Genomic DNA, 57,286 nt, shown 5'->3' on the forward strand with positions numbered 1-57,286 from the left:
CGCTTGCAAAATAGCCCCAGCTATTGCAGAAGAAGCGCCTACCGTGATCGCAATGAGCGTTGCGGGCAATCGTACGGTTTGGATGAGCAAATGCTCTCTTGAGTTATCAAATGCTGTAAAGGAATTCCACATCGTTGCTAGTGTAAATCGCTCCAGGCCAAACAGTAGGCTACATAGAGATGTTGCGCCGAGCAGGGCAATACCTAGCAGGAGGACGATCCATTTGGAGCGTGTGCTTGCCAAAATACTCATTATGAAATTCTCCTTTATAAAGTTAAAAAATTAGCAAAATTTATGTATAACATTCTAATTGTAAAAAGTCGGATCATTGCTGTCAATGAAATTGATTCTCAATATTTCAAATGGAGTTCCAAGATCAGGGGCTAGTTGAAGGGACTAGAATGTGGGCTAAATAAATAGTTGACGCTAGTAATATATCCTGATATTCTATAAAAATATATTTTAATAGTCCCTTGTATAAGTTCGCGAATAAGGCGCGGACGTTTCTACAATGCTACCGTAAAAAGCTTGGCTACAAGGAGATATCGATAAACCGTATTTATCTCGATCGTTGTACGACCGTTTGGCTGTATGGCAGCGTGTATATTGTTGTATTGAATCTCTTAGTGATCAAGCTTTGACCTAATTTCCGTCTTAGGATGGACAGGTCAGAGCTTTTTTTGTGCCGTTTTTTTAGAATAGCAATGGGTGCGAGGGGCATGATCGTAGAATAGCAATCATCAGGAGGCGCAGCATGAAATCATTTTTTGAGTTCGAGCAACGAGGGACGACGTATCGAAAGGAGATTATGGCAGGTGTAACAACCTTTTTGGCCATGGCCTACATTTTGGTTGTCAATCCACTCATTTTAAGTGATGCGGGAATGGATAGGGATGCTGTATTCACAGCAACTGCATTGACTGCCATTTTCGGCTCACTGCTCATGGGGGTGTTGTCAAATTATCCGATCGGCGTTGCTTCCAGCATGGGATTGAACTCGTTCTTTACGTATTCTGTCGTTATTGGCATGGGTATTCCATGGCAAACGGCATTAACAGGTGTACTCGTATCGAGTGTGCTATTTATTATTTTAAGTGTCATCAAAATTCGTGAAAAAATTATTAACGTCATTCCTGAAGATTTGAAATATGCCATTGCGAGTGGAATTGGATTTTTTGTTGCATTTATGGGCTTGAAAAATGCGGGCATCATCGTAAGTAGTAAGGATACTTATGTTAAGCTTGGTGATTTAGGTTCGCCGCCCACCTTGTTGGCTTTGTTCGGCTTTGTCATAATGGTAGTTCTGCTTGTCCGTAACGTGCATGGAGGCATTTTCTACGGCATGGTCATTGCGACCGTTGTAGGGATGATGTTCGGCATTATTGATATGCCTCAGCAAATTGTAGGTTCTATTCCGAGCTTGGCTCCGACATTTGGTGTGGCATTCAATCAGTTATCAGCTACCTTTACTCCTGAGCTGTTAGTTGTTATCTTTACATTCTTATTTGTAGGTTTCTTTGACACCGCGGGAACGTTGATTGCCATTTCGACGCAAGCAGGGTTTATGAAAAACAACCAAATTCCGAAAGCGGGTCATGCGCTTGTTGCGGATTCTACAGCTTCGTTATTTGGTGCTGTAGTAGGAACAACGACGACGGCTTCATGTATTGAATCGTCAGCAGGTATTGCAGCGGGAGGACGTACCGGATTTACTTCGGTTGTTGTTGCAGGATTGTTCACCTTGGCGCTATTTTTCTCACCGCTATTGTCCATTGTTACAACAGAAGTTACAGCACCAGCACTTATCCTCGTAGGCGCGATGATGGCATCACAAGCTCGCTTTATTGAATGGGAGAAGCTCGATGTTGTGATTCCAGCATTCATTACGATTGTGGCCATGCCTCTCACATTTGGAGTGGCGACGGGTATCGCACTTGGTTTCATTTTATATACGGTTATTAAAGTAGCTAAAGGTGAGTATCGCGCAGTTCATCCGATTATGTACGTACTGACGGTTATGTTTATCGCTTATATTGGTTATGTAGCTTAATAAAGAAATAAGAATTCTAGAATCTAGGAATTGTGTATGTGTAAAAAGCTGCTTCATTCATCAGGAAAAGATGAGTGGAGCAGCTTTTTGTTTACTCTTCATGATCGATGCGAGAGATGGGCGATGAGTGAGGATTGAAAGAGAAAGTTTCCAAGTTTATACTTAAAAAAGAAGTTGGTAGAATATTCTTTTAAAAGGTTGCAATCGTTTGACGGAGTTTTGGTATGGAAAGGGAGAGCGTTATGAATTTATCAAGTGGTCCAGATCCTCAAGAGCGGGTTAAGGCTCTACGCATCAAAAACAATGTTAGATTGAGTATTTTCTTCTTCATTATGTTTCTTGTATTCTCAATACTCATTGTTCGACTTGCTGTCGTACAGTTTATAGAAGGCCCTGAATTAAGCAAAGCCGCTGTTCAGATCGGTACAAAGTCGCTCGATCTCGTCTCGATACGAGGAACGATCTATGATGCTGCTGAAAAAGAGATTGCTTATTCGCTGCCAACGCAGTCCTTGTATTTTCGAATGGAGAAAACTTATAAATCGGAACAAGATGAAGAAGTCATGAAGTTAGCTCAAAAAATCAAGACTGCATTCGACAAGAGCGGCATTCAACAAAGCAAACCAATGACCTTGGAGCAAATTATTTATGCGATGGATGTAAAGGGGAAGCGAACATTAGGTATTTACCCGCGGCAATTAAAAACCAATTTAACTAAGCAAGAAACGGCCTATTTTATGGAGCATAGAAATGAATTCCCCATGCTTGAAGTAGTAGAGGAAAACATAAGACAGTATGATACGACTCCAATCGCTCCTCAAGTTGTCGGTCATATGAAGAAATATAAAGGTATTACCAATAACCTGGCACGCTATCCCTATTTTGAAAAGTTGGCTGTAGCAGAAGAAACGAAAAATAGTTATTTAGCTAGCGAAGAAGTTGGGGTTGCTGGACTAGAGTATATGTATGAATGGGCATTGAAAGGAAAGAATGGGGCACGAGAATATCCGGTAGATGCTCAAAATCGGATTATCGGTGCGGGGAAAATAACGAAGCCTGAACGTGGACATAACATTCATATGACGATTCATCCTGAAATTCAGAAGCGTACGCAGCAAGTGATGATTGATCATTTGAAAAAAATACGAAATTCATCTAATAAATACGAGTATGCACCGAATGCGATTACCGCTTATGCCGTAGCCATGGAAGTGGAAACGGGCAATATTGTTGCGATGGCGAACCATCCTCAGTATGATCCGAATATTTATCAGGATGGGTTAAGTGAAGAAGAGTTTAAGCAGTTGGGATCAAATAATTTAAATGGCACAGTACGTGAAGTTGCTCAAGATTATGGGGATAAGAAGGAGAATTGGCGTCATCCTTCCTCTCTATTATATTTGGGATCGACGATGAAGCCGCTTACGATTCTTATTGGTCTCAAGGAAGGGCTTATTTACCCAAATACTACTTATCCTGATACAGGAGTAACTTATATTGGACGTCAAGGCAGGCAAACCCCAATTCATAATGCAAGTAGAAAAGCGAATGGTGTCGTAGATACGCGAGAAGCTTTAACGAAATCCTCCAATACATTCATGATAGAGAAGGTTGGAAATCCACTGTATAAGACATATGGCAAGGAAAAAGGTCTTAAAATATGGGATGATTATATGAAGGCGTTTGGACTAGGTCAGACAACAGGGAGTGGTTTCCCTGGAGAATCACCGGGTATTAGCGACTATATGCAGGAAGGACAGTCTGGTCAATCATCATTGGCGTACGCTTCCTTTGGCCAGCAAGGTAAATATACAGCATTGCAGCTCGCTCAATATACAGCTACGTTGGCGAATCGAGGCAAGCGAGTGAAGCCGCAGTTCGTATCTCATATTACGGATGCTAATAAAAAAGTAGTTAAGCGTTATGGTAGGGAAGTGTTGAGCACGATTGAATTTGACGAAGCGCATTGGGACGTTATTGAAGATGCCATGTTGGCTGTAAGTGCACAGGGATTCCAAGATGCTCCTTATACGGTAGCGAGAAAGACGGGGACGTCTGAGCAGGACGTATATGGCGGCAAGCGTGTAGAAAATGCTGTGTTTATTGCGTATGCACCTGTAGACAAACCGAAGCTCGCAGTAGCTGTCGTCGTTCCAGAGGGTGGGTACGGTAGTTATGGCGCTGCTCCGATAGCAAGACAAATTTTTGATTCGTATCATAGCGTATATGGATTGACTAAATAAAATAGGATAATAGATGAAGAGAAGCCACAGGGGCAGGAGAATCCTGCTCTGCTGTGGCTTACAGAGAGTGAGTATTGTTGGTAATTCACTTAACGCTTATCCACTTGAGGCTATTATCTGCGTTTGCGTCTGAAGCCACAACATGGATTTGGATTGCAACCATTTCCGATACCGCCCACGCCAGGGCCTGGGTATCCGCCATTTCCAGGGAATCCAGGTCCTGGTGGCAATGTTGCGCCGCCTACAGTTGTTTCGTTGTACGTCCAGATGTGTTTAGGAATTGGTACAGTGTGCACCTTATTAATAATTTCTACTGGATGGATAACAGGTACAACTTGTGGCTGGTAACAGTTATTAATTTGTTTGATAGGTGGACATACGATAGGCTTTACTTGCGGGTAACAATCATGGCGAGAAGACATACCAACAACTCCTTTTCAGTGATGATACAATATATGATGATGCTTGTGGAAGGGTTGTTCGTTTGCCCCGATAGTTTCATCGGATTTGAAAAATAGGGAATACACCCTCTTATAGTGAAAAAAATCACTAGACACTTGATTATCGTTTGCAGATTCAGTATGATGGTGAATAATATTTTCTGGCAAAAGGTGGGATTATCTTGTTCTCCATTAGACAAGGGTCAGACACGTTAGTCATTGTTCTCCATGAAATATATGGCCTTAATCGGCATATGGAGCATGTATGCAAACAATGGCATGATTCAGGGGCAGATGTGATTTGTCTTGATATTTTGAATCGTGAACCATTTGAAGCAGATCAAGAACAAGAAGCTTATCAATACTTTATGCAGCATGTCGGCTTTGAACGTCCAGTAGAAGAAGTGCTTAAAGTAATCTCGAGTCTGCGACATGAATACAGTCAAATATGTTTGGTCGGGTATAGTGTAGGGGCAACGATTGCATGGCGATGCAGTGCTAAAGGCAACATGAATCGTGTCATCGCGTATTATGGCTCGCGCATTCGAGATTACGTGGATAGTGTTCCTTTATGTCCCTCTTTACTTATATACGGTCAGGAAGAACCTTCATTTGATGTGGCAACGTTGGTATCTCAAGTGCAGCAGCATCCGACAGTGCAAGTATATGTCTCTGAAGGCAGCCATGGATTTGCGAATCCATATGCAGTAACCTATAACCGAAGATCGGCAGAATTAGCTTGGGAACAAACAGAACGCTTCATGAATCAAGGACAGATTGGATAGACGGGCTAGCCAAAACGATGCAAATCAGTGTATATTGTGCATGTACGCCTGTCGTAGAGGCTGGAGATAGTGTGGTTCAACTGGAGGGATTCGACATGCAGCGATGGAAAAGCGATTGGACAAACGATGATTCTATATATCATTTTACTGGCTGGGATTTCGGCACATTAGCAAAATACGGAGGAATGCAGGAATTTCCTCTGCCTTGGAATTACGCTCATATCGTGATGCCCTTATTGCGTCAAGCAGACAGTTTGCTGGATATGGGGACAGGAGGCGGAGAGTTCCTTAGCAAATGCACACCGCTGCCAGCATGTACATATGCAACTGAAGGATATGAACCAAATGTTGAGGTGGCCAGAACGTTGCTGGGGCCGCTTGGGGTAAATGTTGTTCCGTTTAGTGACGATGAGCATATTCCAATTCCTTCTGAGCACTTTCAGATGATTATAAACCGTCATGATTCATTCAACGCTTCTGAAGTTGCTCGTATGCTTAAGAAGGGTGGAACATTTGTCACACAGCAGGCTGGTGGGCACAATGATTTGGAATTTAATGATTGGCTTGGAGCTCCATATCCAGATTTTATCGATTGGAACCTAGATACAGCTGTGAACAATTTGAAGCAAGTAGGGTTAATCATTGAAGAAGCAATGGAAGTTGAGGTCAAGACGAGATTTTATGATATTCGAACAATTATTGCTTATCTTCAAGTTGTATCGGGTTGGCAAATCCCTGACTTCTCCGTCATAACGTATGAAAGAGAGCTTCGTAAACTGGATGAGCGCCTAGTCAATGAACGATATGTAGATACAACTTGCCATCGATTCCTAGTAATTGCCCGCAAACCTTAATTCATCGTGAGTTAGCATAGGTATAATCCTACCTTGACGTATACGTATTTACATCGTGTAAGTAAAAAGATCGAGTGAGGGGCTAGTTGTTCCTCTATTCGGTCTTTTTGTTGTTTTACAAAGGTTCGAGTTACTTGATAAGTTTATTGGAAGAATTTATAATATAAATATGGTACTAAAAAAACCATTTTAGTTTCCTTATTTATATTAAGTGGTGATAAGGAGGGGTTTGATGCGTAAGAGAGTTCTGGCATGTTGTATGGAACTGCTAGCAGTGCGAGGACTGAAGTTTACAACAGCTGAATTAGCAAATTCATTAGGCATAAGCAAGCGAACGTTATATGAGCAGTTTGAGTCGAAAGAAGCGATTATAGCTTGCTTAGTGGATGATGCGATCGAAGAAATTCGGAAGCATGAACGCGAAATATATGCACGTGAAGATTGGAATGCTGCGCAGAAACTGTATGCGCTTCTGTCCTTTGTTCCTAGTGGGCTTCTTATTGGGAATCCTCATTTGCTCGAAGATTTAAAGCGCTATGCGCCTATGCAGTGGAGTAAGGTTGATCAATTGCTGCTTCATGAATGGTCAACGATTACAAAAGTGCTCGAGGATGGAATAGCATCAGGAGAGTTTCGCAGCGTCCATGTACCTGCTGTAGTACAGGCAATGCGGGGAGCATCTGCAGCGATATTTGATCCGAGGGAAGCACAGCATGTTGCTTTTTCATTGCATCAGGCCGTTAAGACAATGACAGATGTGTTTGTACAAGGATTAATACATAAGGGGGATTAGAAATGACCAGCTCATCAGTTGTTTCACTAAAGATAATGTGGATCTTATTTTGGATGACCGATGTAGGTTTCATTTTATATTGGACGAGCACAGCGTTTGGACTTATACCGCCTGAATATGCATATAACGACTATACAAATCCAATCCTCGTCGCGTGGAATTGGTCGTTTGCTCCTATTGATATTGTTATTTCGGTAACAGGATTTATTAGCATTTATTTATGGAGAACGAAACGTCTGCAGTGGAGCATTTGGGCTCTCATATCGCTGGTCTTAACGAGCGCATCTGGGTTGATGGCCATTTCTTATTGGGCGATTCGCGGAGAATTTGATTTGTTATGGTGGTTGCCAAATCTCTTCCTGCTGCTCTACCCGTTGCTTTTTGTGAGAAGTGTTGCCTTATCAGTGTCTGGAAATAAAACCCTTGTGCGGCTATAATAGTAATACATGGTCTTAAGGAGGAAGAATCGGTGAAGAAATGGTTGTTCATATTTGTTGTAGCTTTGGCATTAGTAGGATGCACAGGGGATACAGATGATGTGCAAACGTCGCCATTAACATTCAGCATTTCTGACACGACTTTAGAGACAGGAAATAATAAAGTAGGCTGGTTTTTTAATAAGCCAGTGGAGTATTTTTATAACAAAGTAATGAAGGTAGTCGCTACACATGAACGAACGGATCATTCCGTTGTCCTACTGGATGGCCATGGAATGGTGTACCATAGTCCTGATAATACGGCTGACAAAACGCTCGTGCCTTCGATGTTAAACTTGCCGGATACAGGCCGATGGAAACTCGATCTGTATGTGAATGATATTTCGTATGGTCAAATTATGATTGATGTGGAGCAGCATGAGGGAAGAACTCTTCCAGTTGCTCAACGTATTTGGGCCAATCCATATAAATGATAGGCTTGTTCATATAAGGGGAGTGCTGTTCTTGTTGGGGAATGCAGCAGGAATGGTTATTTTCCATGTCATGCTAAGAAACTTTTGTGTGTGATGTGCGTAGTGATTGACAGTGCACGGGCCATTCTTATAAGCTCTTATTCGTCGGGTATGACAATAGCTTTTGAAATTCGACAACATTTGTATAATAATAGAGGGTAAGCAGCTAACTACCTAGTTGACCATGAACGAATAGAGACAACCTTCCCGATACGATAATGATATAGAAAGTAGAGGAGAACGATGCAGAATCAATGGATAGCCGATCGTTATGAAATAAATGGAGAAATTATGCAATCTGATGATGGGGTCTGGTACCGTGCGTTAGATACTTCTCTCAACCGTGAAGTGTTTATTTTGCTAATTCGCCCTGAGGCTAGATCTTATTCAGAGGCATTTCCGCAATTATTTAGCGAAGTGGGGCATGTAAGCAATGAGTCATTTCTTCAAATATTAAATGCAGGTACGAATGAAGAGCAGCGTTATGTCGTATTCCATGCTCGTAAAGGAATGCCGATGTACCAATACGCAGAACGCCATGCAGTTAAGCTGCAAACGACGCTGCGCTGGGTGCAAACAGCTGGTGAGCTGTTGCTTCAAGGTGAGCGTTCCGGGTTGCCTTCTTTCTCTGTAAGCTTCGATAATCTTTGGATTACCGAGAACGATGAGATACTTGTTATGAATTATTGGAAAGAGGCTGTAGGCAGTCGCACTGGTACAATTGGTCTCTCCCAGCTGTTGTATCAACTTTCTACTCTACATGCATTAGCACCACGTCAGTATGATATTTACGCGAGTCGCGTTCAATCCATATTGAAACATGATTTACCAGCTCAACGTGACGCTGTGTTGGCACTAACGAAGCGTGTATATGAAAGTGATGTTGCAGTAAGTGAGTATGTACACACGCTCGAAGAGATACGTGAGCGTCCACATTCGTTTGTGAAGACAGCAGCTCCCATTGCTCCAATCATGGAAGAGCATGAAGAGGTGAAGGAGGAGCGTCAGGCGTATACAGAACCGACTGCTGCACCTTTAGTAGCTTCTGAACCACCTGTGCCACTGAGTCGTACGAAGACTAATCATGAACCAAAAGCGGATCAACGCAGCAATCATTCGGCAACTGAGTCGGGTAATAAAGTGAAAGCAGAAGAGTCTGCGTTGTCACCTGAAGAACGCTCCGCATTTGAACATAAGGAATCTCGCAGTGACCGCTTTAAGGTTGGTATTATGATAGCAGGAATTGCACTGTTCTTTACTTTACTTGCAGGAGCAGTTATATGGGCGAACTCACTAACGAGTGACGAGACGGTGGCAACTACGCCGACTAACGAACAGCAGCAAGAAACTACTGAACCAGGTAGTGAAGAAACCGCGCAGCCAGACAATTCTACTAATATGAATGAAACGAATGAGACAACAGATACACAAAAGCAAGATACGAATACATCGGATGCAAATAATGGTGGCACGACTGTACCGTCGGAGGAGACGGAAACGGTTCCTACTCCTAATACCAATAATCAGGAGGAACAGCCTGTAGTGCCTGATGTGAATCAGAATGAGCAACCGACTACAGAAACAGATAATGGTGTTCAGCAGCCAGATCCTACAGTGCCTACAGATCCGAATAATCCGGATAGCACTATCGTACCTCCTACAGGTGAGAATGTTACTCCTTTGGATCCGAATCGTCCACAGCCAGAAATACCAGCTGAGGGTACCGCACCGAATCTAGTCGGATTGACACTGGAAGAGGCTGAAAAGCTTACTAAAGATGCAGGTCTCAAATATTCCTTCTTTAAAGAGAATCATGAAGGCGGTGAACCAAACACCATCTTCAAGCAGGAGCCAGAAGCGGGTGCTGCAGTGAAAAAAGGGGACCGCATTACGTTCTATGTTGTCCGCAAGGCTAATTAGTCTTTTATGCTAGATGGACTTAACCTTGATGCGTTTACCGCATGGCTGCAGTCACTAGGTACATGGGCGATTGCAGCCAGCTTATTATTAAATATTGTGATCAGTGTGGCTGGGGTAATCCCTAGCATTTGGCTAACAGGAGCCAATGTGATTGCTTTTGGCCCTGAGCTTGGATTTGCGGTCTCTTTGCTAGGGGAGACATTAGGTGCTGTTTCAGCACTCATGTTGTATCGTCGCGGATTATCCAGTATTCCTGCGATACAACAACAGCGCTGGGCGTGGTTGCAGCGGCTTCATCAATATGGGAGGGTGAAGAGGGCTTGTCTTGTACTCGTTGCTCGATTCATTCCATTGGTACCATCAGGTGTGGTCAATGCAATTGCGGCACTGTCAACGATGAGTATGTTAGACTTTACGTTAATGACGATTATAGGTAAAGCACCTTCGATATGGCTAGAAGGCGTATTAGGCAAGGCGATGTACTCCAATAGCACAATATTTCATATTGCGCTAATTATTGTTGTTATTGCCTTGATCGTTGGATTGGTACGACGTAAACCATCTTAGTTCGAATATATGAGATAGCACCGTTACGATCCAATGATTTGGGTACGAACGGTGCTATTTTAGTTTGGAAATGAAAAAGCCAACAATGACGATCGCTAGCCCTGCCCATGTTTTCCATGTCGGCACCTCATGCATAAACCAGTATCCTAGTGCAACGCAGACGATGATTTCAATACCTTTTGATGCAGTTAAAACGAACGTTAATTGGCCAATCGCTTTGTAGCCGAACTTGATCCCATAACCGATCGCCAAACTTGCTAGCCAGAACAAGGGGAGGACAGCAAGCTGAAATTTTACAGTGGGCCATAAGGCAGGATCAATATGTTTCGTTTGATAAGCAAATATCGCATTTACGATAAATAGCCCTGCCAATAAGCTGCTTAGGCTGTAAATATAAAGCACAGAGACAACACTTCCTTTAATGTTGCAGATTTATGGTCTGCATAGTTTCCCTAAGGAAACAAAGTGTTATACAAGCAACTTGACTATACCAGCCTACAGGTTAGGTAAGAAGGCGGGGAAATGTAATCGTACATGTTGTACCTATGCTCTCTTGACTCTGAACGTCAATAGTGCCTTGATGCATATCAACGAGTTTAGCTACGATAGCTAATCCTAAGCCGCTGCCACCGTATTGCCTAGAACGGGACTTCTCAACTCGATAGAAGCGCTCAAAGACGTTAGAGAGTTCGTCTGGTGGTATGCCTTGACCTGTATCGATGATTGATATACGAATTTGCTCCGTTCCTGTTGTAACACGGATCGATACATCCCCTGCCTTTGTATATCGAATGGCGTTATCCAATAGATTCAACATGATTTGTTCCAAGCGTACGGGATCTCCCCATATGTATGGATGAGACTCGGCAGCAGATATCTGCAATTGAAGCCCTTTTTGCTCCGCCTTATGCTGAACTTTTAACAAGGAACTTTGGCAAATGGTGTTCATGTCAACTTGCTCAGGCAATAAGCTGAGCTGACCTTCTTCCATTTTCGTAAGATCAAATAAATCTTGAATGATACGATTAAGCCGCTTGGCTTCATCTGCAATGATCCCGATGTATTGCTGCTTTTCTTCCTCTGTCTCGTACCACTCTTGCTGAATCACTTGTGCATAGCCTTCCAAATAAGTTACAGGTGTCTTCAACTCATGAGAGATGTTAGCGATGAATTCGTTGCGCGAATCTCGATATCGTTTGAGCTCTTCTGCCATGTGATTGATTGCATATGCCAAGCTGCCAACTTCATCGTCAGAGAGAACCTCTACACGCGTCTCTAGCTGTCCTTCAGCGATTGCACGAGTAGCATCAGCCATTTGACGCATCGGCCTAGATATACGTCTAGAAAGCCAATAGATGATGCCTGCTGCGGCAGACATAATTGCAATGACGGCAAGATATAAGATTTGTCGATGACTTTGAAGCATTTCTTCTGTATCTGTAAGTGAGTTCAATATAACGATACTACCTTGCAGGCTACCATTCGTGATCATAGGCACGCCAGTTAGTGTGTAGCTCACGTTATCGATGGTAATATTTTTTTCTAGTTGGTTTCCTGCTTGTAGTGTTCGTACATACTCTTCTGTCAAAAAGACAGGATCGATCTCATGATGATGTTTTGATGTAGCTGTAACCTTACCTTGGCTATCGAGCACGAACAACGTAACACGAGTGAAATCTGCCATCGTTTCGAGGGCATCCATTTTTAATAATGTATCGTTATGAATCATGCTAACGAAGTGGAGCGCAAGCTCATTCATTTCTTTATGTTTCTGTTGATAGGTATGTGATACGACTAAGCGATCCATCAGCCAAGCTGTAGGCAGGAAGAGCAATAAAAAAACAGACATTATCGATATTCCTATTTTCAAATCAATTCTATTTCTCATCAGTAGTACCTTTGGCATTGAAGCGATATCCAATACCCCATACTGTTTGAATGGGATTGTACCCTAACTGAGCCTGCTCCATTTTCATTCTTACATTTTTCACATGGGTATCTACAGAACGAGAATCTCCGTCATAGTCTAATCCCCACAAATGTTCGATCATTGTCTCCCGATCGTAGACTCGCTGTGGGTGAGTTGCTAGAAGATGCAAGACATCATATTCTTTTGGTGTAAGTTCTATGGGCAGTCCATTTGCCATCACTTCACGGCTCTCTTCGTAAATGATGAGTTGGGGAAAATGCAATGCTTTATGCTGAACTTCTTGAGCTGCTAATTGGAACTGTGAGCGCCGGAGCAGAGCTGTTATTCTGGCGATGAGTTCATCGGGCTCAAAAGGCTTGGCTAAATAATCGTCGGCGCCTATGGATAGTCCGTTGATCATATCTTTCTTGTCTGAACGAGCAGTGAGCATGATGATAGGGATGCTCATCGTCTGCCGTATACGTTGAACGACTTCCCACCCATCTGTACCAGGCATCATAATATCAACGATGACGAGATCGAATGGTTGCTCTTTAAGCCTGTTAAGCGCATGTTCACCATCAGGACTTTCCTCAACGAGATAGCCGTTTCTTTTCAAGTGAATCCGTACTAAATTGCGCATATTTGCTTCATCATCGACGATGAGGATTCGATATGTTTGTAAAGAGGGGATCATCATTATTAGTTATTTCCTCCTAAATATCAGCAAAAGCATTATTCTCATTCATTATATAATTGTGCAAGTTGAAAACCAATCGAAATGATATAAAGCATTTTTTATAATGGGTGTGCTATCTGAGTTATGATAAAATAGGGAAATATGTGCAGGGAAAGGAGGAGAGGGAAATAGCGGTGCTTGAATTTTTACTGTTAATGCTTGAATTTCTAACGTTGATGTTAACATGGGAATTCTGGGTTGTTCTAGGTATTTTAGGATTGATCCTGGGAAGCATTCTATTTCCGCCTATTGGTGGTATCGTTATCCTAGTGGTTTGTTTAGTGATTGCCTTTATTGTGTACCTGTTGGGAGAATTTTTAAATGGGCAAATTGCTAAGCTGGAGGCAAAGAGAAGTGAACGACGGAATCAAAAAAGAATGAGGAAACAAAAAAGAAAAGAACAACGTGCACACTGGCGTAAAGAGCTTTGGATAAAAATGAAACATAAAATTGGTTTGTGATTACTTATTCTAGAAAAGAATTGCGAAATCATACATATTTGGTTATACCTCTATAACATAAAAGAAACCCATCAAGGGAGCATGAATGCGTCCACTTGATGGGTTGTTTCATTGTGACTACCAGTCCCAGACCAACGTCCACAGGGAACCGAAGATCGTGATAAGACTAACAACCACTGCATAAATGATATTGATGTAAAGGGTGTTCTTATCTTCTTTTGATTCGTTAACGTGCATGAACATGAATAACTGCACGGTAGCTTGAATGACAGCCGTAGAAACTAGAATGACCATGCCCATTGTATAGGACATATCTGTATACACAACTAGCAATGCGACTAACGTCAAGACGAGGGAGAAGATGAATCCCATCACGTGACCGATAGGGAACAGTTGTTTCATCATGATCACATCAGTCCTTTCAGATAGACGAAGCTGAAGATGAAGATCCAGACAACGTCCAAGAAGTGCCAGTAAAGCGAGAAGATGAATGATTTATTTGCAGTTGTCTCATTCAAACCTTCACGTTTCAACTGGATCATGATCGCGATTCCCCATAGGAGACCAAACGTTACGTGAGCACCGTGCGTACCAAGCAATACGAACAAGCTAGAAGCAAAAGCACTCGTTTGAAGTGTCAAGCCCTCATGAACATAAGTGTAGAATTCATAAATCTCGATACCCAAGAACGCTGCACCAAGCAAAAGAGTAATACCCATGAACCACATCGTTGGCTTTATCAAACCTTGACGCATGGCGTGAATCGCTAGACCACAAGTGAAGCTACTTGTTAGTAGAATGAACGTTTCTGCCAAAACTGGTTCGAGTACGAAGACATCTGCAGCTGTAAGGCCAGATCCTGTACGCGTCCAGAGTGTGAAATACGTTAAGAACAAGGTAGCGAAAAGTACAATTTCCGCGCCTAAGAAAATCCAAAAGCCTATTATACGGAAGCGGTTTTCTTCGTTCCGGTATTCAAGAGGCAATGAGTTGTCTATTTTCATACCGAATCACCTCCATAGGATTGTTCCGTTTTCTTCACTTCATCAACTGGAATATAGAAGCCATGATCACGTTCAAACGTACGCATTGCAAGCAAGATAAGAACCCCAATACCTGCTACAATGGCAGACTTCCACATGCTGAATACCATGAAGAATCCCCAGAAGAAGAAGATTGCGCCAAGAATAAACGGTTGACCGTTGTTGCTCGGCATATGAATTTTTTCAATCTTATCTTTGAAGAGAGAGCGTTTCTCTTTCTTCGCAAAGTAGAATGCATCAAGACGATCAACTTCAGGAACGACAGCAAAGTTGTAAACTGGCACTGGAATATGTGTTGCCCATTCCAATGTACGTCCAGCTCCATCCCAAACATCGCCTTTTGTCTCGCGTGGTGCGTGACGGAAGCTCCAAATGATGTTGTAAACAATTAGAGCAAAACCAATCATAAGACCGACGGAACCAATTGTTGCAATCAAGTTCAGCGGGCCGAAGCCGGTTTCAGCTGAGTACGTGTATTGACGACGTGTCATACCATCCAGACCCAAGAAGAAGAGTGGAAGGAACGTCACGTTGAATGAAATAGCAATTGTCCAGAATGCAGCTTTACCTTGGCGTTCATTAAGCTTGAACCCAGCGATAAGCGGGAACCAGTAGTACATACCAGCGATAACCGCGAATACGGTACCTGGAATCAAGACGTAATGGAAGTGAGCTACCAAGAACATCGTATTGTGGTACTGATAGTCGGCACTTGCCATTGCAAGCATGACACCTGTTACGCCACCCAAAGTAAAGATAGGGATAAACGCTAGTGAATACAACATTGGCGTAGTAAACACAATCTTACCTTTGCGCAATGTGAACAACCAGTTAAATATTTTAACACCTGTCGGAACAGCGATAAGCATCGTCGTAATCGAGAAGAAGCTATTTACTGCTGCGCCTTGGCCCATCGTGTAGAAGTGGTGGACCCATACCAAGAATGACAAGAGAGAGATTATAGCCATACTAGCTACCATTGATTTGTAGCCATATAGGTTCTTTCTAGAGAACGTAGAAATAATCTCACTGTAAATACCGAAAGCAGGAAGTATAACGATATATACTTCAGGATGTCCCCATACCCAGAACAAGTTAGCCCATAGCATATCCATACCGCCATTGGTCATCGTGAAGAACTGACTGCCGAATAGGCGATCGAACATCATCAACGCAAGAGCTACTGTTAATACAGGGAATGCGAATACGATGATGATACATGTAATAAGTGTAGACCAAGTAAACATTGGCATACGCATAAGCGTCATACCAGGTGCACGCATCTTCAAAATCGTTACGATGAAGTTGACACCTGTCATCAACGTACCAAGACCAGCAATCTGAAGTGCGATTGCGTAATAGTTATTACCTACCCCTGGACTAAATTCTGTACTTGCTAGTGGGAAGTATGATGTCCAACCAGCATCAGGTGCTCCACCAACAACGAACGCGATATTATAAAGCATTGCGCCGAAGAAGAACAACCAGAAGCTGACTGCGTTCAGACGCGGGAATGCAACGTCGCGTGCACCAATTTGTAGTGGAATAACGACGTTCATAATACCGATAATGAATGGCATCGCCATGAATAGAATCATGATAATACCGTGGGCAGAGAATATTTCATTATAGTGCTGAGCGGTCAAGAACTTCATCTCTGGTGCTGTCAGCTGCATACGAAGCATTAGACCGTCAGCGCCACCGCGGAATAGCATGACAAGAGCGGAAATAATATACATAACGCCGATTTTTTTATGATCGACAGTAGTTAACCATTCTCTCCATAGATAGCCCCACTTCTTAAAGTAGGTCAAGCCAGCAACGATGGCGATGGAGACTAAGACGATACTTACAACAGCGCCGATAATTAATGGATCGCCGTGCTTGAGTCCGTCAACGATAAACTTATCCCAATTCATTCCTGTTAACTCCTTTCGTGAAGTGATGGCTCTTAATGGTTCGAATGATCCTCAACTTCGCTTTCTTGTTTATGCTGCTCACCATGCTCTCCATGGTTTTCATGATTGCTATCTTGCTCCTCGTCTTTTTGACCAGGTTTCTTGAAGTGACTGGAATGATCCTCTGGCGCTGGTCTAAATTCAAGATGCGTGTTAGAGAAGGATTCACGTCCAACGAATTCGGTTGTGAGCAATTGATCGTACTTTTCCTCTGTTAGAGGAGGAGCCGTCTTCTTCACATCATTAACCCATTCATCGAATTGTCCTTGGGTCATAGCTAGAACTTCAAATTCCATTTTAGCGAACCCTTTACCACTAAAGTTACTGTTCTTACCCATCATAGAACCAGGCGTATCAGCAACTAGATTAAGCTTCGTTACCATGTCTGACATGGCATACTTTTGTCCACCCAACTGAGGGATCCAGAAGCTTGTAATTGGACCATAAGAATAAAGTCTGAACTCAACATTTTGTCCCGTAGGAATGTTCAAATAGTTAACAGTCTCGATCCCTTGTTCCGGATAGCTGAAGTGCCATTTGTAATTAGATGAAGCTGCGTAAATAATTAGCGGCTTTTGATTCTCGTAACCCGCTGGAGGTTTTTCAACAGCAATCGTAGATTTGACAGTTACGACCGACAAAATGGAAACGATAATAATCGGAATAAGTGTCCAAGTAATTTCAAGCTTTAAGCTACCTTCATCATGTGGTGGCTCATAGTCTGGGCTGCTGTTACTGGCACGATATTTAACCAATATGATGGTGAACAGTGTAAAGACTACGACTAGAACTCCAGCCATCATGAGCACGGAGAAAATAATCGTCTCCGACAACAACGCCGCTGCTGGTCCTTTCGGATTCAGTACAAGTAGTTCACTCGTACAGCCGCTTAGAAGGAATGTTAACAGCGTCAAGATGACTAATAACGATCCTTTCTTTTTCATTACGGTACCCCTTTCTGTTTGATGCATTTTGTTGATGCATGTTTGTCAATTTTGATGTGTAGCCACATCTTCAATGAGAGAACGTTAACATTATCCATCCCGAATAATGTTGACGATTGCCATGTGATAGTTGAGATAGACATCAATAACGTGGCGATTGTTCATGGGTTGTACGACTCTCATCAATATCTTCATCACTGATAATACATTCTAAAAGGTAAGTTGACGATGTTTTTACAGGAAAGACACCTAATTGTCACAATTTTTATTCAAAAAAACTCCATATTTCCGACAAATTCCTTATTTTAGATGTAAAATCTGTTAATTAGTATAAATAATGCACTTTCAAGAAATCCTCATACAGATTTAAGAAGTGGATTTATATAAAAAGGAACAATTGTGTGATTTATTTTCCTACACGGAATCTACACAAATTAAGGATATCGTAAGCAGCATAGTCTTGTTAGGAGGTAATGTTATGAAAGTACATCGTTCAACGAAAGCTGTAGCAATGCTTTTGTTCACTATTTTGTTTCTAAGTGCTTGTACATCCCAAAAAGAAGCACAGCCAACAAGTGAAGCAGGGAAGAGCGTGACTGATGTCATAGCACCTTGGATTGCTACAAAAAATACAACGCGGATCAATGCTTCAAATCCAGTGGAGTCCGCCGTACTCGTGTCTAAAACATTGTGGCCTGCCACTGCAGACGATAATCGACCTGGCGCTGTCATCCTAGCTCCAATAGAACGGTGGGGGTCCGCGTTGGCTAGTTTGGATTTGGTTCATCATCCGAATAATGGACCACTGTTATATATGGATAACAATGGTGTTCCTCAAGCTACCATTAATGAAATAAAGCGATTGAACCCAATTGGTATTGGACAAGCTAAGGAGCAAATCATTGTTATTGGAGAGAATTCAAAAAAAGTAAAAGATCAATTGAGTACAGCAGGGTTTGAAGCTTCATTTGTGTCAGGAAATGATGATGCTGAAATTGCGGAACAAATTGATTCACTATATACGAAAGCTTCAGGATCACAGCCCAATAGTGTTATTGTAGGCTCACTAGATAGTCCAGCGTACACCATTCCAGCGGGTAACTGGATAGCGCATATGCCTGAGCCGCTGTTGTATGTAACAAAGAAAGAAATACCAACAGCAACAGTAAAAGCATTGGAGAAGCGTAATGGCAAGGCAAATATATACATTATCGGACCTGAGTCTGTTGTATCTGCTGACTTAGAGAAGAAGTTGAAGCAGTATGGAACCGTAAAGCGAATCGCTGGTAATAACCCTATAGAAAATTCAATTGCCTTTGCTAAATATAAAGATGAAACAACGGGCTTTGGCTGGGGAATTACGACGCCAGGACACAACTTATCTTTTGTTCCTGCTGGCAATGACTTGTTGGCGATATCAGCAGCACCATTTTCTCATCTCGGGAAACATGCGCCGCTTATATGGACAGAGAAAGATAAGATGCCTAACTCGGTGATGGATTATGTAATGACGTTACAGCCTAAATATAAAGAGACACCTACGGAAGGACCATTTAATCATGCTTGGATGGTAGGGAATGAGCAGGATCTTAGCGCTCAAGCGCAAGGAGAAATAGACAGTATGTTGGAGATTGTATCTGCAAGTGGTAAAGGACATGCTGACCATGGCAGCGCAGGATCAGAGAATACGACTTCAAATAATGATGAAAATGAGACTCCATCTGAAAATGACCATGGAGGTGCTCATCACTAATAATAGGATTAGAGAGATTGGACAGGCTTTAAGCTCACCTGACGTTGTTTAGGTGGGCTTTTTATTATGCCATATGTAACACTCCAAATTGAGGTGAAGAAACTAGCTTTATTATGGTGTTCCATAAATTGACTTGGGTTAGTAACCAGATTATGATATATTTTATAAGTTCTATTTCTGGATATAGATGGGAGAAGGTTGTGTGAATGAGGTAATAGGATGGTAAATGAATCGAAATCTTGGTCAACGGTTCCAGGATATGCAAAGCGGTTCGTGTGGGTTGTTACACTTGTTGTCGGACTTTTGTCTTCACTCATCGTACTTGGATACGGTGATTATTTTTATTTAGGCAATCCTGAACATCCAGATAACGATGACGTGAAGTATTTGCATACTGCTAGAGTACTAATTAATGAAGGTGTGCTTTCCTACAACACGAGTGATCAACCTAGTACCTACATTATGCCCGGCATGCCTTTTGTCATTGCTGCTTTTATGCTTGTTTTTGGTCAAGGGGATGAAGCTGTCATTGCGCTGCGACTTTTTCAATGCCTATTGCAAGCCTTATGTATTCCGTTCATATTTTGGCTGGCTTATCGTGTATTTACCGTGCGCACAGCGTTAATTGCTATTGGAATTAGTGCTATTTATTTGCCGGATTACTTCTCATCAGGTGTTATTTTATCGGAGAGTGTCTTCCGTACCATCTTCCTTCTACTAATTATCGTCATGATGGTTGCGCTAGAGAAACGTCGTACAAGCTGGTATTTGCTCGTTGGCTTACTTGTAGCGACTGCTGCCTATTTTAAACCACATTCAACGCTGTTGCCCGTTCTCTTTTTGTTGTTCTGGTGGAAACAGCGTTATACGTGGAAGGAAATGATGAAGTATACGGCAGCAATAGGGCTAGTGTTCGTCATTTTATTGTCACCGTGGTGGATTCGCAACGTTGTTACGTTCGATAAATTCGTAGTATTTACGGAATCATCAGGGAATCCTTTTTTATTAGGAACATTTATTAATTTCCAAGAGCCTGATGCTGGCTTTTACGAAGAGTACCCTGAACATAAAGATGTGCTTATGCTTGGATCTGATAATCAGTTGAAAGAAAGAGGATATGATATGCTTGCGTATCATTTGAAACATAATCCACTTCTTTTGCTCTACTGGTTCACTATTGGAAAAGTAGGGTCCCTGTATGTCTTGGCCTATTATTGGAAGCCACTTCTGGGTATAGAAATGATAGCGGCACATATATTCCAAGTTATTTTGCTCATCATCGGAGTTTGTGGTGTAGTTATGACGTTAAGGAAGCTAAGACAATGGCCTAATGCGGGGATTTTGCTCGCCTCTCTGGGCTATTTCAGCTTTATCTATATTCCGTTCGTAGCATTTTCACGTTATGGATATCCGAATATGTTCCTGCTCATTATTTTTGCTGCGTTCTTCATCGACAGAACTTGGGCAGCTCGATATGAGAAAAAGATGAATAAAAAGACACGATATCATTCTGTAAGTGGAGGTTCGTAGTATGAAAGTTCTCGTCATCATTCCTGCTTATAATGAAGAAGCAACGATATTTCATGTCATCGATGAGCTTCGAAACTATATGCCCGAAGTAGATGTAGTTGTTATTAACGATGGTTCTACTGATCGTACAGCAGAAATTGCTGAGCGAGCAGGGGCTAAAGTATTTACTGTTCCTTACAATGTAGGAATCGGGGGCGGCATGCAAATTGGCTATATGTATGCACATCGAATGAATTATGATTACGCCGTGCAGATGGATGCGGATGGTCAGCACTGTGCCTCAGATCTTCCCAAACTAATCGAGCATGCTAAGCAACATGATCTTGTTATTGGATCTCGATATGTGGAAACAACTTCGTATCAATCATCAAAAATGCGAAGAATCGGCATGATCTTCTTCTCAAACATCATCACTTGGATTACTAAGCAGCGCATCACGGATACAACTAGTGGCTATCGGGTAGCAAACCGACGTGTCATTGCTTTGTATTCCTCTTACTATCCGACGGATTATCCTGAAGTGGAATCCATCGTTTATTTAAAACGAAAAGGCTGTCGAATTTCAGAGGTGTCAACAGAAATGCGTGCTCGTTTGGGCGGTAATTCCTCGATAACTCCAATACGCTCGGTCTACTACATGACAAAAGTAACGTTGGCTGTACTGATGACTGCGTTACGATACGAGAGGTGATAGACCGATGAGTATTTATGTACTATCGATTATAGTTTCCGTACTGTTTCTGTTCGGAATATTGGAATTGGTGCGACGTCAGAAGTTAAAAGAACAATACTCATTACTGTGGATTGGGTTTAGTGTGTTTCTTATTATTGTATCCATCGATGTTCGTCTTATTGAGAACATATCGCTCTGGCTGGATGTAAAGTATGCGCCTGCTTTATTGTTTCTGTTTGGCTTGCTGTTCTGCTTTGCGCTTATTATTCATCTCACGGTTGTCATTACAAAGATGTCGAAGCAGTTACTTCGATTGACGCAAGAGATTACCATATTGCGAGAACGAGGTGTGACGGAGCGCGATCATGATTAATTATTTCATTTTATTTGCCAATATTATATTACTCGTTACAGGTCAAATTCTGTTCAAGCTGGGAATTGAAAAGGCTGGCGGGTTAGTTTGGAACAAAATTATAACTTCTTGGTACGTTATTGGCGGCTTGTCTCTGTACGGTATTGCTACAATTTTATGGTTCGTTGTGTTAAGTAGATTGCCGCTAAGTGTCGCATACCCGCTGCAAAGCATTTCTTATATACTCGGAATTGCAGCAGCGTTCTTTATTTTTAGTGAACCTGTATCACCAACAAAATGGGTTGGGGCAGTAGTTATTCTCATTGGCGTTTATTTGATAGCGAAGTAGGAGTGAACGTATGGCGTCTTTTTTTAGTATGGATTTTAAAACGAAACGAACATTATCGATTATGGCCTTATTTGTATTTCTTTTATCGTCTTTCTTTGTGCTGGCGCACCACAATTATTTCTTGCTAGGTGATTTGCACAACCCTAACAATGATGACGTAAAATACTTACATAGTGCAAGAGTATTATTAAATGAAGGAACACTCGCATATAACTCCGGAAATGAGCCATCTGCGTTTATTATGCCAGGAATTTCGATTATACTGGCGGGTTTTATGGCTGTATTCGGAGAAGGAGATGGGGCAATTATTGCCTTTCGTCTTTTTCAATGTATGCTGCAAGCGATTTCGATATTTCTTATCTTCTTTATTGCACGGTATACGTTTAATACACGTACCGCATATATTGTCTGTGGTATTAGCATGTTTTACATGCCGGATTATTTCTCTTCAGGTGTTGTTTTGTCCGAGACGATGTTCCGTACGGCATTGCTGCTGCTAGTGTGCATCATTATCGTGGCTGTAGAGTCAGGTAAAACATCTTGGTACATATGGATCGGAATTATCGTTGCATTTCTGGCTTATTTTAAGCCGCATGCTACGCTTTATCCAGCTATATTACTTATTCTATGGTGGAAGCACAAAGTGTCTTGGCGGGATATGGTACGATATACATTCATAATAGCAGGTACCTATATGGTATTATTGGCGCCATGGTGGATACGAAATATGATTACATTTGACCGTTTCATCTTGTTTACCAATTCAGCAGGCAGCCCATTTTTGCTAGGCACTAGAATTAACTATCAATTGCCGCCAGCGGGCTTCTTCGATGCTTATCCGCAATATGATCCGAAGACGATATTTGCAGGTTCAGACGGTTCAGCAGTAAGCAAAGGGTTGGACATTTTAAAATATGGATTTGTTTATGATACTTGGAATTATGTCCATTGGTATACGATTGGCAAGCTGCACAATTTGTACAATATCCCGTACTATTGGCGCCCAATATGGCCAATTAGCCGTTCATTTATGAATGTAACACAAGTGATATTGATGAGTATTAGTGTTATAGGTATGATGTGGGCATTTATTCGTGTACCTTTCACAAGAATGCTACCTGTACTGCTGACGTTCGCTTACTTTACTGCTATTTACATGCCGTTTGTGGCGTTCTCACGTTATGGATATCCTAATGTTATCTTCTTATTAATGTTTGCCGCTTTCTTTGTTGATCGACTCCTTGCAGTTGTGCGCAATAAGTAATGACAATACGAAGCAACATATATAATTAAAAGGGGAAGAACCTTCTCATTCACAAATGATTTTGTGATGGAAGGTTCTTTTTTTTGAAGGTATTCACGTTTTCGCGTTTTAAAGCAGGGGATCTTATAGGTGAGATATGATAGGTACCGTTAGCACATGGGGAGAGAAGCTAACAGCTAGAGGTGAATAAGTGTTAAATAAGATGACAAGCTGCATAGTGGCCGTTTCCGTGATGGCGGAGCAGTGGTGTTTCTTCCCGACATCTGGATTGTGCCAATGGACAGCGAGTATGGAACTTACAGCCTGAGGGCGGATTTACTGGGCTAGGTGGATCGCCCTGTAATACGATGCGTTCACGTTTCGCCCGTGGATCTGGAATAGGTACGGCAGATAGTAGTGCTTGGGTATAAGGGTGAAGAGGCCTAGTGAAGCATTCATCCCGTGGACCTAGCTCCACTAACGAGCCTAAATACATCACCCCGATACGGTTGCACAGATGTTGAACGACACTTAAATCATGAGAGATGAATAAATAAGTTAAGCTGCGCTGTTCTTGCAGCTTGCGGAATAAATTAATGATTTGAGCTTGTATGGAAACATCAAGCGCGGAGAGTGGTTCATCCGCAACGACAAAATCAGGATTTAAAATAATCGCCCGGGCGATTCCGATACGTTGCCGCTGACCACCGGAAAATTCATGTGGATAGCGGTCCATATGGTAGCTGGACATGCCGCATAATGCCAGCACCTCTGCTACCCGTTCATGAACCTCCTCCTGTGAACATAATCCATGCTGGATTAATGCTTCACCAATCGCGTCACCAATGCGAATCCGAGGATTCAAGGAGCTGTACGGATCTTGAAAAATAAATTGCAGCTTCGGTCTTAGCCGGCGCATTTCTGACTTAGATAGCTCATGTAGGTCTCGTCCTTGATATTGAACGGTACCATCGGTCTTATCACTTAGACGAAGCAGCGTTCTGCCCAGTGTACTTTTGCCGCTGCCTGATTCGCCAACTAATCCGAAAGTATCGCCTTTATTTATAACAAAGCTCACATCGTCCACGGCTTTGACATGGCCGCTTGTACGCTGAAGCAGCCCTGTTTTCACAGGGAAATACTTTTTGAGCCGATCAACGACGATTAGCTGCTGCTGTGTGCTTGGTATCATCATGAACCGCCTCCTTTTCAATCAACCAGCACGCTAATTTATGTCCTTCACCAATCGTTTGCAAATGTGGCCTGCTTGATCGGCACTTGCTAGTTGCATAATCGCATCGTTCATAAAAGGAGCAGTAATCTCCGATTTCCAGCGGATGAGGCACTTGACCAGGAATCGAATACAATGTCTCTTCGTGTCTGTGTAGAACGGGCTTAGAACGAAGCAAGCCTTGTGTATAAGGATGCTTCGGATTATCAAATAGTTCAATGACGGGTGCTTGCTCCACGATCTTACCGGCATACATGACGATGACATAGTCAGCCATCTCCGCGACCACGCCTAGATCATGAGTAATAAATATGATGGACGTACCATGCTCTTTTTTAATACGCCGCAGCAAATCAAGAATTTGGGCTTGAATCGTTACGTCTAGGGCAGTAGTAGGCTCATCTGCGATAAGCAGCTGAGGACGGCAGGCAATCGCCATCGCGATCATCATACGCTGGAGCATACCTCCACTTAATTCATGTGGATAGGCATCGAGCATCGATTCTGGACGTGCAATACCGACTGAACGAATCAGCTCAATGGCTTTTTTTATTGCTTCCTTTTTCTTCAAGCGTAAATGCTCCTGCAACGGTTCTATCAATTGTCTACCAATGGTCAAAACCGGGTTAAACGAACTCATCGGCTCTTGGAAGATCATGCTCAATTGATTGCCACGAAGCAGACGTAGTTGTTGCTTGGTCAATTTGTTCAAAGATTGATCGGCCAATCTGATATCACCTGTAACTTGACAACCCTCTGATTCTGCCAATAACCCCATTAGAGCAAGTGCCGTTACGCTTTTGCCGCAGCCTGATTCTCCGACGATACATACCGTCTCGCCAGCTTTCACTTGAAAGCTAATATCGTCGACTGCTTTCACCGTTCCGCCAGCTGTAGGGAAGTGAACTTGCAACTGATTAACTTGTAGCAGTGCTTCATTTGCTAGTGCATGCTGTAAAGGGAGATTCATATCGACTACCGCCTTTCCTGCTTCGGATCGAGTGCATCTCTTAATCCGTCACCAAATAAATTGATGGCAATGACGGTGGCGAAGATCGCTAATCCTGGCGGAATCCAGAGCCATGGACGTTTCTCAAAATCAATAAGTGTATTAGCTGCATCAATCATATTTCCCCAAGTAGGTGTGGGAGGCATAACCCCTAGCCCGAAATAGCTGAGTGTTGACTCGCTAAGAATGGCGCCACCTGTACTTAATGTAGCTACAACAATAAGAAGCGGGAAAATATTTGGCAGCAAATGCGTGAAAAGTTTGCGTCGATCGTTTAGACCAAGTGCATCTGCAGCTTGCATAAAGTCTCGCTCCCGCAGGCTTAGCAATTCTCCACGAACGAGGCGTGCTAAGCCTGGCCATCCGACAACACTTAGCATCAGCATAACAATATATAGCCGATAATCGGTAGGCACTTTCCATTCCGATAAGATGGCTCCAATAATAAATAGCAATGGCAAGTTTGGTATCGTCATCAGCAGATCGGCAATCCGCATAATGATTTGATCAACGATCCCCCGATAATAACTTGCGATGGCACCAAGTACAGTCCCAATGACTACGGAAAGAATCATCGAAACAAGTCCAACGGTGAGTGATATTCTTCCTGCTTGCAGCAATCTAGTTAATACGTCGCGGCCAAGATGATCGGTACCTAACCAATGTGCAGCACTTGGTGCCTGATTCATAACAGCCAAGTTTACTTTCCCTGATGCATAGGGAGAAAATAGGGGCGCAATAAAGCATGCGGCAAACATCACGATAATAAAGATGAATCCGAGCATAGCCGTTCGATTGCGGCGCAGTTTTTTTATCGACTGCCGCCATAACGATGATCGTTCGATAATGGCAGTAGGTTGTGTAGGGGATATCGTTTGCTCAGGAGCAAGCTGTTCAATGGCTGTAGACATCTCTCATACTCCTTTCTATAGTCGTACTCGTGGATCAGCCAGTCTGTACAACAGGTCAGAAATAAAGGTGCCAATAACGGTAAGTATTGCAATCAACATCGTAAAGCCCATTAGCAGCGGATAATCACGCATCGTAAATGACTGCATGTACAATTGCCCGATGCCAGGCCAGTTGAATATTTTCTCAATGACAATGGAACCACCGAACAGTGTTGGCAGTTCAAATCCGATTAAAGTGATAGCTGGCAGCATAGCATTGCGCAGGGCATGGCGATACAGTACGATTCGTTCTTTTAAGCCTTTTGCACGAGCTGTGCGCACATAGTCTTGTTTCATCGCCTCAAGCATATGAGAGCGGAAATAGCGGGTCAGTGACCCTGTTCCGAGCAAAGTAATAATTAAGACGGGCAGTATCATATGCTCCGCTACTTCTATGATATAATCCCAACCTTCTGCATTGCTTCCGGTCGTAATCATTCCTCCTGGAGGCAGAATGCCTGCATCAACGGCAAACAGCTTAATGAAAAAAAGTCCTATGAAGAACGAAGGAATCGACATGGCCGCAAATATAAAGATCGTGACGCTCTTGTCAAAAATAGAGTGGGACTTATAGGCACACAGCACGCCCGCTACAACCGCGATAAACCATGTAAGAAAGGTGGATACGGCTGCGAGTAGAAATGAATTCCAAATGTAATGGTTAAACAGCGTCATAATTGGCTTCTGATGCTGCAAGGAATACCCAAAGTCTCCTTCCAGTACGTTGCCAAGCCATGCTGTATATCGTTCAGCGAGCGGCTTGTTGAACCCATAAATTTCACGAAGCTCCGCCTTGCGTTGTTCGGTCATATTCATATTGTTGTCAACGTAGTCACCAGGTGTTAGTGCATATAGAAAAAAGATAAGCATGGACGCACCTAACAGCGTCAGCAGCATATAGATGATTCGGCGTATGACGTAAGTGCTCATGAAGATGCCTCCTGTTAGTAAGGTAGGGACGGCACCGCTTAGGTATCCGTCCCATTCCTTTCTTATTCAATGCTTGTCAGCGGTAGGCTCGTTGCGATTCCGCGGTATGGATTCGGATCTAACCCTTTAATGCGATAGTTGTAAGCGTATAGTAGCTTGGAATAGCTGTAGAAAATGTAAGGCGGGTCTTCATTCAGCTCTTGATACAGCTTCTTGTAAACTTCTTTTCGCTTTTCAATATCAAGTGTGCTGATACCTTCTTTAATCAACTGATCGACTTTTGGGTTAGAGTAGCCCTTAGCTTCTTCTGTCGTAAATCCAGATACGCCGCTATGTGGATCTAGAAGCATTGGTGTTGAGAAGGAAGCCAAGTCATAGTCGCCACCATCTACTTTTGCGAGCAATGCGTTAAAGTCGGCAAATTGTTCCGGTTCAAATTGAATGCCTATGGCTGAGTAGTTTTCTTTAGCAATGGCAATTAATGCATCAGATCCTTTGGATTTGGAAGAAAGATAGCGAATGACAAGCTTCTGACCATCTTTTTCGCGTATGCCGTCACTGCCTTCTTTCCAGCCTGCTTCATCGAGTAGCGTTTTTGCTTTTTCAGCATCGTAATGGTAAGGATTAATTCCTTCTTCCGTGTACGACCAAGAAGTAGGGGAAGTAGGAATGTTCGCAACTTGTGCAGAGCCTTGGGATACGCCTTCAACAATTGTTTTACGATCTAGTCCGTAGATGAGTGCTTGGCGAAGCTTTTTATCTTTGAAATACGGCTTCTTGTGGTTGATAGAGATGTAGCCATAGGCGCTTGATGTGTTTAACTTGAGGTTGAGGAAACCTAGTTTTTGCAGCTTATCTAAATTGTCTTGCGTAGCGGAAAACGCTGAATAATCTTGTTCTCCTGTTTCAATAAATTGGAATGCATCGCCTTCGGTTGTTTTGTAAATAAAGCGTTCGATCTTAGGCTTACCTTTGAAGAAGTGCTCATTGGCCGTGAAGCGAAGTTCTTGACCTGGTAAATGTTTATCCAGCTTGTATGGTCCGGCGCCTACTGGCTTCGCGTGAAGCTCTCGAATGTATTCGAGACTGCCGAACTTATAGTCTTTTCCGTAATAGGCTTTGGAAAGAACTTGGCCGCCTAATGTAAGCAGCGCAGTTGCATTGACTTCAACGGTTTCAATTTGAATCGTGTGCGGATCAATAACTTTGATGCCAGCAACGGACGTTGCTTTTCCTTCTTTGTACGCTAAGCCGCCTTTAACATGGCTTGCAAAAATGTCTGTTCCGCCATCATAGTTTTTGTCATGCAGGATAGTGAGTGTAAAGGCAACGTCTTCGGCAGTAAGTGGAGATCCGTCACTGAACTTCAAATCTTTATTTAAGTGGAATTTATACGTAAGTTGGTCTTTGGAAATCTCCCATTTTTCCGCAAGGTAAGGTATGATCTTACCTTTCTCGTCCACCGTCACGAGTGGAGCGAACAGCACGGAAGCAACGTTTCCGTCATATCCGCTTTGATGGAAATGCGGTGTAAAGGCACCGCTTGGTTCTGTCAGACCAGCGATAAAGGTGTCATTGCGCTGTTTTGCGGAATCCGGCAGCTTAGATGGGTCGGAGGCTTGTATAATGCCAGTCCCCAGATCAGTCACTTTTGTACTCACTGCTGCTGTTGTATTTGTTTGAGCAGTTGAGTTAGAAGTTCCGGCATTTGAATTGGCTGCCGAAGAAGGCGCTGAAGATGCGCTTGGCTTCGATTCATTAGATGTGCAAGCTGTAAACAGCATGGATGAAGCCAGCAGCACGATGAATAGGGATAGTACTTGTTTTTTCATAGGACATCCTCCTTTTGATGAACAACTCGTTCGTTGATGTTAGCAATATTATTTTATTCCGATTGGAAAAGTCAACAATAAGCAAACATGTTGTTGTTTTGCATAAAAGTAGCAACGTCAACTATTATGAAAGCGGATTCATAAATGAATGTGAACGATTTCCATCGGGTTGCTGAAGACGTCTTAGTTTCATTTCGGAAAGAACAATTGCAGCTATTATTCGGGGATATGCAAAAGAGGCTATCTCCAAAGCCAATGGACATGACTTTGGGACAGCCTCTTTCAAAGGAAGATGCTTGAGTGTAGCTAACAGTTATGTGCTACTAATCACAATTGCTCTACAGCTTACAGGAACACGAAGTAAATAACAGCTGCCAACACAATGCGATAAATCGCGAATGGCACGAGTTTAACGCGGTTGATAAGCTTCAAGAAGAAGCGAATCGAGATCAGAGCAAATATAAATGCGCTAATAAAGCCGACGATGAAAAATGGTAGAGCGTCAATCGTGAAGTACTTCCAGTTTTTCAATAAGGACAATCCACTCGCACCAAGCATAATCGGAATGGCCATAATAAAGGTGAAGTCTGAAGCAGCACGGTGGCTCATTCCTAGCAATACACCACCAGAAATTGTCGATCCAGAACGAGAGAAGCCAGGCCATAGGCCAAGACATTGGAACAATCCAGTTCCAAGTGCCTGCTTGTACGTGATCTGGTCAACTGTTTCAGCAGAAGGTCGCTTCGGACGAGCATAGTCTGCAATAATCATCAATACAGCACCAATTACAAGTCCAATGAGCACCGTCTCAATCGAGAATAAATACTCATCAATGTAATCCTCGAACAATACACCTAGCACACCAGCTGGAATTAAACCAACAAGTATTTGTGCAAGCGTTAGCTTAGGTCCACTTTCTGTACCCGGTATATTTTTCTTTAAGCCGAACAAATTCAAGATACGATCTTTAAATACGACAACGACGGCTAGAATCGAGCCGAGCTGAATGACGACTTTGAAGGTATTCGCCACAGGCGGAGAGAATAACTCTTTAGAATGAAGTAAAAAGTCATCTACTAGTATCATGTGACCTGTAGATGAGACTGGGGCGAATTCCGTCAAGCCCTCTACAATGCCCAGTATAAATGCCACAAATAATTCCCACAAATTCAACAATGTCACGCTCCTACATCACGAGATAAAAGTTCACATAGGCACTATTATACTGTTTTTTTTACAGAAACGGTAGTGATAGAAAGGATAGCTAACAATTGTATGAGATTGGTCATGCAAGAGGGGGATAATACGGACAATAGAGATTTTTTTCGGAATCTGAACAGAATTCGTGGACATTTGTCATTATAGCGCCTACAATGTTGCTAAAGAATGATCATGTCGCAGTATGTTCTCTACAAAGGGGATGTCCTATGGAACAGATTATTGAAGTAAAACAACTTACGAAAGCGTTTACTTACTACAAGAAAGATACTGGCATCATCCACTCGTTTAAAAATCTTATTCACCGTAATACACTCACTAAAATGGCTGTTGATAATGTAAGCTTCTCTATCCGTCAAGGAGAAATGGTAGGGTTTCTTGGTCCTAATGGGGCAGGGAAATCAACTACTTTGAAGATGCTTTCGGGTATTCTTCATCCAACTAGTGGCTCCGCAACGGTTATGGGTTATACTCCTTGGAAACGACATAAAGACTTCAAACAGCAATTCTCCATCGTCATGGGACAAAAAAGTCAACTTTGGCCAGACCTTCCTGCAGCAGATTCCATCTACTTAAACAAATGCATTTACCAAGTTGAGCAAGAGAGTTATCAACGAACACTAGACGAATTAACTGAAATGTTAGGTGTCAGAGATCTATTGCATATTCAAGTTAGAAGATTATCGTTAGGTGAACGGATGAAAATGGAGCTGATCGCCTCCTTAATTCATCGTCCGAAGCTGCTCTTTTTGGACGAGCCGACAATTGGTCTTGATCTACTTGCTCAAAAAGCAATCCGGCAATTTTTACGGCATTATAATGAACAAACGAATGCGACTATCATATTAACAAGCCACTATATGAAAGATATCGAAGATCTTTGTCCTAGAGTCATTCTGATTCAAGGTGGTCGTATCACATATGATGGAGAACTTCAGCAAGTTAATGCTGAATATGGTGATAAACGCATTATGAAACTACAATTTCATGAACATGTCGAGGGAACGAGACTGCTGCCATTTGGAAATGTGCTGCATCATGATGGTACAACCGCAGTCATTGAATTGGATTCTGCCAATATTGCAGATGCTTCGCGTCAGTTGTTGGAGCTGCTACCTGTCTCGGATGTGCTAATCGCTGAGATCGGCGCTGAAGAAGGCATTGAGGCTTTATTTCAGAGGCAGTCATGAACAATACCAACAAGTATGCTGTCACATTTCGCTTCGGTCTCCAACATGCGTTGGAATATCGCTCTAACTTTTTTCTATCTCTCATTAGTGCATTCGTTCCAGCGGCCGTACAATATTATATCTGGTCTACTGTCTATCGAAGTTATAGCGATTCCACTTTGTTTGGCTATTCTTATGAGCAGATGATCGCCTATACCATTCTAGCGGCAGTAGTATCCAAACTTGTCATGACAAATATGGAGCACGCGGTATCCAATGATATTAAGACAGGTGGTTTGAATCGCTATTTAATTCAGCCGATCAGCTATTTTGGCTTTCGCCTATGTCATTACTTCGGTCAGAAGTTGCTCTATATAATTGGCTTTATCGTCATTATTACGCTCATCCTCTTCGTTTCACCAGCATCCCGTCATCTAGAGCACGAGCCTGAACGAATCGTTTTTTTCATCTTATCGATTGTCATGGCAATGGTCATTAGCTTCCTTCTTTCTTTCGCTGTTTCTGCCATTGCATTTTGGCTAGCAGACATATCCTATTTCTTCGTTGTAACGTCTTTAGTTATTAATGTTGTCAGTGGGGGGATGTTTCCTCTTGAGTTATTTGGTGAAGGTTTCCGATCTGTTATATCCGTACTCCCGTTCTATTACATGATTTACTGGCCAGTAAATGTGTGGACAGGCATTATACCATCTTCAGAGTTATGGCTAGGTTTGCTGATACAGCTAGGCTGGAGTGTGGTGTTGGGTGGTATGGCTTATACAAGCTGGAAGCTGGGATTCAAGCGATATTTGGGTTTAGGAGGTTGAGCGATGATACATGGGTCAGAAGTGAAAAGGCATTTGCACATCCTCCGTCTTTTTGTCAAATACTCGCTAATGAGTCAAATGGAATATCGCTTCAACTTCATTACGGGCATCGTAGCTGAGGTCGCATTTCTTATTGCGAAGCTGTTATACGTATTACTCGTTTTCAAAACGAATCTTCATATTGATGGTTTGTCACCAGATGTGATATTGATGTTTTTGGGCGTGCATTTTGTATTTACAGGCATTTATATGGGGTTCTTTTTTCAAAACTTCTTAATACTAGGCCAAACGATACGCGGCGGCGCACTTGATATGATGATGACAAAACCTATATCGCTTCAGTTTCTAGTATCTTTACGACATATCGATTTAGGAATGGCATTTCCTAATGTAATAACAGGAATCGTGTTAATTACGAAAGGCTGGAATGCATCTTCCGTAATGTGGACGTGGGAAACAGTGGTTGGGTTTATTGCCTTTTTACTCGTCGGTGTTATATTGACCTATTGTCTTATGATCATTCCTTCGCTCTTGTCTTTTTGGTTACTAGACACAAGTGCAGCAGCCGAAATTTCGTATGCGTTATGGGATGCTAACAATATGCCAGCTAGTCTCTACCATCGCGCTATTCAGCATATTGGAACATTCATACTGCCGTTTTTCTTGATCACAAACTATGGTCCATTGTTTGTATTGGGGAAGCTTACGGCGATCCAGTTGATTTGGGCCTTGGTAGCACCAGTGTTGTTTTTCTTCCTCATTCGAACCGTTTGGAAATACGCACTTCGTCAATATAACAGTTCCAGCTTATAACTTATCTAGTTGAACGACTAACGAATATGCAACAGCAGCATTTCGATGGAGGTGTTTATAAGGATGACAAGCTACATTGCAGAAAGCCCCATTCAGTTGCTTAAGCCAGCTTCATCCATCGCTCTCTGGTATGCCAACATGAATGATGATCAGGCGTGGAATACGAGCAAATATTTCCCTGTGTTACATGATCCCGTGCAAGCCAAGCTAGTCATTCAGCAAGAGCAGCAGCTGCTCTGGATTGCTGAGAGCGAAGATACGGTGTTGTTCCATCATCAACCTGAAGATGAATTTTTAGCATATGTTGAAATGGTGCGAGGACAAGGTACGCTGCCACATATTCAGAGGTTGCATCACGGCGAATCAGATTCCGATGCTGACAAGCATAGTCAGGATAAGGAGCTTACACTTCTTCCTTTTCTATTAACGGAGCAGGTACGCCAATGGTCATATGAGAAAGGTTGGAAGTTGCGCTATGACGATGCTGATTATGTTCGAAGGCTAAATGATAAATATCAGGTTCGGAGATTTGTAGAAAAGAACGGTTTTGCTGTTACTAAGGGCTATTTCTGTCATACACCTGAACAATTAGAAGAAGCTTACCGTAGGATTCAAGTGCAAGGATTTACTCAAGCGGTACTCAAATCCCCGCATGGTTCATCTGGGAAAGGTTTATCTGTCATCGATAGTGAGGCGGCATTTCATAAGCTGCTTGCTTTTATTCGTAGGCGAGCTGCTACATTTGAGCTGTTGCTTGAAGCTTGGCACCCGATCAAACGTTCCTTGAATGCCCAAATTTCTATTCAGCCCAATGAAGTACATTTACTGGCGATTACAGAGCAGCGCATTCTGGAGCGCGGTATCTATGTAGGGACGGACTATGCACCACAAATTCCAGCAGCACTGCGAGAAACCTATGAGAACGAAATGCTTAGATTAGGCCATCTGCTTCAGCAGCAAGGATATACAGGGGTAATTGGCGTAGATTCGATTGTTGATGAATTAGAAGATTTGTATCCGATAATCGAGATTAATGGGCGTTTTACGCAAGTTACTTACTTGCTTCCATTTGTAGAGTCTCAACTTCATTCGCATACATTTGTAGAAAGCCGTTATATCCGGCTGGATGCCGAACGTAAGTATACATTTTCTGAAATGAAAGCAGCTCTTGATGAGGCACTTGAGCCAGATATTCATCAACGCTACGTTATCTATACGTATGCTGCTCAACAGCATGCTGAACGATGGCATTATAGAGTGTTTCTCCTGTTTTTGGGACAAGATGCTGATTCCTTTCATCACATGATTGATCGTTTTGAGCGATTTACACTTGCTTCTTTGGAGGGAGTGGAAGGAAAATGAGCGCATTTGTTACGGTGTTAAGCGCAGCGAATTCCTTAGGTATTTATGTTCCTGCCAAGCTGCTCCAACATCAGCTGCGAGCTAAAGGACTGCAAGTTCAGATAGAAATGTTGGAGCAGTTGTATCCAGCGGTGACACGTGACAGCATCCCTCGTTACCGTAAGGCTTTCCACCAAAGCTTTCGAGTCGCAAAGACAGGCTATCACTTGGCAAAAAATTTGGGTGATACGTTGGACCCAACTAAAGTTGAGGCGCTGCTGTCCAAATGGAAGGAAGAAGGCAGAAAGCATTTCATTGTGATGACAGGTTTCTGGATTCCTGTCATTGAGCGTTATAAGGAGATAATGAAGGAAACGTCGTCCCTTACGATCCAATTGATACGACTTGATGCAGGAGAATCTGCCTCTTATGCCGTGCATAGAGGACTCGGAGACGATTATCACAATGTATGGATGTTCGAAGTCGGAGGGAATGAGGAGCAGCAGTTGTGTCGGCAGCTAATTGTGAGCAGGGAAGCACCAGTGTCATTTGAGTCGCGTGCTGATCGCTATACGATCCATGGTGGCGGATGGGGAATTGGCACGTACCAAACGATAATCGATCCAGCGCGCCAACAACAGCTTGCATTAAATGTAATCGCCTACTATTTGGACGATATTCCGGATAATCGAGATTTTCATCGCTACTATATGATCGATCCGGAGTGGAATCCTTGGGACATCGACGAACAAGGTGATCATCGTTTTCCACCATTTGCGGAGGTTAACGAGCAAGGGAATGTTGAGTTTCTATCATGCAGCAGCCGCTCTTATCCCGAAGTATTCGATCTTATTCGTAACAGTCGTGCTGTTATTAGCAAGCCAGGCGGTGCCACTTTAGTAGACTCTTTATCTGCGGCAACTCCCGTTATCATGTTGGAGCCATTCGGCAGTCATGAGGAAGCGAATATGAAGCTATGGGAATCAGAAGGCTTTGGCATTCGTTACGAGCAGTGGAAGGAAGCTGGATTTTCAATCGATTTGTTAAGAGAGTTGCATGACAACTTATTACGAGCACGCGAAAAGGCGGTAGATGTTGTAGAAGAGCTTATTGTCAGTTTACACGTACCGAATAACTAAATAATCCCCTGTCAGCGGCGTAAGATGAAGCAGCCATGAAAGGAGGTGAGGATGAAAGAGACTGCAACTCGGATGTGACGTAGCGTCGTTCGTTGTCTTGTCAGTAAGATGTAGTTCAACCAACCTACTTTTATGATGAGGAGGAGATACGAGATGGCAATCCAGATAAATAAAGAAGGGATACCGTCTGTAATCAGCACGTCAACACCTCGATGGATATGGCTCCAATTGTTAGAAGCATGCAACTTACGCTGCAAAATGTGCTATGAATGGGGCGATAATGGCGCTTATAAAGAAAGGCCAGTACTTGCTCAATTAGACATCAATGTTGTAAAGCAAATTATCGAGGACTGCAGTCATGCGAAGCCGTACTATGATTTGTTCGGTGGCGAGCCTTTAATGTACAAGCACTTTGATGAGGTGCTTGAAACCCTCAAATATTATGGCAGTCAGGTGGCCTTTCCTACCAATGGCACCTTGCTGGAAAAGAAAGCGGAGATGATTATCGAGCATGGGGCGCATCGAGTATGGGTTTCTATGGACGGACCAGAAGAAATTAATGATGCGCAGCGGGGCCCAGGTGTATTTAAGAAGGCTAGACGGGGTATCGAGAAATTATTTGACTTGAGGGAAGCAAAAGGCTTGGAGTTTCCTAAAGTAGGGATTATTTTTATCATTACCCCATTAACTTATATGCACGTTGAGCGATTGTTCTTCGAACACATTGACATTAAGAAGCTGGATCATATTAGTCTTGAATTCCAGTCCTTTATTACTCCTGAAGATCATGTGGAATACCGCAATATTTTGAAAACCAACTTCAATCTAGACACGAACGCGCAAGTATCCAATGGATTCGTTCGTCCATTGTCTGAATTTAGTCAGATGGACAAGGCGGAGTTATCTCGCCAAGTACGAAATATCGAGCGCTACTGCCAAGAAAACGGTGTCTACTTCAATGCCTACCCTCAAAATATGACCGAGGATACCATCGACCTTTATTTCAGCGGCAACAGCCGTGAACTGTCGCATGCGAAGAAGCGGTGTGAGTTTCCTTGGCTCAGCACGGAAATTAATGCGCGCGGCGATGTTACCTCTTGCCATGCTTTCTACGACCTTACTTTAGGAAATGTAAATGAAGAGCGCCTGTTAGATATTTGGAAAGGGCCTCGCTACAAGGAGTATCGCAACTACTTGAAACGCAATTCGTTTCCAATTTGCCAAGCGTGCTGCTTGAATTTCAAAACGAAGACGGAGAAATAAGATGAGTAGTATACAGATGGATGGTGTGGGTGTTCTTCGTATTGGTGTGCTTGGATGTGCTCGTATCGTGGGGCGAGCGCTGATTCAACCTTTACGAAGTGTGCCTCATTTAACGGTTCATGGCATTGCTAGTCGTTCTCTTGAGCGTGCTCAGCAATTTGCTTCGAAGTATGCCATACCTCACGCGTACGGTAGTTATGAGCAGTTGTTAGCTTCACCAGATATCGATGTCGTCTATATTGCTTTGACCAATGAGCAGCATGTGGAGTGGGTAATACGTTCTTTGCAAGCAGGCAAGCATGTGTTGGTTGAGAAGCCAATGTGCTTGACGATGAAAGAGTATGATCGCATCGCAGCGGAGCAATTACGAAGCGGTCTTTACGTATTGGAAGGTGTTATGATTCAACATCATCCATGGCAATCGACGGTGAAAAGGTTCGTTGAGTCTGGTGAGTACGGTGAGCTGCATGCCGTGGGCATGAATCTCAGTGTTAGAGTGGAACGAGAAGGAATGGATGATTATCGCATGTATCCAGAGCAGGGCGGTGGAGCTTGGTATGATTTCGGTACGTACTGGCTTCAAACGCTTCAAGCTATTGTTGGATTGAACATGACACGAGTTGAAGCTAGTTCTGATTTTGACGGACCTAATCGTACAGATTGGACATTTCGAGCAGAGGCAGCGTATGAGAATGGTTTGAAGGCTACTTTTAAAGGCTCGTTTGAGGAGCAATATGAGGCAAGTGTTGTGTTCCAATTCGAACGCTGTAACGTTGTGCTGCAAGATATTTTCCGACCAGGTATTGCGCCTTGTAAGCTGGCGATACATGTAGAATGCATCGAAAGTGGAGAGGTTGAAAGCATAGGATTTGAGAAGCAGTCCTATTTTTCTAATCAATGGAACTATTTTGGTGATGTTATTATGAACGGAATTACTAGTGATGCTTTCAGTCAGACAGGTGAAAGAGTGAAGGTTCTCGAGCAGCTCTATAATCAAGCTCGAATGCTATCAACGACAATCGTTATCGATTAGGAGGAGTCAAGATGAATGACAAAATTATTGCTATCTTAAGTGAAGTAAAAGAAGATCCATCATTACTGCAAACGCTGCAGCCAACTTCAGATATTGTAAATGACGCGGGTCTTGACTCTTTGCAGATGATTAACTTTATGCTTGCAATAGAAGATGAGTTTGATATCCAAATTGACTTTGATACGTTCGACTATGATCATTTAGCGTCAATTGAAATTTTTTCAGCTTTTTTACGAGTATCAAAGGCGGCTCAACCACAGACCTAGAGAGCTGGGCTGCTTAAAATAATACGTAATGCTTGGGAGGAGGAAGACGGTGCAACCACGTACGCATGTCAAATTTGACCGAGACACGTTTCAAAATGTAAAACGAACGATTCGTAATATGTCCATGTCTAGCAGAGCACAGCGGCATGATCCTACCTTTGCATTGGATGTGCCTGATGATATCGGCATAAAGCTGAACAATGGCTGCAACTTACGCTGCAAGCATTGCTTTGAATGGAACAGTGATGGCTACCATCATGATATGTCACGCGAAGTGAAAAACGCAGAGATTGAGTTTGATCTGCTATGCCAATTGTTAAAAGATACGCAGCATCGGAGTTCACGCTTATTTCTATGGGGTGGTGAACCGCTGTTCTATACCAAATTTGAAGCACTGGCAGATTATTTAGCAGAAGATCCTCGTACGACTACGATTTGTACGAATGGATTGCTTATTAAGGACAAATTAGATTCGATCTTAAAAATATCAGAAGGTCTTACATTGCTAATAAGCCTTGAAGGATTTGAGGCGGAAAATGATGCGATTCGAGGCAGAGGAACGTTTCAAAAAGTTGTTGAGCAAATGAATATGCTGCTCGAATTGCAAAAAGCGGGCACGTATAAAGGCCGAATTTCGATCAGCTTGACGATTAACGATGCAATGATCGGGAAGTTGTATGATTTTATGGAATATTTTGAGTCATTAGGCATTGATACCGTATATTTTGTATTCCCGTGGTACATCCCGGAGGATGTTGCCAACAAAATGGATGATTACTATCGCGAGCGCTTCAACTGGCTTGAGGCGGCAAAAACGCAGCAGCGATATAGTTGGCATTCCTTCACATTCCGCGTGTCTGAAGCCAATATTGAGCCGCTGCAAGAAGAGATGAAGCGGATCAATGCGCGAGTGTGGGACAGTCGTATACGTTTCCAACCAGCGCTTGAACCAGCAGAAGTGAGAGATTTTGTGCTTGGCTCAGAAAAACCTGCCATGAAACGAACACAATGTTTGTCTATCTCTAATCGAATTGATATTATGCCGGATGGCAAGGTCAATCCATGTAAGTTCTTCCCTGAATTTACGCTCGGTGATTTGAGTAAGGATGATCTGCAAGATGTATTCCACAGTGATTCATTCCGACGTCATCGTGAAGTGCTGGGTGAAGGTCTAACTCCTGTTTGCTCCCGTTGCGTTCTACTGTATAATCATGGTAGATAAACGGTTTGTCCAAGAGGAGGAGTTAGAGGATGACAACCGAAACCGTTCATATTTCTGCGTGGTCCTTGTACCAACCTGATATTGTGCCCATCCGTAATGTGATACGGAAGGCTAGAAGAGAGGGGTACGTGTTCACAAGGGACGAGGCGGACTTCAACAAAGAGGGTATTTATACGGTTGCGATGGAGAAGCATTTGACTCATCTTCAAATGATTGAGCGAGTAGTAGATCCACTAATTGAAAGATGCAGACAAGAAGGCACTACGATAGCGGAAATATGGTTCGCGCAAACTTCCATGGTTGCGTGGCATGATCGAAACTTTTTTAAATCAGTATTGGCACGATGGGGGCTAGAGCATGTACCGATTTATGCATTAGAGGAGTATTCTTGCTCTAGCTTCCATTCGGTGCTCAAAAATGCAAAAATGATGCTTGAGCATGCTCCCAACCAAGCCATTCTATTTATAGGCTGCGATAAAGGCAGGCATCCACTTGATTACGTAACGGATTATGTGTTCGTTGGCGATAGTTCTTCAGCCTGTCTTCTTGAATACGGAAAAGGAACACATCAGCTTATTGCCGTAGATTCGAAGCACGATAAAGTCATCTATGATAATGATGAAGAGAAGATTAAGCAGGCCTATCAATTGTACTATTTGCATATTAGGCAATTTATAATCCGAATGATTAAGCAGAACGGATTAAAGATTGATGATATTAAACTCGTATTTTGCAACAACATGCCTAACTTCGTATGGGAGACTGTAGCACGGACTACAGGCATTCCACTCACTAAATTTTATAGACCTTCCTTGCATACTGGCTGCCACATGACGAATTCGGATGTTCTATTCAATTTGGAGCATGCTGTTACGCACGAAGCACTTGCTCCTGGAGACTATTATTTTTCTTTAACAACTGGGACGGGCGGAAGCTTCGGATGTGCGTTGCATCGGTATTGTCCACCCAATCATTCTGATGAGTGGCAGGAGGATTACTAATGGTGCAACAACTTTCCTCACGTTTATTTCTAAGCGATCTTTCCATAAAGAAACCTAATAGCTTTAAAACATTTGAGCAGTGCGACGAAGCGATGGAATACGAACTTGATAAGATGGCTAGTGAGAGGGAACATTTGTTTCAAGCATCAGGGGTTCCACCTTTGTGGCCTCCAGCTGCGGACAGCCGTACTCATGCGTATCATTCTAGCTCTAGCAATACAAACAGTTCTATGGTAGCAACGATAGCCGCCCCAGTTCTGGTACCAGCCTTTCATGAACAGCCTTACGATGCAATATGTGCAGAGGCAGTTCAAGCGGGGCGATATAACGACGCATCCTATTTGTGCTACTGTCATGAAACCGTTGTTCCAGCTATCATTTATATGCCTAGCTTTCAGCTTGCACAAGCGCTAGGTCATGCACGTACCGTTCCATTAGCGATTGGTCAGCATGGCAGTCTAGCATGTATTCTAGGTTTCCGATGGTTGGAACGTATGCTGCTGAATGATAACTCAAGTCATGCGGTGCTTACGATTATTGACCAGACGGTCTATCCTTTCAGCAGACGTCATTGGAATGGATATTTGAAAGCTGATATGGCTATGTGGTGTCGTGTATCCTCGCAGGATGGTGAATTTGAAGTATTATCCTATGAGAGCAAGCCTGCTTATCTAGCAACCGATATGTTTGATTGGACAAGCGAAGATTACGATCAAGCTATTTATGGCTTAGTACAACAATTGGAATTGTCGATGAATCAAGGAGCGTATATGCAGTCGGATCTCTTGATTGTACAGCATGTCTCTGCAAAATGGATGAGTCAGGTTGAACGTATAGCCGCACAAACAGGTATATCTCTCTATCAAAGATCGGAATGGACAGAAGTGAATGGCCTCGGAAGTGATCCCTTTTTGACGCTACAAGAAGCTGTTAAAACGGATGTGTTTGGACATGGTCAAACAGCTTTACTCGTCTTTGCTAGTGTTGATTATGGAATAGGGCTCGTACGCATAAAAAGGAATATGGAAGCAACTGGCAATGAATCGTAAGTGTGAAGGTTCCATTACTCCTTATAGAGGGGCATGTTAAATGAAACCTAATGGCAACCATGGAATTTGTAGTACAAGAGCTATAAAAACTTACTTAAACCACAATGCGGCTAACCGCTTGTGGTTTTTTGTTGCTCAATCATACAAAATTATCTAATACAAAAATTACAATTTACAAAACTTTTGGACGTTTCATGCATCTAACAGGTATACTCATATTTATGTGTAAACGTGGATTCTAGATAGCAAGTCGATGTTAGTTATGTTAGTAGAGAGATTTGAGTGTGTATCTATACTGACAAAATGAATCTCGAATTACATAACCGTGGAAAATAGATTATAAATTGGATGGTGGTAGCTGAGGACATGATTTATACAGACTGGCTATACTGGTTATTCGTACTTGCAACTTTACTTTTATTTTATGTTGTGCCTTATCGAGTGAGACCTTATATCTTATTCGCAGGTGGAGTTACATTTTATACGTATTACGCAGGCTCCTTTATATTTTTGCTTTTAAGTGAGGTCATTATTGCACTGCTGCTCATATATTGGGCGACTAAGAAGTCTAACAAATGGATATACCCAGCAGCTATTATAGGAGCTGTCTTTGTACTAGGTTATTTTAAATATAGTGGCATGCTGATTGAAACTTTGCAGGAATTATTTTCGTTTATTAATCAGCCGTTTCTACCATCGGTAGAACAATTAATTTTGCCATTAGGTATTTCTTATTTCACATTTGAGTTGATTCATTACTTGGTGGAGCGCAAGCGCGGCAATCTTCCCGAACATAAGCCGATAGGGCTGCTGGCGTTCATCTTCTTCTTCCCGACGATGGTTGCAGGTCCAATTAAACAGTTCCAAGTATTCTTTCCGCAGTTGCAGACTCGCTTCCAATGGGAGAATCTCCCGATTGGTATAGGGCGTATCGGAATTGGGTTATTCAAGAAGCTTGTTCTAGCAGAGAGTATTAAGGTAATAGCAGCACCTATTTATACGGAGGCTGGAATCGCACAGTCGGATTTATCTACACTGTGGATTGCACTGATTGCTTATACATTCGTCATTTATTTCGACTTCTCAGGGTATTCAGACATTGCAATCGGTACGGCTCGATTGTTCGGTATCGTGGTACCAGAGAACTTCCGAAATCCATATATGGCGCGCAGCATTGCAGAATTCTGGAATCGGTGGCATATCTCGCTTGGCGCATGGTTGACACGTTATGTGTATTTCCCGCTAGGAGGCAGTCGAGTATCGCAGCCGCGCGTGTACGTTAACTTGATGTGTACGATGACGGTTTCAGGATTATGGCATGGTGCAGCATGGAACTTTGTCGTCTGGGGAATGTTCCACGGGGTTATGCTTTGTATTCATCGTTTCTTTATCAAGCAAGTTAAACCAAAGTTCCCGCCTGTTCCAAAATGGTTAAAACCTGGGACTACCGTATTATCGATCGGGATTACGTTCTTTGGCGTCACGATTAGTAGGGTCTTTTTTGTTTTACCAATTTTAGCAGGATGGGATTTAACACTACGGTTGTTCGGCTTTAAATAATCATTCTACATTTCATTTGTTTGTTATGAAGTCTCATGCTGTATATACAAGTAGAACACGTAAAACAATGGACTAAAGGAGTGGATGTTAAGAAATGGGTAACTTTTTTCCCTGGAAGTCGCTGTCGGTGTTGATGGTATCCATCGCAACGTTAGGTGTTGTTGGCATTAATCAGTGGGCAACGCCAATCGTCGAGGATATGCAAAAGGAAGTTGTGAGCCATGCGAAAAAGGAGCTGCGTGTACCCGCGTATGATTCTATTGTCTATATGCCGCTCTGGATCGAGCATTTAAAGGAGCAGCCTGATAATGGTCGACAAAAAGTTGGTGTGTTTGGACCATCTACGGTATTTGGTACGACGGTTAAGGAAGGTAAAAATACGACTGCGGGTGTACTGCAGCTGCATATGAAAGACAAAACGGTTTATAATCTAGGACTTACAGGTGGCCGCTTCACGGAGACATACGCGATTCTTGCTTCGATGATCGATGAGATTGATTATGTCGTCTATGAAGTGAACTATGGTATAGCTGTCGTTACTGAAAATGAGCCTGATGTTATGGTTTATCCGACAATGGTTAGTAAACTTGGTCAAAGCATTCCTAAAGATTGGTTGGATAAATTCCCTGCTAAAAATAAAAGCTCGCTTCCGAGCGATGCGCATAATTGGATGACAGCAAATGTCCTGAATAACTGGACGCTGTTCCATGACCGTGATGCGCTCAGTTATAAGTTTTTAAAAACACGTACGCCGATGGAGAAGCTTCGTCGTGAAGTGAAGAAACAGCAGGATGCGAAGAAAGGGGTTAAGCCTGAACCTGCTGTATCTCCGTATCGTGCCTATGATTCATTTAGCAATACGTACAAGGCAAAAGTAGATAAACATTTCAAATCTCTCTATACCTGGAAAAAGCCATTTGACCCCAATAATAGCTTCGGCTTGTTCATGATGGAGAAGACGTTGGATTTGCTGAAAGAAAATAATAAGAAAGCCGTATTCTACTCGGCACCGCTGGACAAGTCGCTCATTACGAACCGTAAGCTGCTTGATTGGAAAGATTACAATAAAGTGATGGGTTCTTACAAAAAGCTAATTGAGTCTCGTGGATATCCGTATATTGAATTCAACGGTGGTACGAATGTTGTAGACCATAAATACTATCATGATCCTTCGCATATGACAGATGCAGGCAATAAGCTGTTTGGCGAAATTCTATACAAGAGGTTGAAAACATATGGAATTACCAACAAGTAGTAGGGTAGAAAAGCATAAGGCCAAATCATTGCCTTTAGGTCAACAAATAGCTCGTTATTTGCTACTAGGGCTTGTTACACTGGCTGGTGCTGCGATGATGATTATCGTCGTCTTAGGAGTCCTTTTCTTTTCGGGTGAAACGGCGGAATTTATTTATATGAACTTTTAGTAGATTGATCGATGAATTAGTTATCATTCAGAATGATTCAGAAAAGCTTGTGGCGTATAACGCTGCAAGCTTTTTTTGTTAACTAGTTATCGAGTCCATTCCATAATACTTGGTGTAACATATGCCTCAATGAAGCTCGCACCAATAAGCAGAATCGTCATAATAACTAATAGTAAGCCGATTCTGGTGCCTTCTCGTTTCCAGTCAACACGCTGCTTAAGTTTAATAAAGCGGGCTGCCCATACTAGTGGTTTCAATCCTATGGCACCGGCTATTAACAGTGCAGGAATTTCTAATATGCCGTGAGGAAGTAATCCTGCCAAAATGGTTTCGACGGAGCTAAAGGAAGTGGCCAAGACGGAAATAAACCCGATCATAATCCCGTTAAATAACAAAAACATAATGGTAGGAACGGATAGGAGAAGGCCGCTAGCAGCAATAATGAGTCCAGCCACGATATTGTTAAGCGCTAACGTATACCATTCAGGATACTGTGGATTATAGTACGTTTTTGGATCGATATCGACATAATTGCCCAACGTAATGCCGAGAAACAAACCTGCTACTAGAAACAAGCCAGCTAAAATAAATCGTTTCTTTTCTTCTTGCCATACTTGTTTAAGATTGATTTTCATGCTGTTGTTCACCTCATGCTGTTATTTGATCATTTCATTTACATCAATAAACATAAGTAAAAGTACACCTAAATCTATCAGGTGTACTTGTATAGAGAATTAAAGAGCGATAGCAGTGTCTATAAGGCCGAAATTGATAAGTGTTTCTAAAAGTCCTCTAACGAACTCAAGCTGCGGAGGAAGAGCTCCTGTATTGATAAGGTTCTCGATAATTTCTTTTGCTACAGAAAGGTCAACACCAAGTAAAGAAGAAACATCAATCATCATAATTTTGCACCTCCTTTTCTGTGGAACTAACACCAATCTATGAGGACTCTACTAGATTGGTTCCAAATATAAGCAGCTCGTCCTATATATTTGGATATGTTGTCCATGTCATATTGGACAAGTATCAGCAACAAAGATGACAAGTGAAAGAACGGTTTCTAATAGACTTGGTTCCCGTTTATTTTCATGTATCGAACATGAAGTAGTGGTGAAGTATGTATGAAATTGGCAGTGAAATTTCGGGGGATTTATGCTAATATCAATTTTGTTCTCCTAAGAAGAACAAGTGTATTCCCACAAGAGACAAATTAATGATTTTTCCATGAATAGAACATACTAAGGAGATACAGCTATGAAACGAATTGGACTTTTTATGCGCATTGTTATTGCTATAGCTCTCGGAATTGGACTTGGGCTAGTTGCACCGGACTGGTTTATTCGCATCTTTGCTACCTTTAACAAAGTGTTTGGCAACTTTTTGAACTTTATTATTCCACTTATTATTATTGGATTTATTATTCCTGGTATTGGGGAATTAGGGCGTGGAGCGGGTAAGTTGGTTGGGTTAACAGCGCTTGTTGTTTATATGTCAACCATTGTTGCAGGCTTCTTGGCTTATTTTGTTGCTGATGCAACGTTCCCTAAGTTGCTCAGTTCCTCGAATGCTGCACAAGCGAATCACAGTACGGGACAAGAGTTGTTGACAAGTTATTTTGATATAGGAATGCCTCCTGTATTTGATATTATGACTGCCTTGCTGCTTGCCTTCTTAATCGGGATTGGTATTACGGCCGTACAGGCAGATGGGTTGATGAAAATCTCGCTTGAGCTGAAAGAGATCGTCGGTAAAGTCATATCCGCGATAATTGTACCGCTCTTGCCGATCCATATTGCGGGTATTTTTATGAATATGACGCAGGCGGGCGAAGTGGCGATGATTTTACAAGTGTTTATTAAAGTGTTTGCCATCATTTTGGTGCTGCATCTGATTATTTTGATCTTGCAGTTCTCGGTTGCAGGGGCATTAAATAAACGCAATCCGTTTCGCATGCTGCGTACAATGGTACCGGCCTACTTTACTGCATTAGGTACGCAATCATCAGCAGCGACGATCCCGGTGACTTTAAAGCAGGTAAAAGAGCTAGGGACAGATGAAGAAGTAGCTGACTTTGTTGTTCCACTATGTGCAACGATTCATATTACAGGCTCGACGATCACGTTGACATCGGTGTCTGCTGCAATCTTGCTCTTGAATGGACATACTTTGTCGCTTGAGGTGATGCTGCCATTCATCATGATGCTTGGTATTACGATGATTGCTGCTCCAAGTGTACCTGGTGGTGGGGTCATGGCTGCACTAGGACTATTTACATCCATGCTCGGATTTGATGATGCGATGATTAGTTTGGCGATTGCGTTGTATATCGCACAGGACAGTTTCGGCACAGCAACGAATGTTACAGGTGATGGTGCAATTGCGCAAATTGTTCATTACTTTAAGAAAAAGAATAAGTTGACTACTAGTTCAAATTCATAAGGTATTTAAAATCTAGTTATCGTGCAGGTCTTGCATGATAACTAGATTTTTTTATGTGATTTTATAGATAGGAATGTGTGGATGGTGAAGAAAGGAAGGAAGGTTGCTTATCTTAGGAGTAGAGTTTAGTTCGTTTCCCTGATACTGGCGGTGGCTAGGGAAGGACCCTAGCTCGTAAACTCAAAAGTTTATCAGCACATCACTTTATAGCGCTTTTGATGTGGTAGCTTCTGCATCTGCATCCTGTTCATTTCTGGCTGTGCCTTTGTTTAGCATCATAATACCGATAACGACTAGCAGTAAGGCAACAATTTTCAACATACTAATTTCTTCTTGAAAGAAAATAATGCCTAGGATAACAGCAAGTGCAGTACCAATCCCTGACCATGTCGCATAGGCAGAAGATAGCGGTATCGTTTTTAACGAGAAGCTTAAGAAGGTGAACGCCGCAAAATAACATAGAGCAAATGCCAGTGTAGGATAGATGGCTGTAAATCCATTAGAGAGTTTTAGCATCACTGTGCCTACGGCTTCTGTAATAATGGACAAAGATAAGAAAAAGATACCTCTCATAACTCGAACTCCTTACGTAAATAGCATTATTTTGTCATATTCAATAGTACAAGACCCGTTATAAGCAGTACGATGCCGATAACACCTGTACGATTAATTCGCTCTTTAAAAAATAGGACGCCAACTAGTACAGTTAAAATGGTTCCAAGTCCGCTCCAAGTTGCATATACCGGGCCCAAAGGTAGAAACTGTAGTACGTTAGAAAGCAGGTAAAAGCAAAGTCCATAACCCACGATTACGCCAGTGACAGGCAGGGCCCGTGTAAATCCGTTGGATAGTTTCAGCATAAAGGAGCCGAATACTTCAAACACAATTGAAAAAAGCAATAATACATAAGGCATTACGATGATTCCTCCCACAGTAATTTCATCATATAATCGAACACGTTCTGCTGGTCCTCCTTGGTAACGGGACATAGTTGGAACATGGATGAGAACCACAATCCATCACATAAGGTACGGAGCACGACAGACTTTTGCTTAGATAAGCCTTCTTGTTCCCAAGCTTGCTGAAATCGCTCATATTCTTCAGCCCACACATTCAACAGATCGGAATGGTTCGCAATGGCCGCTAACAGGCTTGAGTTCACGAGCAGAAAGTCGGGATCAGCGGACGCTTTCATCGTTGCTTGTAAATAGGCTTGGCTATATGGCATGCCCGATTCCAGCTCCGACTCAATCATGTTGCGGAAGCAGGCGATAACATGGATGTTCAATCCTTTTATTAATTCGTCTTTGCTAGGAAAATGATACAGCAGCCCACCTTTGCTAACGCCAGCTTCAACTGCTACAGCGTCAAGTGTTAGTTGGTTAGCTCCTTTGGAGGCGATCACTTGAGAAGCTGCATTCAATATCTGTTCACGTTTGGACATGTTTGCAACCACCTTACTATACCGTCTGGACGGTTTATTTATTATGATTATAGCTGGTTTGGCGTGAAAATTCAACTTACATACGTTGCTAGTGATGTTCTGAATGTGATCATTAGTTACTTGGTGTTAGTTGCTATCTTAATAATAGTATGATACTTTAGAGAAACAAGATGATAGGAGGGATCGAGATGAAAATTGAAATTTGGTCGGACTATATGTGCCCATTTTGTTATATTGGGAAGAAACGATTAGAAACAGCGCTGCAGCAATTTGAGCATCGAGATCAAGTGGAGCTAACGTATCGTAGTTTTGAGTTGGACCCACATGCACCCCGTGATTTGAATCAACGTGTTGTGGAAATGTTAGCGGCAAAATACGGTATGAGCTTAGAGCAAGCGAGTGCGATGCAAAATCAGGTTGCAGCGCAAGCTTTAACGGTCGGACTTACGTTTAACTTTGACACGATGATCCATACAAACACTCGTGATGCTCATCGACTTACTCGTTATGCTTCGGATAGAGGTAAAGGCGCTCAAATGACAGAACGATTATTTTATGCGGCATTTACGGAGTCTCAACATGTAGGTGACCGTAACGTCTTAACGAATTTGGCGGTTGAAATTGGACTGGATCGAGCAGAAGTCATACAGCTGTGGGAATCAGATGCTTATGTACAAGAAGTGCTAGCAGAAGAGCAGCGTGCACAAGCGATGGATGTCCGCGGTGTTCCCTATTTCTTAGTGGATGGGAAGCTTGCGGTTTCTGGTGCACAATCAAGTGAGCGTTTTGCAGAGGCGTTACAATATGCGTGGCAGCATCGTGAGCAATCTAATGAAGTCTCATCTAACGAGGAATCTTCTGGTTCCGGCTGTATTGATGGAACTTGCACGATATAGCGATTATAATAAAAAGTATCCTGTTACCGTTTTCGTGGGAGCAGGATACTTTTTGTGTATACTGTGTATTTTGTGTTTGTGATGATTAGGTAGTAGGCAAATGTTGTCTTTCTGTGAGAAGCTAGGGATACGTACAGAGCAATAGGAGTAAGCAAATGCGCCAATCAACAAATGTGCCTAGAGAAGTAGAGGCGCTGCTCTGTACATACCAGAAGAAGATATGTAATGCGCTATTTGATCAAATCTATGGCATCTGTTGATATGGATCGATTGTCATCCAGACATTGGATTATAATCTCAATCGATTGTGACTCGGTGGGCTCGAGCTAAGCAAACGCAAGCTTTCCTCCGCTTGATGATCGCTCAAAGCTCCCAAACCTACTTATACAAGTGATCCATTTTGGAAGATAAACAACAGGATAGGTATACCTCGGATAGCTGAGAGTAATTTAAAAGTGCGGTATTTCCACGGTGTGAGTAGGCGAGGTAGTTACGAAGTTGCAGCTTGAACAGGTTATTGCAAGGTTGTGCGGCAGCGTAATTACTGTGTATCACATTATTTTGACGACTTACCACTGTTAGTTGTTTTTTTGTTAAAGGAAAATGTTAATAGCCAAATTACAATAATGACATAACCAATCGTAACGAAGATCGACCATAATTGTCCTTCACGCAATTGTTCAAACCAATATTCGAACTCATTTCCTTTTCGCCCGATACTGTTGATTAGCGACACAGCGGGTACTAACATGGTGATAGCCGCTACAACGATAGAGAAAAAAGTGTTTTTCTTACGGATAATACTAATGACGGTTGTTATGAGCGTGATAAATAAAAAACTGTAATAGACCATCCACACCCAAGATGGCAATGTTTGCATATGCATTTCTTACTCCTACTCCTTTTTAGACATCATCAGCTAAAGATTGCTTCATTAGCTCGTGTCTTATTTGTGTAATCTAAAGCCTATTATAACTAACTTTTTCCATAACGGAAGCACATTTTTAAAAGTTAAGCTATTTTTATATAAAAGATGTAAGTTTTTTTGACATTTTTGCATAGATAGTAAACCGCTCATATGAAAAATCAAATAAAACCCTTGAGAAGGTGGTAGACATATGTCTGCAATCGTACATGTGTTGCACACGGGCACAATTTATATGGATCGATCTATAACCTGAATGGTGAAAACAGACAAAGGTTGGGTGTTACTTGTATCTGATGTGGGATTTGGAAGAAAGGCTTGGGAGGATGGTGTAATACCTGGGTTTGTTGCCAACAAGGAGCAAGCCAATACCTCTTTGCAATGGGTCCGTAACTTCGCCAAGCGAGAAGATTGCTGTGCGGTGCTTGCCAATCACGATCCCGACATACAGCCAGGAGTAGTCGGATAATCTTCTAAATCTATCACATAAAAAAGCGAGCGTGCAGTTCTTGATCAATCTGTTCAAACATGCATGCTCGCTAATTTTTATAAGACTATTTGTATTAAGATTATAAACGAATTGACTTCTTATACAACGGATAGAACCATTTTACTCCGCGTGGGGTTAACGTATCAGCCACTAGGTGTGATACATATCCGAGCACAGACACGGCCATAATGCCTTCAACTTGAAGCTGCTGCTCTAATCCATAGCCTATCATCCCCCAGAAGATGACCGCCCAAATCGTATGCGTCAATCCTCGATGACTCAGCCACGGTGCCCAAGCTACAAAAAGTCCGAAGCCAATAAGCCAGTACATGTGGCTCTGCCAACCAATGAACATTAACACAGCTCCTATCAGGCTGACAATGGCGTTGCGAATAATCCCTTCTTTCGTGATGAAGCCAAGTAAGAAAATAATAAATGCGCCCATCGTCCATTCCATGTTTACATGCTCGTTTATCACGTATTGATAAGCAAGACCAGCAACGAGTACAGCACCAAGCCATACAATCGACTCCCGGATCCAACGTGATAACTGCCCAATTCGTCTGCTTAATAGACTTGGCCCGTCTAGATCTGCACTTAGAGCCGAAAATGCTGATATTGCTACATATAAGCCTGCACTCTTAAATGAGAATGGAAAATAAGCAGCAGCACCCATGCCGATCGTAACGCCAATTGCTAAATGGGTTGTTCCTTTCATACTTCCTCCTAATATGTACTTACAATAGATTGATCAACAAATACAAACCAAACGTATGTTTGTATAAAGTATACATGTATTTATGATTGTAAACAATGGATGAGGTTGTAAATTGTGATTTTAAAGAGGGGGTAAACGGATAATATTCATGATGTACAGGGTGAAAGTACATTTTTAAACAGAAATTGTAACAGATTCGACAAAAGTATTGATCTTTTGTGTGAAAAAGGAAATAATAGGGGGGTGAAAGTGGGAAAATAAGATTACAAATCTGTGCTTTAATATGTTAAATTATATAGGTATGTGCCTAACAACTAGAATATCTTTGAGGGGGATCATCCTTGGATTGGCAAGACATTATTTTTAAGTTTGTTGGTGGATTGGGCTTATTCCTATTCGGGATAAAGTACATGTCCGATGGATTGCAGAAGTCGGCAGGGGACAAGATGCGTGGGCTATTGGAGCGCTATACTTCGAACCCGGTGCTTGGATTGTTGGTCGGTGTTGGCGTTACCATCCTCATTCAGTCTTCATCAGGAACGACTGTAATGGCGATTGGACTAGTTAATGCGGGCCTAATGACGCTACGACAAGCAATAGGTGTAATCATTGGAGCGAACATTGGTACGACGATGACTGCGTTCATCGTGGGTATTAAGATTGATGCTTATGCACTGCCTATCATTGCAGTAGGTGCAATTTTCCTATTCTTCTTTAATAAGAAAAAGTTGCAGTACATAGGCCAAGTTATTTTTGGCTTCGGTACACTTTTCTTAGGCTTGTCATTAATGGGAGGCGGGGTGAAACCACTCGCTAAGCTTCCTGTCTTTACTGACTTTATGATTCAGCTTCAGGATCAACCAATTTTGGCACTATTAGTTGGTACTGTATTCACGGTTATCGTACAAAGTTCCAGTGCAACGATTGGTATTTTACAAACAATCGCTGACGAAGGCATGATTAGTTTGATGGGTGCGCTTCCGATCTTGTTCGGTGACAACATCGGAACGACGATTACAGCAGTTCTTGCTTCCATTGGAGCGACTGTAGTTGCAAAACGTACTGCACTTGTGCATGTTATCTTTAACGTGCTAGGTTCAATCATTTTCATGCTATTACTTCCGTTGGTGCACAGCGCTGTACTGTGGCTTGGTGAAGGTGTAAACGTTCGTATGCAAATTGCTTATGCACACGGAATCTTTAACACAACAAACGCTTTGCTCTTCTTGCCATTCATTCCAGTTCTGGCATGGATTGTAACTAAGGTTATCCCAGGCGAAGCACAGGAAATTGAGTTCAAAGCAATCTACTTGGACGAAAGACTGTTGGCAACTCCAGCAGTGGCATTTGGACAAGCTCAACATGAAATTTTGCGCATGGGTCAGTTTGCACGTGAAACATTAAATGATGCTTCTACGTACTTCTTCACCAAAGATGCAAAAGTCGGTGAACTTGCGATGCAGAAAGAAGCGTTAATTAATGAGCTTAACCGCAAAATTACAGACTACATGGTAAAAATTAATCAGCAAAATGGATTGTCTGAAGGCACATCTGAGAAAGCATCTGGTTGGTTCCAGTTGATAAATGATATTGAACGAATTGGTGATCATGCGGAAAATATTGCTGAATTGTCCGAGTTTAGTATCAATAAAAAAGTCGACTTGTCCAGTGAAGCAAGCTCAGAGTTGAAAGAAATGACTACACTTGCAGATAAGACTGTGGAACGAGCTCTATTTGCCTTGGAGCACTCTGATGCTCAAGCAGCACAGCAAGTGTTGGATTATGAGCGTGAACTTGATCAAATGGAGAAGACATTCCGTAAAAATCATATTCAGCGTTTGAATCAAAATCAATGCTCAGGCAGCTCTGGAGCTGTGTATCTTGATATTCTCAGCAATCTTGAGCGTGTTGGAGACCATAGTAAAAATATTGCTCAATTCGTTATGCACGAAAAAGAGTAGTTGAAGAAATAAATGAAAAGCGTCGATCATTCTTGAAAAAGATTGATCGACGCTTTTTTCATTGTGCTTAAAAGAGATGAGACATGATTACAAGTTAACTAAAACAAACCGAAGTTATGGATATTCGTTTCTACTTTTGCGTAAGGTTCTGTATTATTTCTTTTTAGCTCGTTGCTGAATCTCTTCGGTTACAACAAAGGCGAGTTCTTCGTTGCCGAATAGAGAAAGTACGGCAAGTACCGTATCATCGGGAATATCGCCCGCTTCTTCGCTAGATACGGTCAGTCCCATTGCTTGCTGGAGCAAAAGATTATCCTCTTGCTTCGGATAGGCTTTTTGATATAACGCCACAGGATCAAGCTTGTTATTAATGCACCATTGTGCAAAAACAAGAATCATCATGTTCTCTTCCTGTTGGTACGTACGGATAATTTGTTCTTCCATTTCTTTCGTGTTCATTGATAAATCTCCTAACAATAAGGTAATATGGGTTCATTCATTATAACGAAGGAGCAGGTGGTATACAATGATTATAAACAACAAGATTAAAGCCGCTGAAGTTCAATTGACAGGTATTGACGGAGAAGATCTTGGGATCGTACCTACTTCTGAGGCGCTTGCAATGGCCAAAAAACTGAAAGTTGACCTCGTTTGTACATCGCTGATGAGCAGCCCGCCGCCATGTAAGTTAGTACGTGCTGGAGCGGTAAAGGAAGAGGTGCAGCAAGCTCGTAAACGTGAGCAGAAGGCAAAAGTGAAAGAGATTCGTTTAACTCCTCAAATTGAAGAGCATGATTATGAGACGAAGAAGCAGCAGGCAGAACGTATTTTACGTGCTGGAGATGCTGTTCTTCTCGTTGTTCGTATTTCGGGTAAGGAAGGCGAAAAGGCGAAAAAGTTGCTTGAAGAGCTACTTCGTGATTTGGCATCGGTGGGCGTGAAGCAATCGGGCATTCAATTAAGTGGTAAACAAGCAGCTGTGCAGGTGAATCCAATCGCATGAATGTGTTAGTTGCAGATGATGAATGCCAGATGGTGAAGTTAATCCAAGTATACTTTGAACAAGCAGGCTTTCAGGTCTATACGGCTAGCAATGGGAAAGAAGCACTTGAAGTTGTTGAGCAGCACGCTATTGATCTAGCAGTATTGGACTGGATGATGCCAATTATGAGCGGCATTCAAGCGTGTAAAGAGATGAAGCGACGTGGTCAGCAAAAAGTTTTGATGTTAACAGCAAAAGGTGATCACGATGCAGAACTTCAAGCGCTTGAAGCGGGAGCAGATGATTACGTGAAAAAGCCATTTGATCCACGAGTACTGCTTATACGTGCGAAGAAGCTGCTGCAAATAGATGGACAAGCTCGAATTGGTGACTTAGTTATCGATATGGAAGGTCATAAAGTATGGAGAGCAGGCACAGATTTGAATGTAACAAAGAAAGAGTTTCATCTGCTGAAATGTTTTATGCACAATCGAGGGCGTGTTCTTACTCGAGAGGTATTGCTGGATCAAGTGTGGGGGATTGATTATGTTGGAGAGGATCGGACTGTAGACACTCATATTCGCAGGTTGAGAGAGAAGATCGGTGAAGAGTGGATCGTGACCCATAGAGGGCTCGGGTACAGTTTTGAGCATAACCATGAATAAGATTGGACGCAAGTTGTTTCTAAATATTGCGTGTATAATCGCATTTGTTTATGTGCTGTCTTTTTTGGCGAATACGTATCTGCTTCCGTCTTATTTCTTACATGGAAAGAAGTCTAATATGGCGGAGATTATGCAGCAATTAGATACGATGTCTGCGAGCCGCTTGATGGCAGATGCAGAACGAATTTCTTACGAGCATGATGTCACGATTGTATACGCGCATCACTATGGGAATGTTGACGATATCAACGGAACACTGCGCGATAAGTTCAGCAGTCGTGGTATCGCTCTAAGTAAGTTCTGGATTACAGAAGAGAGTATTGATAAGCTGACGAGCGGTGCGCATGTGAATAAGTTGTACGATCAAGAAAAACTAAGGTCCAGAGTGCTCGTCTCATTCGTGATGAAAGACAATATCGTCTTTGCCGTAGCGGATTCAATTGCGCATGCAGCAGAAACGATTCGTGTTGCGAATCAATTCCATACGTGGATTCTACTCGGTGCATTGGTCTTGACGCTAGTGCTCGTCGCCTTTTTTTCGCAGCGGTTGCTGGGTCCTCTAGATCAGTTAAAACATGCAACGAAAGATATCGCTAACTTAAATTTCCGTAAAGTAGAAATTAAAACCGGAGATGAAGTGGAGTCACTTGCACACAGCGTAAATGAAATGAGCGATAAGTTGAGGAAAGCTCATCAAGAGTTGGCGATTCGCAATCAAAATTTGCAAGGTTTCATTTCAGACGTGTCTCATGAACTGAAGACGCCTATTGCTTTGATCAAGGCTTACGCTGCTGGAATGAGAGATGGATATGATGACGGCAGCTATTTGGAAGTGATCGAGAAGCAGGCGGATGATATGACGTCGATGGTCGAAACACTTTTGGAATTGTCCAGACTGCAGGTAGAAGCCTATACAGTTGCTCCATTTGATATGAGGGAGCTTGTTGCTCAGGTCATTGATTCATACAAATTTACCCTTCGACAGCAGGGGCTAGAGCTGACGATGCATGATGATAAGGACAAGGACTTTGTAGTCTTTGCAGATAGAGCGAAGATGTTGACAGTGTGGAGTAATTTGATCCGCAATGCGATCAGTTACACAACCAATCAACGTATAGATATCGCGCTGTTGCGACAGGGTAGCTTGATTCACTGCTCCATTAAAAATGGAGTGGACTCTTTAGACGCAAATCAGTTGGATTTCCTTTGGGAACCCTTTTATGTGGTAGAACAATCGCGTAACAAACAATTAAGCGGAACTGGATTAGGATTATCTATTGTCAAAACCATTTTGTTGAAGCATCAATCTGAATTTGGTGTTAGAACAGCGAACAATGAGATTGAGTTTTATTTTTATGTTGAGGGCTATAACAAGTGAGTCTATAAGCTAGAACGAACACAGAACACAGAACCTAAAAGATTAATTGAATATGATGTACAAGATAAGGCGGCTTAAGGGCTGCCTTTTTGGCATGCTGCTGTTTGGTTCATATGTCATATTGGTGTAACAAAGGGAGCGTATGCTTACTTTTGAGGTGAGAGAGTTGCATGTAAATAGAAGACATCATGATTATAAATTAATTCGCCGAGCTGCCGCTACTGCAGGAGTTGTATCGATACTCGTATTGACGTTGTTAGCATACTCAGCTTACGTAGAGCCTAATTTATTAAGAGTAAAGGAAATTGACATTGTAAGTGAGTATATCCCACCTTCGTTTAACGATTTGACGATCGTTCATTTCTCAGATACACATATAGGTGAATATTATGATAACGAAAAACTAAAGAAATTAGTTGAGCGAGTTAATGGGTTACATCCCGATTTGATTATTTTCACGGGAGATTTGTTCGACCATTACAGTAATTACGGAACAAGGCGGGAAGAAGCGCAGCAACTGCTTGGCCAAATGAACGCTCATCTAGGCAAATATGCG

At 42.3% G+C, this 57,286-nt stretch carries 61 protein-coding genes and 1 riboswitch (2 of these 62 only partly in view); of the genes, 38 read left to right on the top strand and 23 right to left on the bottom strand.

The window, feature by feature from the left end; genetic code table 11:
- Nucleotides 1–252, bottom strand: partial view of a FecCD family ABC transporter permease gene (locus IFO66_RS02485; RefSeq protein WP_225445430.1) — the 5' portion only. 756 nt of this gene lie to the left of the window's left edge; 252 of the gene's 1,008 nt are visible here — the first part of the coding sequence; the start codon lies at nucleotides 250–252; the stop codon falls past the left edge of the window.
- Nucleotides 253–453: 201 nt separating this feature from the next.
- A riboswitch (purine riboswitch) is annotated at nucleotides 454–555 on the top strand.
- 199 nt (nucleotides 556–754) lie between these two features.
- Here IFO66_RS02485 and IFO66_RS02490 point away from each other — a divergent pair.
- Together IFO66_RS02490 and IFO66_RS02495 are read left to right on the top strand one after the other, a co-directional pair.
- Nucleotides 755–2,050, top strand: coding sequence for an NCS2 family permease (locus tag IFO66_RS02490; protein WP_192023582.1), 1,296 nt, complete (start codon nucleotides 755–757; stop codon nucleotides 2,048–2,050).
- A gap of 242 nt (nucleotides 2,051–2,292) precedes the next feature.
- On the top strand, nucleotides 2,293–4,293 hold the full coding sequence (locus tag IFO66_RS02495; RefSeq protein WP_192023583.1) for a peptidoglycan D,D-transpeptidase FtsI family protein: 2,001 nt from the start codon (nucleotides 2,293–2,295) through the stop codon (nucleotides 4,291–4,293).
- 113 nt (nucleotides 4,294–4,406) lie between these two features.
- Here the strand turns inward: IFO66_RS02495 and IFO66_RS02500 are convergent, their stop codons facing one another.
- Nucleotides 4,407–4,715, bottom strand: coding sequence for a hypothetical protein (locus tag IFO66_RS02500; protein WP_192023584.1), 309 nt, complete (start codon nucleotides 4,713–4,715; stop codon nucleotides 4,407–4,409).
- Between the two features lie 200 nt (nucleotides 4,716–4,915).
- Here IFO66_RS02500 and IFO66_RS02505 point away from each other — a divergent pair, with 200 nt between their 5' ends.
- The 7 genes from IFO66_RS02505 to IFO66_RS02535 all read left to right on the top strand — a co-directional run bounded on the left by IFO66_RS02505 (nucleotide 4,916) and on the right by IFO66_RS02535 (nucleotide 10,601).
- Nucleotides 4,916–5,518, top strand: a complete 603-nt coding sequence (locus IFO66_RS02505) for a dienelactone hydrolase family protein (protein ID WP_192023585.1) — start codon at nucleotides 4,916–4,918, stop codon at nucleotides 5,516–5,518.
- Nucleotides 5,519–5,613: 95 nt separating this feature from the next.
- Nucleotides 5,614–6,372, top strand: coding sequence for a class I SAM-dependent methyltransferase (locus IFO66_RS02510; RefSeq protein ID WP_192023586.1), 759 nt, complete (start codon nucleotides 5,614–5,616; stop codon nucleotides 6,370–6,372).
- Between the two features lie 232 nt (nucleotides 6,373–6,604).
- Nucleotides 6,605–7,165 carry a TetR/AcrR family transcriptional regulator gene (locus tag IFO66_RS02515; protein ID WP_192023587.1) on the top strand — a complete coding sequence of 187 codons (561 nt, stop codon included), beginning with the start codon at nucleotides 6,605–6,607 and terminating at the stop codon, nucleotides 7,163–7,165.
- 2 nt (nucleotides 7,166–7,167) lie between these two features.
- Entirely contained in the window at nucleotides 7,168–7,602 is a 435-nt protein-coding gene (locus IFO66_RS02520; protein ID WP_192023588.1) for a DUF5360 family protein, read from the top strand.
- Nucleotides 7,603–7,634: 32 nt separating this feature from the next.
- Nucleotides 7,635–8,075: a ubiquitin family protein gene (locus IFO66_RS02525; protein WP_192023589.1), complete on the top strand. Its 441-nt coding sequence runs from the start codon at nucleotides 7,635–7,637 to the stop codon at nucleotides 8,073–8,075.
- Between the two features lie 282 nt (nucleotides 8,076–8,357).
- Nucleotides 8,358–10,034, top strand: a complete 1,677-nt coding sequence (locus tag IFO66_RS02530) for a Stk1 family PASTA domain-containing Ser/Thr kinase (RefSeq protein ID WP_192023590.1) — start codon at nucleotides 8,358–8,360, stop codon at nucleotides 10,032–10,034.
- Nucleotides 10,035–10,040: 6 nt separating this feature from the next.
- Nucleotides 10,041–10,601, top strand: a complete 561-nt coding sequence (locus IFO66_RS02535) for a TVP38/TMEM64 family protein (RefSeq protein WP_192023591.1) — start codon at nucleotides 10,041–10,043, stop codon at nucleotides 10,599–10,601.
- A gap of 54 nt (nucleotides 10,602–10,655) precedes the next feature.
- On the opposite strand, the gene IFO66_RS02540 is transcribed toward IFO66_RS02535, so the two are convergent.
- The 3 genes from IFO66_RS02540 to IFO66_RS02550 form a co-directional block, all read right to left on the bottom strand.
- Entirely contained in the window at nucleotides 10,656–11,003 is a 348-nt protein-coding gene (locus tag IFO66_RS02540; RefSeq protein WP_192023592.1) for a hypothetical protein, read from the bottom strand.
- 100 nt (nucleotides 11,004–11,103) lie between these two features.
- Nucleotides 11,104–12,450: a sensor histidine kinase gene (locus IFO66_RS02545; protein ID WP_192023593.1), complete on the bottom strand. Its 1,347-nt coding sequence runs from the start codon at nucleotides 12,448–12,450 to the stop codon at nucleotides 11,104–11,106.
- A gap of 28 nt (nucleotides 12,451–12,478) precedes the next feature.
- Nucleotides 12,479–13,210, bottom strand: coding sequence for a response regulator transcription factor (locus IFO66_RS02550; protein ID WP_225445431.1), 732 nt, complete (start codon nucleotides 13,208–13,210; stop codon nucleotides 12,479–12,481).
- Between the two features lie 173 nt (nucleotides 13,211–13,383).
- Between IFO66_RS02550 and IFO66_RS02555 the strand changes: the two genes are divergently transcribed.
- Nucleotides 13,384–13,710: a hypothetical protein gene (locus IFO66_RS02555; RefSeq protein WP_192023594.1), complete on the top strand. Its 327-nt coding sequence runs from the start codon at nucleotides 13,384–13,386 to the stop codon at nucleotides 13,708–13,710.
- A gap of 117 nt (nucleotides 13,711–13,827) precedes the next feature.
- Here IFO66_RS02555 and qoxD read toward each other — a convergent pair whose 3' ends face one another.
- Genes qoxD through qoxA form a run of 4 tightly spaced genes read right to left on the bottom strand, consistent with a single transcriptional unit; the run spans nucleotide 13,828 to nucleotide 17,655 of the window.
- Entirely contained in the window at nucleotides 13,828–14,112 is a 285-nt protein-coding gene (gene qoxD, locus IFO66_RS02560; protein ID WP_192023728.1) for a cytochrome aa3 quinol oxidase subunit IV, read from the bottom strand.
- 5 nt (nucleotides 14,113–14,117) lie between these two features.
- Nucleotides 14,118–14,714, bottom strand: coding sequence for a cytochrome aa3 quinol oxidase subunit III (gene qoxC, locus IFO66_RS02565; protein WP_192023595.1), 597 nt, complete (start codon nucleotides 14,712–14,714; stop codon nucleotides 14,118–14,120).
- Complete coding sequence (gene qoxB / locus IFO66_RS02570) at nucleotides 14,711–16,672, bottom strand: cytochrome aa3 quinol oxidase subunit I (RefSeq protein WP_192023596.1); 1,962 nt, start codon at nucleotides 16,670–16,672, stop codon at nucleotides 14,711–14,713. The genes qoxC and qoxB overlap by 4 nt, the downstream gene beginning before the upstream one ends.
- 32 nt (nucleotides 16,673–16,704) lie before the next feature.
- Nucleotides 16,705–17,655, bottom strand: a complete 951-nt coding sequence (gene qoxA / locus IFO66_RS02575; RefSeq protein WP_192023597.1) for a cytochrome aa3 quinol oxidase subunit II — start codon at nucleotides 17,653–17,655, stop codon at nucleotides 16,705–16,707.
- Nucleotides 17,656–18,133: 478 nt separating this feature from the next.
- Between qoxA and IFO66_RS02580 the strand changes: the two genes are divergently transcribed.
- From IFO66_RS02580 to IFO66_RS02605, 6 genes are all read left to right on the top strand, one after another.
- Nucleotides 18,134–19,408 (top strand): cell wall-binding repeat-containing protein, encoded by a 1,275-nt coding sequence (locus IFO66_RS02580; RefSeq protein WP_192023598.1) that lies wholly within the window; start codon nucleotides 18,134–18,136, stop codon nucleotides 19,406–19,408.
- 219 nt (nucleotides 19,409–19,627) lie between these two features.
- Nucleotides 19,628–20,938: an ArnT family glycosyltransferase gene (locus tag IFO66_RS02585; RefSeq protein ID WP_192023599.1), complete on the top strand. Its 1,311-nt coding sequence runs from the start codon at nucleotides 19,628–19,630 to the stop codon at nucleotides 20,936–20,938.
- Nucleotide 20,939: 1 nt separating this feature from the next.
- Nucleotides 20,940–21,629: a glycosyltransferase family 2 protein gene (locus IFO66_RS02590; RefSeq protein WP_192023600.1), complete on the top strand. Its 690-nt coding sequence runs from the start codon at nucleotides 20,940–20,942 to the stop codon at nucleotides 21,627–21,629.
- Between the two features lie 7 nt (nucleotides 21,630–21,636).
- On the top strand, nucleotides 21,637–21,984 hold the full coding sequence (locus tag IFO66_RS02595; RefSeq protein ID WP_192023601.1) for a DUF2304 domain-containing protein: 348 nt from the start codon (nucleotides 21,637–21,639) through the stop codon (nucleotides 21,982–21,984).
- On the top strand, nucleotides 21,977–22,312 hold the full coding sequence (locus IFO66_RS02600; RefSeq protein ID WP_192023602.1) for an EamA family transporter: 336 nt from the start codon (nucleotides 21,977–21,979) through the stop codon (nucleotides 22,310–22,312). Before IFO66_RS02595 ends, IFO66_RS02600 begins: the two co-directional genes overlap by 8 nt.
- A 10-nt stretch (nucleotides 22,313–22,322) precedes the next feature.
- Nucleotides 22,323–23,576, top strand: coding sequence for a glycosyltransferase family 39 protein (locus IFO66_RS02605; RefSeq protein WP_192023603.1), 1,254 nt, complete (start codon nucleotides 22,323–22,325; stop codon nucleotides 23,574–23,576).
- Nucleotides 23,577–23,769: 193 nt separating this feature from the next.
- Here the strand turns inward: IFO66_RS02605 and IFO66_RS02610 are convergent, their stop codons facing one another.
- The 6 genes from IFO66_RS02610 to IFO66_RS02635 form a co-directional block, all read right to left on the bottom strand.
- Nucleotides 23,770–24,750, bottom strand: a complete 981-nt coding sequence (locus IFO66_RS02610) for an ABC transporter ATP-binding protein (RefSeq protein ID WP_273014975.1) — start codon at nucleotides 24,748–24,750, stop codon at nucleotides 23,770–23,772.
- Nucleotides 24,710–25,756: an ABC transporter ATP-binding protein gene (locus IFO66_RS02615; RefSeq protein ID WP_192023604.1), complete on the bottom strand. Its 1,047-nt coding sequence runs from the start codon at nucleotides 25,754–25,756 to the stop codon at nucleotides 24,710–24,712. The genes IFO66_RS02610 and IFO66_RS02615 overlap by 41 nt, the downstream gene beginning before the upstream one ends.
- Nucleotides 25,757–25,761: 5 nt before the next feature.
- On the bottom strand, nucleotides 25,762–26,706 hold the full coding sequence (opp4C, locus tag IFO66_RS02620; protein ID WP_192023605.1) for an oligopeptide ABC transporter permease: 945 nt from the start codon (nucleotides 26,704–26,706) through the stop codon (nucleotides 25,762–25,764).
- A gap of 15 nt (nucleotides 26,707–26,721) precedes the next feature.
- Nucleotides 26,722–27,675: an ABC transporter permease gene (locus IFO66_RS02625; RefSeq protein ID WP_192023606.1), complete on the bottom strand. Its 954-nt coding sequence runs from the start codon at nucleotides 27,673–27,675 to the stop codon at nucleotides 26,722–26,724.
- A gap of 62 nt (nucleotides 27,676–27,737) precedes the next feature.
- On the bottom strand, nucleotides 27,738–29,507 hold the full coding sequence (locus IFO66_RS02630; RefSeq protein ID WP_192023607.1) for an ABC transporter substrate-binding protein: 1,770 nt from the start codon (nucleotides 29,505–29,507) through the stop codon (nucleotides 27,738–27,740).
- Nucleotides 29,508–29,852: 345 nt separating this feature from the next.
- A complete protein-coding gene (locus IFO66_RS02635) occupies nucleotides 29,853–30,680 on the bottom strand; it encodes an undecaprenyl-diphosphate phosphatase (protein WP_475596249.1) in 828 nt (275 codons plus the stop codon).
- 254 nt (nucleotides 30,681–30,934) lie between these two features.
- Here IFO66_RS02635 and IFO66_RS02640 point away from each other — a divergent pair, with 254 nt between their 5' ends.
- The 14 genes from IFO66_RS02640 (at nucleotide 30,935) to IFO66_RS02705 (ending at nucleotide 44,832) form a co-directional block, all read left to right on the top strand.
- Nucleotides 30,935–31,915, top strand: coding sequence for an ABC transporter ATP-binding protein (locus IFO66_RS02640; RefSeq protein ID WP_192023608.1), 981 nt, complete (start codon nucleotides 30,935–30,937; stop codon nucleotides 31,913–31,915).
- Nucleotides 31,912–32,721, top strand: coding sequence for an ABC transporter permease (locus tag IFO66_RS02645; protein WP_192023609.1), 810 nt, complete (start codon nucleotides 31,912–31,914; stop codon nucleotides 32,719–32,721). The genes IFO66_RS02640 and IFO66_RS02645 overlap by 4 nt, the downstream gene beginning before the upstream one ends.
- A gap of 3 nt (nucleotides 32,722–32,724) precedes the next feature.
- On the top strand, nucleotides 32,725–33,534 hold the full coding sequence (locus IFO66_RS02650; protein WP_192023610.1) for an ABC transporter permease: 810 nt from the start codon (nucleotides 32,725–32,727) through the stop codon (nucleotides 33,532–33,534).
- Nucleotides 33,535–33,597: 63 nt separating this feature from the next.
- Nucleotides 33,598–34,896 carry an ATP-grasp domain-containing protein gene (locus tag IFO66_RS02655; RefSeq protein WP_192023611.1) on the top strand — a complete coding sequence of 433 codons (1,299 nt, stop codon included), beginning with the start codon at nucleotides 33,598–33,600 and terminating at the stop codon, nucleotides 34,894–34,896.
- On the top strand, nucleotides 34,893–36,014 hold the full coding sequence (locus IFO66_RS02660; protein WP_192023612.1) for a hypothetical protein: 1,122 nt from the start codon (nucleotides 34,893–34,895) through the stop codon (nucleotides 36,012–36,014). Before IFO66_RS02655 ends, IFO66_RS02660 begins: the two co-directional genes overlap by 4 nt.
- 153 nt (nucleotides 36,015–36,167) lie before the next feature.
- Nucleotides 36,168–37,277: a radical SAM protein gene (locus IFO66_RS02665; protein ID WP_192023613.1), complete on the top strand. Its 1,110-nt coding sequence runs from the start codon at nucleotides 36,168–36,170 to the stop codon at nucleotides 37,275–37,277.
- A 1-nt stretch (nucleotide 37,278) separates the two neighbouring features.
- Nucleotides 37,279–38,310 carry a Gfo/Idh/MocA family protein gene (locus IFO66_RS02670; protein WP_192023614.1) on the top strand — a complete coding sequence of 344 codons (1,032 nt, stop codon included), beginning with the start codon at nucleotides 37,279–37,281 and terminating at the stop codon, nucleotides 38,308–38,310.
- Between the two features lie 11 nt (nucleotides 38,311–38,321).
- Nucleotides 38,322–38,576: a phosphopantetheine-binding protein gene (locus IFO66_RS02675; RefSeq protein ID WP_192023615.1), complete on the top strand. Its 255-nt coding sequence runs from the start codon at nucleotides 38,322–38,324 to the stop codon at nucleotides 38,574–38,576.
- Nucleotides 38,577–38,625: 49 nt separating this feature from the next.
- Complete coding sequence (locus IFO66_RS02680; RefSeq protein ID WP_192023616.1) at nucleotides 38,626–39,798, top strand: radical SAM protein; 1,173 nt, start codon at nucleotides 38,626–38,628, stop codon at nucleotides 39,796–39,798.
- 29 nt (nucleotides 39,799–39,827) lie between these two features.
- A complete protein-coding gene (locus tag IFO66_RS02685) occupies nucleotides 39,828–40,799 on the top strand; it encodes a 3-oxoacyl-[acyl-carrier-protein] synthase III C-terminal domain-containing protein (RefSeq protein WP_192023617.1) in 972 nt (323 codons plus the stop codon).
- Nucleotides 40,799–41,848, top strand: coding sequence for a hypothetical protein (locus tag IFO66_RS02690; protein WP_192023618.1), 1,050 nt, complete (start codon nucleotides 40,799–40,801; stop codon nucleotides 41,846–41,848). Before IFO66_RS02685 ends, IFO66_RS02690 begins: the two co-directional genes overlap by 1 nt.
- A 366-nt stretch (nucleotides 41,849–42,214) precedes the next feature.
- On the top strand, nucleotides 42,215–43,408 hold the full coding sequence (locus IFO66_RS02695; protein ID WP_192023619.1) for an MBOAT family O-acyltransferase: 1,194 nt from the start codon (nucleotides 42,215–42,217) through the stop codon (nucleotides 43,406–43,408).
- 94 nt (nucleotides 43,409–43,502) lie between these two features.
- A complete protein-coding gene (locus IFO66_RS02700; protein ID WP_192023620.1) occupies nucleotides 43,503–44,663 on the top strand; it encodes a hypothetical protein in 1,161 nt (386 codons plus the stop codon).
- On the top strand, nucleotides 44,644–44,832 hold the full coding sequence (locus IFO66_RS02705; protein ID WP_192023621.1) for a hypothetical protein: 189 nt from the start codon (nucleotides 44,644–44,646) through the stop codon (nucleotides 44,830–44,832). Before IFO66_RS02700 ends, IFO66_RS02705 begins: the two co-directional genes overlap by 20 nt.
- A gap of 86 nt (nucleotides 44,833–44,918) precedes the next feature.
- Here the strand turns inward: IFO66_RS02705 and IFO66_RS02710 are convergent, their stop codons facing one another.
- Both IFO66_RS02710 and IFO66_RS02715 read right to left on the bottom strand, forming a co-directional pair.
- The gene (locus tag IFO66_RS02710) at nucleotides 44,919–45,467 is read right to left on the bottom strand and encodes a stage II sporulation protein M (RefSeq protein ID WP_192023622.1); all 549 of its coding nucleotides are present in this window, start codon (nucleotides 45,465–45,467) and stop codon (nucleotides 44,919–44,921) included.
- A gap of 99 nt (nucleotides 45,468–45,566) precedes the next feature.
- On the bottom strand, nucleotides 45,567–45,734 hold the full coding sequence (locus IFO66_RS02715) for a hypothetical protein (protein WP_157282928.1): 168 nt from the start codon (nucleotides 45,732–45,734) through the stop codon (nucleotides 45,567–45,569).
- 352 nt (nucleotides 45,735–46,086) lie between these two features.
- On the opposite strand from IFO66_RS02715, the gene IFO66_RS02720 reads away from it, so the two are divergent.
- Entirely contained in the window at nucleotides 46,087–47,271 is a 1,185-nt protein-coding gene (locus IFO66_RS02720; RefSeq protein ID WP_192023623.1) for a dicarboxylate/amino acid:cation symporter, read from the top strand.
- A gap of 204 nt (nucleotides 47,272–47,475) precedes the next feature.
- Here the strand turns inward: IFO66_RS02720 and IFO66_RS02725 are convergent, their stop codons facing one another.
- The 3 genes from IFO66_RS02725 to IFO66_RS02735 are packed head-to-tail and all read right to left on the bottom strand — an operon-like array spanning nucleotide 47,476 to nucleotide 48,715.
- Nucleotides 47,476–47,844: a DMT family transporter gene (locus IFO66_RS02725; RefSeq protein ID WP_192023624.1), complete on the bottom strand. Its 369-nt coding sequence runs from the start codon at nucleotides 47,842–47,844 to the stop codon at nucleotides 47,476–47,478.
- A 26-nt stretch (nucleotides 47,845–47,870) separates the two neighbouring features.
- Entirely contained in the window at nucleotides 47,871–48,185 is a 315-nt protein-coding gene (locus tag IFO66_RS02730; RefSeq protein ID WP_192023625.1) for a DMT family transporter, read from the bottom strand.
- Nucleotides 48,185–48,715 (bottom strand): TetR/AcrR family transcriptional regulator, encoded by a 531-nt coding sequence (locus IFO66_RS02735; protein WP_192023626.1) that lies wholly within the window; start codon nucleotides 48,713–48,715, stop codon nucleotides 48,185–48,187. The genes IFO66_RS02730 and IFO66_RS02735 overlap by 1 nt, the downstream gene beginning before the upstream one ends.
- A 188-nt stretch (nucleotides 48,716–48,903) precedes the next feature.
- On the opposite strand from IFO66_RS02735, the gene IFO66_RS02740 reads away from it, so the two are divergent.
- Nucleotides 48,904–49,611, top strand: a complete 708-nt coding sequence (locus tag IFO66_RS02740) for a DsbA family oxidoreductase (RefSeq protein WP_192023627.1) — start codon at nucleotides 48,904–48,906, stop codon at nucleotides 49,609–49,611.
- A 556-nt stretch (nucleotides 49,612–50,167) separates the two neighbouring features.
- On the opposite strand, the gene IFO66_RS02745 is transcribed toward IFO66_RS02740, so the two are convergent.
- Nucleotides 50,168–50,497, bottom strand: a complete 330-nt coding sequence (locus tag IFO66_RS02745) for a hypothetical protein (RefSeq protein WP_192023628.1) — start codon at nucleotides 50,495–50,497, stop codon at nucleotides 50,168–50,170.
- Nucleotides 50,498–50,792: 295 nt separating this feature from the next.
- Between IFO66_RS02745 and IFO66_RS02750 the strand changes: the two genes are divergently transcribed.
- Nucleotides 50,793–51,005, top strand: a complete 213-nt coding sequence (locus IFO66_RS02750; protein WP_192023629.1) for a hypothetical protein — start codon at nucleotides 50,793–50,795, stop codon at nucleotides 51,003–51,005.
- 100 nt (nucleotides 51,006–51,105) lie between these two features.
- On the opposite strand, the gene IFO66_RS02755 is transcribed toward IFO66_RS02750, so the two are convergent.
- On the bottom strand, nucleotides 51,106–51,744 hold the full coding sequence (locus tag IFO66_RS02755) for a metal-dependent hydrolase (RefSeq protein WP_192023630.1): 639 nt from the start codon (nucleotides 51,742–51,744) through the stop codon (nucleotides 51,106–51,108).
- Nucleotides 51,745–52,085: 341 nt separating this feature from the next.
- On the opposite strand from IFO66_RS02755, the gene IFO66_RS02760 reads away from it, so the two are divergent.
- Nucleotides 52,086–53,705: a Na/Pi cotransporter family protein gene (locus tag IFO66_RS02760; protein WP_192023631.1), complete on the top strand. Its 1,620-nt coding sequence runs from the start codon at nucleotides 52,086–52,088 to the stop codon at nucleotides 53,703–53,705.
- Nucleotides 53,706–53,858: 153 nt separating this feature from the next.
- On the opposite strand, the gene IFO66_RS02765 is transcribed toward IFO66_RS02760, so the two are convergent.
- Nucleotides 53,859–54,164 (bottom strand): hypothetical protein, encoded by a 306-nt coding sequence (locus IFO66_RS02765; protein WP_192023632.1) that lies wholly within the window; start codon nucleotides 54,162–54,164, stop codon nucleotides 53,859–53,861.
- 67 nt (nucleotides 54,165–54,231) lie between these two features.
- Between IFO66_RS02765 and infC the strand changes: the two genes are divergently transcribed.
- The 4 genes from infC to IFO66_RS02785 all read left to right on the top strand — a co-directional run.
- On the top strand, nucleotides 54,232–54,708 hold the full coding sequence (gene infC / locus IFO66_RS02770) for a translation initiation factor IF-3 (RefSeq protein WP_192023633.1): 477 nt from the start codon (nucleotides 54,232–54,234) through the stop codon (nucleotides 54,706–54,708).
- Nucleotides 54,705–55,352, top strand: coding sequence for a response regulator transcription factor (locus IFO66_RS02775; RefSeq protein WP_192023634.1), 648 nt, complete (start codon nucleotides 54,705–54,707; stop codon nucleotides 55,350–55,352). Before infC ends, IFO66_RS02775 begins: the two co-directional genes overlap by 4 nt.
- The gene (locus IFO66_RS02780; protein ID WP_192023635.1) at nucleotides 55,345–56,730 is read left to right on the top strand and encodes a sensor histidine kinase; all 1,386 of its coding nucleotides are present in this window, start codon (nucleotides 55,345–55,347) and stop codon (nucleotides 56,728–56,730) included. Before IFO66_RS02775 ends, IFO66_RS02780 begins: the two co-directional genes overlap by 8 nt.
- A gap of 142 nt (nucleotides 56,731–56,872) precedes the next feature.
- Nucleotides 56,873–57,286, top strand: partial view of a metallophosphoesterase gene (locus IFO66_RS02785; protein ID WP_192023636.1) — the start only. Its footprint extends 507 nt past the window's final position; 414 of the gene's 921 nt are visible here — the first part of the coding sequence; its start codon is at nucleotides 56,873–56,875; its stop codon lies beyond the right edge, outside the window.

Source organism: Paenibacillus arenosi, assembly GCF_014841135.1.
Lineage (GTDB): Bacteria > Bacillota > Bacilli > Paenibacillales > Paenibacillaceae > Paenibacillus_B > Paenibacillus_B arenosi.

Bases quoted from the DNA above. Each gene is read 5' to 3' on its own strand.
- IFO66_RS02490 (WP_192023582.1), top strand. From the start codon at position 755: ATGAAATCATTTTTTGAGTTCGAGCAACGAGGGACGACGTATCGAAAG.
- IFO66_RS02495 (WP_192023583.1), top strand. From the start codon at position 2,293: ATGAATTTATCAAGTGGTCCAGATCCTCAAGAGCGGGTTAAGGCTCTA.
- IFO66_RS02500 (WP_192023584.1), bottom strand. From the start codon at position 4,715: ATGTCTTCTCGCCATGATTGTTACCCGCAAGTAAAGCCTATCGTATGT.
- IFO66_RS02510 (WP_192023586.1), top strand. From the start codon at position 5,614: ATGCAGCGATGGAAAAGCGATTGGACAAACGATGATTCTATATATCAT.
- IFO66_RS02515 (WP_192023587.1), top strand. From the start codon at position 6,605: ATGCGTAAGAGAGTTCTGGCATGTTGTATGGAACTGCTAGCAGTGCGA.
- IFO66_RS02520 (WP_192023588.1), top strand. From the start codon at position 7,168: ATGACCAGCTCATCAGTTGTTTCACTAAAGATAATGTGGATCTTATTT.
- IFO66_RS02530 (WP_192023590.1), top strand. From the start codon at position 8,358: ATGCAGAATCAATGGATAGCCGATCGTTATGAAATAAATGGAGAAATT.
- IFO66_RS02535 (WP_192023591.1), top strand. From the start codon at position 10,041: ATGCTAGATGGACTTAACCTTGATGCGTTTACCGCATGGCTGCAGTCA.
- IFO66_RS02545 (WP_192023593.1), bottom strand. From the start codon at position 12,450: ATGTCTGTTTTTTTATTGCTCTTCCTGCCTACAGCTTGGCTGATGGAT.
- IFO66_RS02550 (WP_225445431.1), bottom strand. From the start codon at position 13,210: ATGATGATCCCCTCTTTACAAACATATCGAATCCTCATCGTCGATGAT.
- qoxD (WP_192023728.1), bottom strand. From the start codon at position 14,112: ATGAAACAACTGTTCCCTATCGGTCACGTGATGGGATTCATCTTCTCC.
- qoxC (WP_192023595.1), bottom strand. From the start codon at position 14,714: ATGAAAATAGACAACTCATTGCCTCTTGAATACCGGAACGAAGAAAAC.
- qoxB (WP_192023596.1), bottom strand. From the start codon at position 16,672: ATGAATTGGGATAAGTTTATCGTTGACGGACTCAAGCACGGCGATCCA.
- qoxA (WP_192023597.1), bottom strand. From the start codon at position 17,655: ATGAAAAAGAAAGGATCGTTATTAGTCATCTTGACGCTGTTAACATTC.
- IFO66_RS02580 (WP_192023598.1), top strand. From the start codon at position 18,134: ATGAAAGTACATCGTTCAACGAAAGCTGTAGCAATGCTTTTGTTCACT.
- IFO66_RS02585 (WP_192023599.1), top strand. From the start codon at position 19,628: ATGGTAAATGAATCGAAATCTTGGTCAACGGTTCCAGGATATGCAAAG.
- IFO66_RS02590 (WP_192023600.1), top strand. From the start codon at position 20,940: ATGAAAGTTCTCGTCATCATTCCTGCTTATAATGAAGAAGCAACGATA.
- IFO66_RS02595 (WP_192023601.1), top strand. From the start codon at position 21,637: ATGAGTATTTATGTACTATCGATTATAGTTTCCGTACTGTTTCTGTTC.
- IFO66_RS02600 (WP_192023602.1), top strand. From the start codon at position 21,977: ATGATTAATTATTTCATTTTATTTGCCAATATTATATTACTCGTTACA.
- IFO66_RS02605 (WP_192023603.1), top strand. From the start codon at position 22,323: ATGGCGTCTTTTTTTAGTATGGATTTTAAAACGAAACGAACATTATCG.
- IFO66_RS02610 (WP_273014975.1), bottom strand. From the start codon at position 24,750: ATGATGATACCAAGCACACAGCAGCAGCTAATCGTCGTTGATCGGCTC.
- IFO66_RS02615 (WP_192023604.1), bottom strand. From the start codon at position 25,756: ATGAATCTCCCTTTACAGCATGCACTAGCAAATGAAGCACTGCTACAA.
- opp4C (WP_192023605.1), bottom strand. From the start codon at position 26,706: ATGTCTACAGCCATTGAACAGCTTGCTCCTGAGCAAACGATATCCCCT.
- IFO66_RS02625 (WP_192023606.1), bottom strand. From the start codon at position 27,675: ATGAGCACTTACGTCATACGCCGAATCATCTATATGCTGCTGACGCTG.
- IFO66_RS02630 (WP_192023607.1), bottom strand. From the start codon at position 29,507: ATGAAAAAACAAGTACTATCCCTATTCATCGTGCTGCTGGCTTCATCC.
- IFO66_RS02640 (WP_192023608.1), top strand. From the start codon at position 30,935: ATGGAACAGATTATTGAAGTAAAACAACTTACGAAAGCGTTTACTTAC.
- IFO66_RS02645 (WP_192023609.1), top strand. From the start codon at position 31,912: ATGAACAATACCAACAAGTATGCTGTCACATTTCGCTTCGGTCTCCAA.
- IFO66_RS02650 (WP_192023610.1), top strand. From the start codon at position 32,725: ATGATACATGGGTCAGAAGTGAAAAGGCATTTGCACATCCTCCGTCTT.
- IFO66_RS02655 (WP_192023611.1), top strand. From the start codon at position 33,598: ATGACAAGCTACATTGCAGAAAGCCCCATTCAGTTGCTTAAGCCAGCT.
- IFO66_RS02660 (WP_192023612.1), top strand. From the start codon at position 34,893: ATGAGCGCATTTGTTACGGTGTTAAGCGCAGCGAATTCCTTAGGTATT.
- IFO66_RS02665 (WP_192023613.1), top strand. From the start codon at position 36,168: ATGGCAATCCAGATAAATAAAGAAGGGATACCGTCTGTAATCAGCACG.
- IFO66_RS02670 (WP_192023614.1), top strand. From the start codon at position 37,279: ATGAGTAGTATACAGATGGATGGTGTGGGTGTTCTTCGTATTGGTGTG.
- IFO66_RS02675 (WP_192023615.1), top strand. From the start codon at position 38,322: ATGAATGACAAAATTATTGCTATCTTAAGTGAAGTAAAAGAAGATCCA.
- IFO66_RS02685 (WP_192023617.1), top strand. From the start codon at position 39,828: ATGACAACCGAAACCGTTCATATTTCTGCGTGGTCCTTGTACCAACCT.
- IFO66_RS02690 (WP_192023618.1), top strand. From the start codon at position 40,799: ATGGTGCAACAACTTTCCTCACGTTTATTTCTAAGCGATCTTTCCATA.
- IFO66_RS02695 (WP_192023619.1), top strand. From the start codon at position 42,215: ATGATTTATACAGACTGGCTATACTGGTTATTCGTACTTGCAACTTTA.
- IFO66_RS02700 (WP_192023620.1), top strand. From the start codon at position 43,503: ATGGGTAACTTTTTTCCCTGGAAGTCGCTGTCGGTGTTGATGGTATCC.
- IFO66_RS02705 (WP_192023621.1), top strand. From the start codon at position 44,644: ATGGAATTACCAACAAGTAGTAGGGTAGAAAAGCATAAGGCCAAATCA.
- IFO66_RS02710 (WP_192023622.1), bottom strand. From the start codon at position 45,467: ATGAAAATCAATCTTAAACAAGTATGGCAAGAAGAAAAGAAACGATTT.
- IFO66_RS02715 (WP_157282928.1), bottom strand. From the start codon at position 45,734: ATGATGATTGATGTTTCTTCTTTACTTGGTGTTGACCTTTCTGTAGCA.
- IFO66_RS02720 (WP_192023623.1), top strand. From the start codon at position 46,087: ATGAAACGAATTGGACTTTTTATGCGCATTGTTATTGCTATAGCTCTC.
- IFO66_RS02725 (WP_192023624.1), bottom strand. From the start codon at position 47,844: ATGAGAGGTATCTTTTTCTTATCTTTGTCCATTATTACAGAAGCCGTA.
- IFO66_RS02730 (WP_192023625.1), bottom strand. From the start codon at position 48,185: ATGCCTTATGTATTATTGCTTTTTTCAATTGTGTTTGAAGTATTCGGC.
- IFO66_RS02735 (WP_192023626.1), bottom strand. From the start codon at position 48,715: ATGTCCAAACGTGAACAGATATTGAATGCAGCTTCTCAAGTGATCGCC.
- IFO66_RS02740 (WP_192023627.1), top strand. From the start codon at position 48,904: ATGAAAATTGAAATTTGGTCGGACTATATGTGCCCATTTTGTTATATT.
- IFO66_RS02745 (WP_192023628.1), bottom strand. From the start codon at position 50,497: ATGCATATGCAAACATTGCCATCTTGGGTGTGGATGGTCTATTACAGT.
- IFO66_RS02750 (WP_192023629.1), top strand. From the start codon at position 50,793: ATGGTGAAAACAGACAAAGGTTGGGTGTTACTTGTATCTGATGTGGGA.
- IFO66_RS02755 (WP_192023630.1), bottom strand. From the start codon at position 51,744: ATGAAAGGAACAACCCATTTAGCAATTGGCGTTACGATCGGCATGGGT.
- IFO66_RS02765 (WP_192023632.1), bottom strand. From the start codon at position 54,164: ATGAACACGAAAGAAATGGAAGAACAAATTATCCGTACGTACCAACAG.
- infC (WP_192023633.1), top strand. From the start codon at position 54,232: ATGATTATAAACAACAAGATTAAAGCCGCTGAAGTTCAATTGACAGGT.
- IFO66_RS02775 (WP_192023634.1), top strand. From the start codon at position 54,705: ATGAATGTGTTAGTTGCAGATGATGAATGCCAGATGGTGAAGTTAATC.
- IFO66_RS02780 (WP_192023635.1), top strand. From the start codon at position 55,345: ATGAATAAGATTGGACGCAAGTTGTTTCTAAATATTGCGTGTATAATC.